Source organism: Stenotrophomonas sp. JAI102 (assembly GCF_013409105.1).
Classification (GTDB): Bacteria; Pseudomonadota; Gammaproteobacteria; order Xanthomonadales; family Xanthomonadaceae; genus Stenotrophomonas; species Stenotrophomonas maltophilia_AA.
Map to the genome: position 1 here is coordinate 680,065 of NZ_JACCCI010000001.1, position 56,815 is coordinate 736,879.

47 protein-coding genes and 2 pseudogenes (2 of these 49 running past the window's edge) are annotated in these 56,815 nt (G+C 67.0%); 27 read left to right on the plus strand and 22 right to left on the minus strand.

Going from position 1 to position 56,815, the window contains the following annotated elements:
* On the plus strand, nucleotides 1-52 hold the end of the coding sequence (locus HDC96_RS18310; RefSeq protein ID WP_257018571.1) for a hypothetical protein. Its footprint begins 1,331 nt before the window's first position; 52 of the gene's 1,383 nt are visible here — the last part of the coding sequence; the start codon falls outside the window, past its left edge; its stop codon occupies nucleotides 50-52.
* Nucleotides 45-332, plus strand: a complete 288-nt coding sequence (locus HDC96_RS03225; RefSeq protein ID WP_179458709.1) for a hypothetical protein — start codon at nucleotides 45-47, stop codon at nucleotides 330-332. Before HDC96_RS18310 ends, HDC96_RS03225 begins: the two co-directional genes overlap by 8 nt.
* 47 nt (nucleotides 333-379) lie before the next feature.
* Here the strand turns inward: HDC96_RS03225 and HDC96_RS03230 are convergent, their stop codons facing one another.
* Entirely contained in the window at nucleotides 380-4,045 is a 3,666-nt protein-coding gene (locus HDC96_RS03230; RefSeq protein WP_179458710.1) for an autotransporter outer membrane beta-barrel domain-containing protein, read from the minus strand.
* A 463-nt stretch (nucleotides 4,046-4,508) separates the two neighbouring features.
* Between HDC96_RS03230 and HDC96_RS03235 the strand changes: the two genes are divergently transcribed.
* The 5 genes from HDC96_RS03235 to HDC96_RS03255 all read left to right on the plus strand — a co-directional run bounded on the left by HDC96_RS03235 (nucleotide 4,509) and on the right by HDC96_RS03255 (nucleotide 11,625).
* The gene (locus tag HDC96_RS03235) at nucleotides 4,509-5,675 is read left to right on the plus strand and encodes an efflux RND transporter periplasmic adaptor subunit (protein WP_179458711.1); all 1,167 of its coding nucleotides are present in this window, start codon (nucleotides 4,509-4,511) and stop codon (nucleotides 5,673-5,675) included.
* Entirely contained in the window at nucleotides 5,672-8,848 is a 3,177-nt protein-coding gene (locus HDC96_RS03240) for an efflux RND transporter permease subunit (RefSeq protein WP_179458712.1), read from the plus strand. Before HDC96_RS03235 ends, HDC96_RS03240 begins: the two co-directional genes overlap by 4 nt.
* Entirely contained in the window at nucleotides 8,845-10,311 is a 1,467-nt protein-coding gene (locus HDC96_RS03245) for a TolC family protein (RefSeq protein ID WP_343202990.1), read from the plus strand. Before HDC96_RS03240 ends, HDC96_RS03245 begins: the two co-directional genes overlap by 4 nt.
* A gap of 161 nt (nucleotides 10,312-10,472) precedes the next feature.
* Nucleotides 10,473-10,745 (plus strand): heavy-metal-associated domain-containing protein, encoded by a 273-nt coding sequence (locus HDC96_RS03250; RefSeq protein WP_343202991.1) that lies wholly within the window; start codon nucleotides 10,473-10,475, stop codon nucleotides 10,743-10,745.
* Between the two features lie 25 nt (nucleotides 10,746-10,770).
* Nucleotides 10,771-11,625, plus strand: a complete 855-nt coding sequence (locus HDC96_RS03255) for a hypothetical protein (protein WP_176988688.1) — start codon at nucleotides 10,771-10,773, stop codon at nucleotides 11,623-11,625.
* 79 nt (nucleotides 11,626-11,704) lie between these two features.
* Here the strand turns inward: HDC96_RS03255 and HDC96_RS03260 are convergent, their stop codons facing one another.
* Genes HDC96_RS03260 through HDC96_RS03270 form a run of 3 tightly spaced genes read right to left on the minus strand, consistent with a single transcriptional unit; the run spans nucleotide 11,705 to nucleotide 15,932 of the window.
* Nucleotides 11,705-13,303: a DHA2 family efflux MFS transporter permease subunit gene (locus HDC96_RS03260; RefSeq protein ID WP_179458713.1), complete on the minus strand. Its 1,599-nt coding sequence runs from the start codon at nucleotides 13,301-13,303 to the stop codon at nucleotides 11,705-11,707.
* On the minus strand, nucleotides 13,300-14,436 hold the full coding sequence (locus HDC96_RS03265) for an HlyD family secretion protein (protein ID WP_179458714.1): 1,137 nt from the start codon (nucleotides 14,434-14,436) through the stop codon (nucleotides 13,300-13,302). Before HDC96_RS03265 ends, HDC96_RS03260 begins: the two co-directional genes overlap by 4 nt.
* A gap of 29 nt (nucleotides 14,437-14,465) precedes the next feature.
* Complete coding sequence (locus tag HDC96_RS03270; RefSeq protein WP_179458715.1) at nucleotides 14,466-15,932, minus strand: TolC family protein; 1,467 nt, start codon at nucleotides 15,930-15,932, stop codon at nucleotides 14,466-14,468.
* A 39-nt stretch (nucleotides 15,933-15,971) separates the two neighbouring features.
* Here HDC96_RS03270 and HDC96_RS03275 point away from each other — a divergent pair, with 39 nt between their 5' ends.
* The 3 genes from HDC96_RS03275 to HDC96_RS03285 all read left to right on the plus strand — a co-directional run bounded on the left by HDC96_RS03275 (nucleotide 15,972) and on the right by HDC96_RS03285 (nucleotide 18,052).
* Nucleotides 15,972-16,805 carry a helix-turn-helix transcriptional regulator gene (locus HDC96_RS03275; protein ID WP_218842015.1) on the plus strand — a complete coding sequence of 278 codons (834 nt, stop codon included), beginning with the start codon at nucleotides 15,972-15,974 and terminating at the stop codon, nucleotides 16,803-16,805.
* Between the two features lie 135 nt (nucleotides 16,806-16,940).
* The gene (locus HDC96_RS03280; protein WP_088433391.1) at nucleotides 16,941-17,210 is read left to right on the plus strand and encodes a hypothetical protein; all 270 of its coding nucleotides are present in this window, start codon (nucleotides 16,941-16,943) and stop codon (nucleotides 17,208-17,210) included.
* A gap of 155 nt (nucleotides 17,211-17,365) precedes the next feature.
* Nucleotides 17,366-18,052, plus strand: a complete 687-nt coding sequence (locus HDC96_RS03285; protein ID WP_218842016.1) for a hypothetical protein — start codon at nucleotides 17,366-17,368, stop codon at nucleotides 18,050-18,052.
* A gap of 42 nt (nucleotides 18,053-18,094) precedes the next feature.
* On the opposite strand, the gene HDC96_RS03290 is transcribed toward HDC96_RS03285, so the two are convergent.
* Entirely contained in the window at nucleotides 18,095-18,835 is a 741-nt protein-coding gene (locus HDC96_RS03290) for a hypothetical protein (RefSeq protein ID WP_179458717.1), read from the minus strand.
* A 139-nt stretch (nucleotides 18,836-18,974) separates the two neighbouring features.
* Entirely contained in the window at nucleotides 18,975-19,634 is a 660-nt protein-coding gene (locus HDC96_RS03295) for an AprI/Inh family metalloprotease inhibitor (protein ID WP_179458718.1), read from the minus strand.
* 221 nt (nucleotides 19,635-19,855) lie between these two features.
* On the opposite strand from HDC96_RS03295, the gene HDC96_RS03300 reads away from it, so the two are divergent.
* A complete protein-coding gene (locus HDC96_RS03300; RefSeq protein ID WP_179458719.1) occupies nucleotides 19,856-20,137 on the plus strand; it encodes a hypothetical protein in 282 nt (93 codons plus the stop codon).
* Between the two features lie 48 nt (nucleotides 20,138-20,185).
* Nucleotides 20,186-20,770: a DUF3011 domain-containing protein gene (locus tag HDC96_RS03305; RefSeq protein WP_179458720.1), complete on the plus strand. Its 585-nt coding sequence runs from the start codon at nucleotides 20,186-20,188 to the stop codon at nucleotides 20,768-20,770.
* A 51-nt stretch (nucleotides 20,771-20,821) separates the two neighbouring features.
* Here HDC96_RS03305 and HDC96_RS03310 read toward each other — a convergent pair whose 3' ends face one another.
* Complete coding sequence (locus HDC96_RS03310; protein WP_179458721.1) at nucleotides 20,822-22,300, minus strand: FAD-dependent oxidoreductase; 1,479 nt, start codon at nucleotides 22,298-22,300, stop codon at nucleotides 20,822-20,824.
* A gap of 66 nt (nucleotides 22,301-22,366) precedes the next feature.
* On the opposite strand from HDC96_RS03310, the gene HDC96_RS03315 reads away from it, so the two are divergent.
* Entirely contained in the window at nucleotides 22,367-22,834 is a 468-nt protein-coding gene (locus tag HDC96_RS03315) for a MarR family transcriptional regulator (RefSeq protein WP_343202992.1), read from the plus strand.
* Between the two features lie 129 nt (nucleotides 22,835-22,963).
* Here the strand turns inward: HDC96_RS03315 and HDC96_RS03320 are convergent, their stop codons facing one another.
* Complete coding sequence (locus HDC96_RS03320; protein ID WP_179458723.1) at nucleotides 22,964-23,869, minus strand: tyrosine-protein phosphatase; 906 nt, start codon at nucleotides 23,867-23,869, stop codon at nucleotides 22,964-22,966.
* A 17-nt stretch (nucleotides 23,870-23,886) separates the two neighbouring features.
* Entirely contained in the window at nucleotides 23,887-26,169 is a 2,283-nt protein-coding gene (locus tag HDC96_RS03325; protein ID WP_179458724.1) for a TonB-dependent receptor, read from the minus strand.
* 126 nt (nucleotides 26,170-26,295) lie between these two features.
* Between HDC96_RS03325 and HDC96_RS03330 the strand changes: the two genes are divergently transcribed.
* The gene (locus HDC96_RS03330) at nucleotides 26,296-26,940 is read left to right on the plus strand and encodes a TetR/AcrR family transcriptional regulator (protein WP_179458725.1); all 645 of its coding nucleotides are present in this window, start codon (nucleotides 26,296-26,298) and stop codon (nucleotides 26,938-26,940) included.
* 120 nt (nucleotides 26,941-27,060) lie between these two features.
* Nucleotides 27,061-28,047 (plus strand): MDR family oxidoreductase, encoded by a 987-nt coding sequence (locus HDC96_RS03335; RefSeq protein WP_179458726.1) that lies wholly within the window; start codon nucleotides 27,061-27,063, stop codon nucleotides 28,045-28,047.
* 90 nt (nucleotides 28,048-28,137) lie between these two features.
* Here HDC96_RS03335 and HDC96_RS03340 read toward each other — a convergent pair.
* Together HDC96_RS03340 and HDC96_RS03345 are read right to left on the minus strand one after the other, a co-directional pair.
* Nucleotides 28,138-29,415, minus strand: a pseudogene (locus HDC96_RS03340) (chloride channel protein); the annotation flags it as partial.
* A 79-nt stretch (nucleotides 29,416-29,494) separates the two neighbouring features.
* Nucleotides 29,495-30,565, minus strand: a complete 1,071-nt coding sequence (locus HDC96_RS03345) for an aldo/keto reductase (RefSeq protein ID WP_179458728.1) — start codon at nucleotides 30,563-30,565, stop codon at nucleotides 29,495-29,497.
* A 161-nt stretch (nucleotides 30,566-30,726) separates the two neighbouring features.
* On the opposite strand from HDC96_RS03345, the gene HDC96_RS03350 reads away from it, so the two are divergent.
* The gene (locus tag HDC96_RS03350; protein WP_179458729.1) at nucleotides 30,727-31,611 is read left to right on the plus strand and encodes an AraC family transcriptional regulator; all 885 of its coding nucleotides are present in this window, start codon (nucleotides 30,727-30,729) and stop codon (nucleotides 31,609-31,611) included.
* Between the two features lie 314 nt (nucleotides 31,612-31,925).
* On the opposite strand, the gene HDC96_RS03355 is transcribed toward HDC96_RS03350, so the two are convergent.
* Complete coding sequence (locus HDC96_RS03355; protein ID WP_179458224.1) at nucleotides 31,926-32,117, minus strand: hypothetical protein; 192 nt, start codon at nucleotides 32,115-32,117, stop codon at nucleotides 31,926-31,928.
* Nucleotides 32,118-32,135: 18 nt separating this feature from the next.
* Here HDC96_RS03355 and HDC96_RS03360 point away from each other — a divergent pair.
* Nucleotides 32,136-32,998: pseudogene (locus tag HDC96_RS03360) on the plus strand (LysR substrate-binding domain-containing protein).
* Nucleotides 32,999-33,054: 56 nt separating this feature from the next.
* Here the strand turns inward: HDC96_RS03360 and HDC96_RS03365 are convergent.
* From HDC96_RS03365 to imuA, 5 genes are all read right to left on the minus strand, one after another.
* Nucleotides 33,055-33,822, minus strand: a complete 768-nt coding sequence (locus HDC96_RS03365; protein WP_179458730.1) for a YggS family pyridoxal phosphate-dependent enzyme — start codon at nucleotides 33,820-33,822, stop codon at nucleotides 33,055-33,057.
* Nucleotides 33,823-33,932: 110 nt separating this feature from the next.
* Nucleotides 33,933-34,439, minus strand: coding sequence for a hypothetical protein (locus HDC96_RS03370; RefSeq protein WP_179458731.1), 507 nt, complete (start codon nucleotides 34,437-34,439; stop codon nucleotides 33,933-33,935).
* A gap of 110 nt (nucleotides 34,440-34,549) precedes the next feature.
* Entirely contained in the window at nucleotides 34,550-37,654 is a 3,105-nt protein-coding gene (locus HDC96_RS03375) for an error-prone DNA polymerase (protein WP_179458732.1), read from the minus strand.
* Nucleotides 37,651-39,066 carry a DNA polymerase Y family protein gene (locus HDC96_RS03380; protein WP_179458733.1) on the minus strand — a complete coding sequence of 472 codons (1,416 nt, stop codon included), beginning with the start codon at nucleotides 39,064-39,066 and terminating at the stop codon, nucleotides 37,651-37,653. Before HDC96_RS03380 ends, HDC96_RS03375 begins: the two co-directional genes overlap by 4 nt.
* Nucleotides 39,067-39,075: 9 nt before the next feature.
* Complete coding sequence (gene imuA, locus HDC96_RS03385; protein ID WP_179458734.1) at nucleotides 39,076-39,693, minus strand: translesion DNA synthesis-associated protein ImuA; 618 nt, start codon at nucleotides 39,691-39,693, stop codon at nucleotides 39,076-39,078.
* Between the two features lie 273 nt (nucleotides 39,694-39,966).
* On the opposite strand from imuA, the gene HDC96_RS03390 reads away from it, so the two are divergent.
* Nucleotides 39,967-40,857, plus strand: a complete 891-nt coding sequence (locus HDC96_RS03390) for a sterol desaturase family protein (RefSeq protein ID WP_179458735.1) — start codon at nucleotides 39,967-39,969, stop codon at nucleotides 40,855-40,857.
* On the opposite strand, the gene HDC96_RS03395 is transcribed toward HDC96_RS03390, so the two are convergent.
* The gene (locus HDC96_RS03395) at nucleotides 40,842-41,570 is read right to left on the minus strand and encodes a helix-turn-helix domain-containing protein (RefSeq protein WP_179458736.1); all 729 of its coding nucleotides are present in this window, start codon (nucleotides 41,568-41,570) and stop codon (nucleotides 40,842-40,844) included. The two genes, HDC96_RS03390 and HDC96_RS03395, sit on opposite strands and share 16 nt — an antisense overlap.
* On the minus strand, nucleotides 41,558-42,745 hold the full coding sequence (locus HDC96_RS03400) for an MFS transporter (RefSeq protein WP_179458737.1): 1,188 nt from the start codon (nucleotides 42,743-42,745) through the stop codon (nucleotides 41,558-41,560). The genes HDC96_RS03395 and HDC96_RS03400 overlap by 13 nt, the downstream gene beginning before the upstream one ends.
* Nucleotides 42,746-42,820: 75 nt before the next feature.
* Here HDC96_RS03400 and HDC96_RS03405 point away from each other — a divergent pair, with 75 nt between their 5' ends.
* Both HDC96_RS03405 and HDC96_RS03410 read left to right on the plus strand, forming a co-directional pair.
* The gene (locus HDC96_RS03405; RefSeq protein WP_179458738.1) at nucleotides 42,821-43,264 is read left to right on the plus strand and encodes a helix-turn-helix domain-containing protein; all 444 of its coding nucleotides are present in this window, start codon (nucleotides 42,821-42,823) and stop codon (nucleotides 43,262-43,264) included.
* A 268-nt stretch (nucleotides 43,265-43,532) separates the two neighbouring features.
* Nucleotides 43,533-46,352, plus strand: a complete 2,820-nt coding sequence (locus HDC96_RS03410) for a glycoside hydrolase family 3 C-terminal domain-containing protein (protein WP_179458739.1) — start codon at nucleotides 43,533-43,535, stop codon at nucleotides 46,350-46,352.
* Nucleotides 46,353-46,471: 119 nt separating this feature from the next.
* Here the strand turns inward: HDC96_RS03410 and HDC96_RS03415 are convergent, their stop codons facing one another.
* Nucleotides 46,472-47,368 carry a LysR family transcriptional regulator gene (locus HDC96_RS03415; protein ID WP_038687945.1) on the minus strand — a complete coding sequence of 299 codons (897 nt, stop codon included), beginning with the start codon at nucleotides 47,366-47,368 and terminating at the stop codon, nucleotides 46,472-46,474.
* A 107-nt stretch (nucleotides 47,369-47,475) separates the two neighbouring features.
* Between HDC96_RS03415 and HDC96_RS03420 the strand changes: the two genes are divergently transcribed.
* The 4 genes from HDC96_RS03420 to HDC96_RS03435 all read left to right on the plus strand — a co-directional run bounded on the left by HDC96_RS03420 (nucleotide 47,476) and on the right by HDC96_RS03435 (nucleotide 53,212).
* Nucleotides 47,476-48,831 (plus strand): MFS transporter, encoded by a 1,356-nt coding sequence (locus HDC96_RS03420; protein ID WP_179458740.1) that lies wholly within the window; start codon nucleotides 47,476-47,478, stop codon nucleotides 48,829-48,831.
* Nucleotides 48,828-49,223, plus strand: coding sequence for a DUF4440 domain-containing protein (locus tag HDC96_RS03425; RefSeq protein WP_179458741.1), 396 nt, complete (start codon nucleotides 48,828-48,830; stop codon nucleotides 49,221-49,223). The genes HDC96_RS03420 and HDC96_RS03425 overlap by 4 nt, the downstream gene beginning before the upstream one ends.
* A gap of 98 nt (nucleotides 49,224-49,321) precedes the next feature.
* Complete coding sequence (locus tag HDC96_RS03430; protein ID WP_179458742.1) at nucleotides 49,322-51,217, plus strand: CocE/NonD family hydrolase; 1,896 nt, start codon at nucleotides 49,322-49,324, stop codon at nucleotides 51,215-51,217.
* 123 nt (nucleotides 51,218-51,340) lie between these two features.
* Nucleotides 51,341-53,212: a hypothetical protein gene (locus HDC96_RS03435; protein WP_179458743.1), complete on the plus strand. Its 1,872-nt coding sequence runs from the start codon at nucleotides 51,341-51,343 to the stop codon at nucleotides 53,210-53,212.
* Between the two features lie 11 nt (nucleotides 53,213-53,223).
* On the opposite strand, the gene HDC96_RS03440 is transcribed toward HDC96_RS03435, so the two are convergent.
* Nucleotides 53,224-54,318 carry an alkene reductase gene (locus tag HDC96_RS03440; RefSeq protein ID WP_179458744.1) on the minus strand — a complete coding sequence of 365 codons (1,095 nt, stop codon included), beginning with the start codon at nucleotides 54,316-54,318 and terminating at the stop codon, nucleotides 53,224-53,226.
* A gap of 208 nt (nucleotides 54,319-54,526) precedes the next feature.
* Here HDC96_RS03440 and HDC96_RS03445 point away from each other — a divergent pair, with 208 nt between their 5' ends.
* Nucleotides 54,527-55,285, plus strand: coding sequence for an SDR family NAD(P)-dependent oxidoreductase (locus HDC96_RS03445; protein ID WP_179458745.1), 759 nt, complete (start codon nucleotides 54,527-54,529; stop codon nucleotides 55,283-55,285).
* Nucleotides 55,286-55,335: 50 nt separating this feature from the next.
* Here HDC96_RS03445 and HDC96_RS03450 read toward each other — a convergent pair whose 3' ends face one another.
* Nucleotides 55,336-55,755 (minus strand): hypothetical protein, encoded by a 420-nt coding sequence (locus tag HDC96_RS03450; protein ID WP_179458746.1) that lies wholly within the window; start codon nucleotides 55,753-55,755, stop codon nucleotides 55,336-55,338.
* A 268-nt stretch (nucleotides 55,756-56,023) separates the two neighbouring features.
* On the opposite strand from HDC96_RS03450, the gene HDC96_RS03455 reads away from it, so the two are divergent.
* Together HDC96_RS03455 and HDC96_RS03460 are read left to right on the plus strand one after the other, a co-directional pair.
* Nucleotides 56,024-56,482, plus strand: a complete 459-nt coding sequence (locus tag HDC96_RS03455) for an MgtC/SapB family protein (RefSeq protein WP_179458747.1) — start codon at nucleotides 56,024-56,026, stop codon at nucleotides 56,480-56,482.
* Nucleotides 56,479-56,815: the 5' portion of a VOC family protein gene (locus tag HDC96_RS03460; protein WP_179458748.1), read on the plus strand. The gene runs 95 nt beyond the window's last position; 337 of the gene's 432 nt are visible here — the first part of the coding sequence; the start codon lies at nucleotides 56,479-56,481; its stop codon lies beyond the right edge, outside the window. Before HDC96_RS03455 ends, HDC96_RS03460 begins: the two co-directional genes overlap by 4 nt.

The window sequence follows — 56,815 nt, forward strand, 5'->3', positions numbered from 1 at the left end:
GACGAAGGCATTGCCGTCGAGCGTTGATCGTCCTGGAAACGATAATGAGTGACGCATCGCATCGCATAAGGACGCACATCCAGTCCGGCGACCATGCGCAGGCCTATGCCGTTGGCAGGGCGGCCTTGCGTGATGTGCCTGACAACCAGGCCGTGCTGTCTGCATTTTTCGAGCTGACCGCAACGCTCCGTTCCGAGTGCATGGACATGGCGAGCCGAAGAATGGACGCGAGCACCACCTACGCAGCCACCGAAGCGCTGCTGCGTGGGGTCAATGAACTCACCGGGCAGGACATGTACGGTAGGGCCACGCAGCACCCTGCGACAGAATAGCGATGAGGACGCCCATGGGCGTCCTCATCGGTTACCACCCCGCCGTCTTACCAGGCGTATTTCACGCCCAGCAGCCCGCCATAGCTGCGGTAGTCCTTGGCGCCACGCCCGGCGCTGATCTCACCCCAGGCAGTCAGTGCCCGGCTGAGCTGCAACTGCACGCCCGCCTTGGCTTCGTACACATCGCGCGGCGCAGCGCCTTGCAGCTTGATGTCATCCATCCACACCGCATTCGCGCCGCCATGGTTGCGCAGCCAGTTCACCGCTGCGAAGGGCTGCACCCGGTTGATGCCCTCCATGGTCGTGTGACCGAACAGGCGCACGCCCACCCGGGTCCGCACGCCGCCCGCGTTGGCCTCGCGAACCTGGGTGCCGTTGGTTTCAACGTGGCGGCCGCCGTCCATGCGGTAGTCGCTCCAGATCACCTGGGCCTGCGGCTCCAGATACATGGCGCTGGCGCTGCCGCGATGGACGTTGAAGGCGTACCCGGTATCGACCGAGGCAGTGGTGCTGCGGCTGTCGTAACGCTCGGCCTGCAGCGCATCGCCCTGGGTCGTGTTGCGGAAGCGCGCGAACTGCGCCCAGCTGTCCACGTACAGGCCGCCGTCATTGGCGGCATCGCGCAGCCAGCTACCGTAGACACCGGCGGCGCGGCCCTTGACCCGACCTTCGGCGGCATAGCCGGTGACCTGGGAGAGCACGCGCTCGGTGGCTTCGCCGGTCCCCGCCATCACGCCAACCACACCGCGGTCCTCGCGGCCCCAGCGGGTGAGGTCGGCACCCACCTGCAGCAGGTTCTGGCGACCCTGATGGGTGAGCTGGTCATCGATGCGGCCACGGGTGTGGTCCGAGGTCACGCGGGCCCACACGCCGCCCATCGTATCGCCGTTCTTCTGGCGCTCGGCCAGGTTCGGCTCGCCCACGCGCTCGTGCATCGTGAGGTCGAACATGCCGACGGCAGCGGCCTGGTTGGCGAGGTAGACGCCGCCTTCCGGGCGCTCGACCGGCGTGGGCACTTCGGGGTCCAGGCAGGCAGGGTTCTGCGGGTTGGCCAGGCACTCGTCGATGGGGGCCACCGGCAGCTGCGAGCGCAGGTACCAGTCGCCATCGGTCGGGTCGGTGCGGCCACCCTGATGCAGGAAGTACTCATAGGCACCGCCCACGGCACGGCCCTGCAACTGGTATCTACCGGCAGAAACGCCGTCCACCTGGACCAGCTGGATGCCGTCATTGGTGAGGGCGCCCGGCCCGCCGATATTGTTCACGGCGATACGCGCGGTACCCGAGGTGTCGCCGCGCACGTGCAGCCGGTCGGTGGGCGAGGTGTCATCGCCCAGCGCGGTGTTCATCGCCAGCAGGCCGTTCTCGGCGTGGAAGTCGCCGTCCACAGTGACGGTCTTGTACTGGCCGTCAGCGTGGTCGAAGGCAAGTGTGGCGTTGGCGATCGTGAGGCTGCCGATCTGCGAATCGCCGGTCACGTCCCAGCGGCTGCCGCTGGCCAGGGAGAGATCGCCGACGGCATCGGTGGCGCCCTTCCAATAGCTGTCGTGGTTCAGCGAGAGGGAGGAGGTGCGGTCGAGGGAACCGTTGCCGTCGCTGTCGATGGCGGCATCGGAGAAGCGGATGTCGCCGAGGGCGACCACGTTGCGTTCGAAGGAGACGGTGTTGGCGCTGTCCGAGGCGAACTCGGCCAGCCGGCCGTTGCCGCCTTCGATACGGGTGCCATCGCTGGCGCGCAGTGTTGCCGCCTCTAGGCCGAGGCCGGCCGACGCGGCGGCGAAGAGGGTGCCACCCTGCAGGTCGATCTGTGCGCCATTGCTGGCGCGCGCCGCATAGGCTCCGCTGCCCTGGGTGGTCACGTTGGTACCACTTGCCTGTACGCGCGCGCCGTCGATGGCGTCCAAGCCATGCGATGCACCGCCGCGGGTGGTGATAGTGACGCCCAGCACGTCTGCAGTGCTGCCGGCGCCAGACGCCACCACGCCGCGCGCGTTCTGGCCTTCGGTGAGAATCCGGACCTGCTCCAGGCTGAGCTGGTTGGTGCCGCCATAGGCGGCGGCGCCCTTGGAGTCGTCGCCGGTGGTGTGCACGCTACCGCCGATCATGCGAAGCAGCGAGCCGTCGCCTTCAACATCGACACCGTCGCCCCAGTAACCGGTAGTGGCGACGTCGGTGTTCTGCAATGTGATTTGGGCGCCGGAGGAAGCGACTGCGCCGGCTGCGCCGAACGGTAGACCGCTGGCGTCGGCGGTGCGGTTGCCGGCGGTTTCGATACGCGCGTTGGTGACATTGACCGTGCTGCCACCAGCGGCCCAGATGCCGCGACTGCGGTCGCCGGCGGTGCTGATGCGGCCGCCGTCGATGGTTGCGCTGGCGGTGTCGCTCAGCAGTACTCCGTGCGAGTCCTGGGTGCTGGTCTGGATGTTGGAGCCGACGACGTTGACCCTGGTACCCGCATTGCGGGCGGTGACGCCGTTCGAATCGTTGGCGGTGAGGTCGGAGCTGATGATGTTCAACTGTGCTCCGCCCAGCGCGGCAGCGCCATGGGCGCGGTTGTTGCCGACAACGGTGCTGTTGCTCAAGGTGACGACGGCATCGGAACCGCGTGCGAATACGCCGATGGAGCCAAGGCCGGAGGTAGTGATGGTGAGGTTGTCGGCGTTGATCACGCCGGCGCTGGAATAGAGGCCGTAGGCTTCCTGGCCCGTTGTGGTGACCTGGCCGCCGGCGATGGTGATGCGGCTGTCGGCGCTGTCGACCACGGCGCCGTGGGAGTTCAGGCCTGTGGTGGCGACATTGGTCGAGGTGGCATCGATGGTGCCCGCAGTAGTGGCGTAGAGGCCGTAGGACCTGGCGCCGATGGTGCTGATGGAGGTGTCGCGGACATCCACGTGAGCACCGTTATCGGCGGACACACCATGGCTGTTGATCCGATCGGCGCGACCCGCGCGAATGGTGGTGCTTTCGACCACCGCTTGGCCGCCCAGCGTGGCGACCACGCCAGACGAAAGTGAGTTGATGGTGCTCTCCCGGATGTTCAGCCGGGCGCCCGCGCCGCCGGCGAAGGCAGCAGGCCCGTTGCTGTTCACGGTGGCACCGACCGCGTTGATCGCGCCACTGGCACCTGCAGTGCTGCTGCCAGCGAGCAGGCCGACCGAGCCGCCATTGCTGGTAATCACGGTGCCCTGGCCGGCGCTGTCGCGGCCCAGGTTGATCACGCCATTGTCGGCGGCGCGCACGCCATCGGCGTAGATCGTCGCCGTGGTGATGCGGCCGCCATTGAAGGTGACTTCACTGCCGGCGCCGGTGGCCTGCACCCCACGTCCGTTGTTGCCGGTGGAGCTGAAGGTCACGCCATCGGCCGCGATCCTGCCACCGTCCGTGGCGTTCAGGCCAGGGGAGACATAGCCGGAGGTGGCGATGGTGCTGTTGCTCAGTTCGATGCGACTGCCGACCCCACTGGCAATAGCACCGGATGCCTGCTCCCCGCTGGTGGACAGGGTCATGTCCGACGCGGTGATGCTGCCGCCATTGACGGCGCTCATCGCGTGACCCAGATAGCCGGGATTGCCTGCAACGGTTTGACCGCTGGCATCGACATGGGTGCCGTCGGCAACGATCGGCAGCGCGCTGGCGGCATCCGCAGCCGCCATTGCGATCACCGAAGCGATCGCCAGGGAAAGGACCCGCTGTACTGAGACATCAGACTTCATGGTGTGCAACCTCGTAGTGTCGGCATTGGAGATGCCCGGGAAGATCGAGGCCGCAACGGTAGGAGGGCTGTCAATGAGAAAATATGCAATTAGTTGTAAATGATGGGTCGATCACAGAACGATTCACTGGGAATTCAGTAAAGACATCGCGTCCTGGATTTTGATGTGTCGCATGTATGGTCGCGCCGACTGCCGCGACTGCACTGGGACGACCGACGCGGCGTCTTCCCGACGCCCTATCGCCCAGCGCCGAAAACGCGCTTCTACGCCCCCCGTGCCCGGCCTGCCTAAGCGCAGCCCAGGCGGCATCGCCATGCCTGCGTTTTGGCCGGGCCATCGGCGCAGCAGGCTGCGTACTCAAAAACCGCTTGACCTTCCCAGCGTGTCATGCCGGACAACGGTCGCCGGAGCCGTTTCGGTTCAGCAACCCAGACAACCAACCGCAGTCGCGAAAGGCACAACGATGACACTCACGCGCACCACCTTGATGACCCTGGCGATCGGCGCCGCACTCGCCCTCGCTGGATGCAGGGAGACCGCGCCTGGCGCGGGCTCCACCCAGCCGCCCGGTGTGCCGGTCGCCGAGGTCATCGTCCGCCCGGTAACGCCCTTCGCAGAATTCACCGGCTCGCTGACGGCGGTCAAGCAGGTGGAACTGCGCCCGCGCGTTGCCGGTTACATCCAGCAGGTCAGCGTGCCGGAGGGAAGCTTCGTGGAGAAGGGCAAGGCGCTCTTCCACATCGACCCGCGACCGTTCCAGGCCGCACGCGATGCGGCCGCCGCGCGTCTGCGCGAAGCGCAAGCGGCCTCGGCGCTCGCCCAGGCCGACCACGCACGCGCCGAGCAGCTGTTCGCCCAGAAGATCGTGGCCCGCAACCGGCTGGACTCGGCCACGGCGGCGTTGAATGCCGGCAAGGCACAGGTGGACGCGGCCAAGGCGGCGCTGGATGCCGCGCAACTGGACCTGGGCTTCACCCACGTCACCTCCCCGATCAGTGGTCGGGTGGGGCAGGTCCTGGTCACCGAAGGCAACTTCGTTGCCGCCGGGGTGACGCCGCTCACCACGATCGTGTCGATCAACCCGCTGCACGTCTACTTCGACGTGGACGAGCGCACCTATCTGCGCTCATTGGCCGCGGGCCGGACGCAGGACGCCGCGGCCGGCCCGGCAGCCGCCAAGGTCGCGGTGGCGCTGGTCACCGACAAGGACTACAGCCGCGAGGGGCGACTCGATTTCCTCTCCAACGCGGCGGACCGCGGGACGGGAACGGTGCGCGTGCGCGCGGTGATCGATAACCCCGACGGCCAGCTCACACCCGGCCTGTTCGCCAAGGTAAGACTGGAGGCCGGCCCGTCGAAAGACCGGGTGCTGGTGTCGGATCAGTCGATCAGCACCGATCAGGGCCACCGGTATGTGTTGGTGGTGGGGAAGGGAGATACGACCGAGTACCGCCCGGTGGAACTCGGTCCGGTGGTGGATGGGCTGCGGGTCATCGAGCAGGGCCTGCAGCGCGGCGATCGCATCGTCGTCAAGGGCCTGGTGCGTCCCGGCATGAAGGTGACGCCGCAGGCGAGTGCCATTGACGGTACGCCGCTGAAAGCGCGGGCGAAGAAAGGAGCGGCGCAGTGAACTTCCCGCGCTTCTTCATTGATCGGCCGATCTTCGCCATCGTGCTGTCGGTGCTGATGGTGATCGCCGGCATCGTTGCCTTCTTCCAGTTGCCGCTGAGCGAGTATCCGGCGGTGACGCCGCCTACCGTCCAGGTCACGGCGTCTTATCCGGGTGCCAATCCCAAGGTGATCGCCGAGACGGTGGCTGCCCCCTTGGAGCAGGCCATCACCGGTGTCGAAGGCATGATGTACATGTCTTCGCAGTCCGCGACCGACGGCCGGATGATCCTCACCGTCACCTTTGCCGACGGGACCAATCCGGACATGGCACAGGTCCAGGTGCAGAACCGGGTCTCGCGTGCGTTGCCGCGCCTGCCTGCGGAAGTGCAGCGCCAGGGCGTGGTGACCCAGAAGACGTCTCCCGACATCCTGATGGTGGTCCATCTCCTGTCGCCGGACAAGCGGTACGACCCGCTCTACATTTCCAACTATGCCTATCTGCAGGTACGCGACGAGCTGTCCCGCATTCCCGGCATCAGCGATGTGCTGGTCTGGGGGGCGGGCGAGTACAGCATGCGGCTGTGGCTGGATCCCAGCCTCATCGCCGCCCGTGGTTTGACCGCCGGCGATGTCATTGCCGCGGTGCGCGAGCAGAATGTGCAGGTCGCCGCCGGTTCGGTCGGGCAGTCGCCGGATTCCACCGCCGCCTTCCAGGTGACGGTGAACACGCTGGGCCGCCTGACCGACGAAGAACAGTTCGGCGACATCATCATCCGCACCGGCGATGACGGCCAGGTCACCCGCCTGCGCGACGTCGCACGGATCGAGATGGGCGCCGATGCCTATGCGCTGCGCAGCCTGCTCGATGGTGAGCCGGCGGTGGCCCTGCAGATCATCCAGAGCCCGGGTGCGAATGCACTCGATGTGTCGGCTGCCGTGCGCGAGACCATGGGCAGGCTGGAGAAGAACTTCCCGGAAGGCCTGTCGTCGCGCATCGCGTATGACCCGACGGTCTTCGTGAGGGCCTCGCTGGAATCGGTGGCGACGACGCTGCTGGAAGCGATCATCCTGGTCGTCATCGTGGTGGTGCTGTTCCTGCGCAACTGGCGCGCATCGCTGATCCCGTTGCTGGCCGTCCCGGTGTCCCTGATCGGCACCTTCGCCGTGATGCACCTGATGGGGTTTTCACTCAATACCCTGTCCCTGTTCGGCCTGGTGCTGTCCATCGGCATCGTCGTCGATGATGCGATCGTGGTGGTGGAGAACGTCGAGCGGCATATCGAGGACGGCGAGGAGCCGCTGGAGGCCGCGCGGCATGCCATGCGCGAGGTGACCGGGCCGATCATCGCGATCACCTCGGTGCTGGCTGCGGTATTCATTCCCACGGCCTTCCTGACCGGCCTGCAGGGCGAGTTCTATCGCCAGTTCGCCCTGACGATCGCGATCTCCACGATTCTGTCCGCGGTCAACTCGCTCACGCTCAGCCCGGCGCTGGCCGGGATGCTGCTGCGACCGCGCACGATCGCACCTCCACGCGATCCGCGCAGCCTGCGTGGCCGTGTCGGGCGGGTGTTCGAGCGACTCAGCCGTCCCTTCGAACGTGCACCGGATGCGTATGGCAATGGCGTGCGCAAACTCGTGCGGGTCAGTGGGGTAGCGCTGTTTGTTTACGGTGGATTGCTCGCGCTGACTTTGTTCGGCTTCAAGGTGGTGCCACCCGGTTTCGTGCCGATGCAGGACAAGTATTACCTGGTGGGCATCGCCCAGTTGCCCAACTCGGCCTCGTTGGACCGCACCGACGACGTCGTCAAGCAGATGTCGAAGCTCGCACTTGCCGAGCCGGGCGTCGAGAGCGTGGTCGCCTTCCCGGGGCTGTCCATCAATGGCTTCGTCAACGTGCCCAACGCAGCGGTCATGTTCGTCATGCTCGATCCGTTCAAGGACCGTACGTCGCCTGATCTTGCGGCGACGGCGATCGCAGGACGCCTGCAGGCGAAGTTTGCCGGCATCCAGGATGGCTTCCTTGGTGTGTTCCCGCCACCGCCCGTCCCCGGGCTGGGCGCCACGGGCGGCTTCAAGATGCAGATCGAGGATCGCGGCGGGGTGGGGCTGGACGCCCTGGTCCAGCAGACCCAGATCCTGATGATGAAGGCCACCGAATCCGGCCAGGTCGCCGGTTTGATGACCAGCCTGGATGTCAACGCGCCGCAGCTTGACGTGGTGATCGACCGGACCAAGGCCAAGAGCCAGGGCGTGCCCTTGGCGGATGTCTTCGAGTCCCTGCAGGTCTACCTGGGCTCGCTGTACATCAACGACTTCAACCGCTTCGGTCGCACCTACAAGGTCACCGCCCAGGGCGACGCGGAACATCGCATGCAGGCCGAGGCGATCGGCCAACTGCAGGTGCGCAATGCCGCCGGCCAGATGCTGCCGCTGTCGTCATTCGTGACGGTCACGCCGAGCTCGGGTCCGGACCGTGTCATCCACTACAACGGCTATCCCTCCGCCGACATCTCCGGCGGCGCGCCGCCCGGGGTCAGCTCGGGGCAGGTCGTGGCGGTGATGGAACGCCTGGCCAAGGAAGTGCTGCCCGAGGGCGTGAGCTTTGAGTGGACCGAACTGACCTATCAGCAGAAGCTGGCCGGTGACGCGGCGCTTTACATCTTCCCGCTGTGTGTGCTGCTCGCCTACCTGATCCTCGCCGCGCAGTACAACAGCTGGTTGCTGCCGTTGTCGGTGCTGCTGATCGTGCCGATGTGTCTGCTCAGCGCGATCGGCGGGGTCTGGCTGATGGGGGGCGACAACAACGTGTTCGTGCAGATCGGCCTGATCGTCCTGGTCGGGCTGGCGGCGAAGAACGCGATTCTGATCGTCGAGTTCGCCCGGACACTCGAGGCAGAGGGATGGGCCACCGTCGATGCGGTGGTGGAAGCATGTCGACTGCGGCTGCGTCCCATTGTGATGACGTCGTTGGCCTTCATCGCCGGTGTGGTGCCGCTGGTACTGGCGACCGGCGCGGGCGCCGAGATGCGCCAGGCGATGGGCGTCGCGGTCTTTGCCGGCATGTTGGGGGTGACCGTGTTCGGCCTGTTCCTGACGCCGGTGTTCTATGTGGTGATCCGCCGCATTTCGTCCCGCTTCGAGAGGCGCAAGCGCGGCGCCAGCCACCCTGCACAGGAGAGTGCGTCGTGAACGATCGTCGCCGCAGGCTGTTCCTGCTTCCCCTTGCCGCAGGCGTGATGCTGTCCGCGTGCGCCTCGGTGGGGCCCAACGTCGCCTCGCCGTCGCTGCCCAATCTGCCGTCGGCGCCGTTCCCCACCGAATTCCGCGTGGGATCGGCCGGGCTTTCACCCGGTGCAGTGGACGCGGCGTGGTGGCAGTCCTTTGACGATCCAGTGCTGACCTCGCTGATCCAGCGCGCATGGGCGGCCAACCATGACATCGGGCTCGCCGCCGCACGCCTGGACGAAGCCAAGGCGATGCTTCGCGAGAGTCGGCAAGGCTACCTGCCACGCGGCAGCGTCGGCGTCGGGCATGAGAACCGTCGGCTCGGCGAAGTGGAACGCGGACCGGGCCAGGCGCGCCGGACCGAGACCTATCGGGCTGCAGTCGATGCCTCCTGGGAGATCGATCTGTTCGGCCGTGTCCGCCGCTCGGCGGAAGCAGCACGGGCCGACGCCGGTTCGCGTGAAGCGCTGCTGCGCGATGTGCAGGCCAGCGTGGCGGCGGCGGTGGCGGCCACCTGGTTCGAGCTGGGCGGGCTGGAGGCGGAGCTCGGCGTGGTTGCCGAGATGACGCGGAGCCAGCGCGACAGTCTGCGGCTGGTCGAGGGACTGGTGGAGGCCGGCTCGGCCAATGAGGTCGACCGCCTGCGGGCGGACGCCGCGCTGCGCGCCGTTGAAGTGGTGGCGCCCGAACTGGCGCACCGCCGCGCCGTGGCCTCGAACGCGCTCGCCCTGCTGCTGGGTGAAACACCGCAGACCTTCGCCGCACCCTCGACCTCAACCGCACGCGACGTGCTGGAGGTCCGCAGGATCGCCGTGGGTGATCCCACTGCGCTGCTGGCACGACGTCCGGACATCGAAGCGGCGGAGTTGAGCCTGGCGGCGGCGACCGCTCGCATCGGCGTAGAGACCGCAGGGCTGTATCCCCAGATCGAGGTGCAGGGGTCGATTGGCGTGGTGGCGGGCAGCCTGGGCTCCACGGGCGGGAGTTCGGCGCTGTCCAGCCTTCTGGCACCGCTGCTGCGCTGGTCCTTCCTCGACAGCGGACGGGTTCGCGCCAGGATCGCGGCGAGCGAAGCACGTGCGCGTGAAGCGCTGATCCGCTACGACCAGACCGTGCTGCGTGCGCTGGAGGAAACCGACAACGCGTTCGGTGCCTTCAGCTCGGCCGGCGAGGCGCTGCAGCTCCGGCTCCAGGAAGCGTCCGCTACGGGTCAGGCAGCAGGCCTTGCACGCGCGCAGTTCACCCACGGCGAGGGCATCTATCTGGATGTCCTGGATGCGGAACGGGCCGACTTCGCCAGCCGGCGTGCCTTGGTGGTAGCCCGGACCAACCAGCGCCTGGCCATTGTCAGCATCTACAAGGCGCTGGGCGGTGGCTGGCTGCCCTGCACGCGGGAACCGATCGACTGTGGTGGCGCACATGGGTGAGCGACAGCCATGACCCGACACGTCGAACTACGCGCCGCAGGACGAACCATGCCCTCAGGGCAGGGCGCCTGCGTCAGGACGATCTCCACGCTGATGTCTTCTTTACGCCGGACACCCCTGCATGAACGGAAACCCAGGGGCAGGCGGAGATCGCAGAACAGGTGATTGACATTGCCATGCTGTCAACGCCGAAGGTGGTCGCTGTACCACTCAATCAGGAAAACACCATGCTCCAGTTCAACATTCCCAACATGACGTGCGGGTCCTGCGCCAGGCCGGTGAGAGAAGCGCTGCTGAGCGTCGACCCGCTGGCGCAGATCGAGACCGACACGCCGGCGCGGCAGGTGCGCGTCGAGACCGCGCTGGACGAAGCCGCCTTCATCGCGGTGCTGGCAGAGGCGGGGTATCCGCACCAGCCGCAGCCGCGCCCGTAATTCCCTTCTCGAGGAGAAACGTCATATGTTCATGAAACAGCTTCTTACCTTCGGCGTCGCCGCCCTCGGTACCGTGGCAGTACCGTCTTCGGCATCCGACGCATCGATCAAAGGCGCCTTTGCGCTTTCCGGTACGACCGAGAAGGTCATTGCCCAACTGTCCATCGAAGAAACCGGCCCGCTGTCCCGCGATCTGCTCATCACCTTCGCCGACAAAACCACCGGGAAGCGCATCGCGCAGTTTGACGAGGAGCTGACACAGGAGCTGCATGTGCTCGCGACCGACAGCGCATTCTCCACCTTCCTGCACGAGCATCCCGGAAAAGCGGGACCGGACGGTCAGTTCCGGGTCGCGATGACCTTCCCCAAGCCCGGCGTTTACCATGTCTTCGCCGACGCAATGCCGACCGGGCTGGGCCAGCAGGTGGTTCGATTCGACGTCAACGTGAGTGCCCCCGCCGGCGCGACGTCCTCCCAGCCGGTTTCGGCCCCGAGGGAAGGGACCGATGGTCCGTATACCGTCCAGCTGGACAAGGCCGGTCTGCAGGCGGGCAAGGAAAGCATGTTGAACCTGACGGTGTTGAAGAACGGCACGCCGGCGCAGGACCTGGGCCTGTACCTGGGCGTGCCGGCCCATGCGGTGTTCGTGGGCACCGATGACCTTGCCTACGTCCACGCGCATGCGATGTCCGCCGATGCCGCCAAAGGTGCACACGGCGGCCACGGCGCAGCGCATCCGCAGGCCGGACCGGTGTCGGCACGGATGATGCTCCACGCACAGCCGCCTCATGCGGGCCGATATGCACTCTGGATCCAGTTCATGGCGAGTGATGAAATCCGCACGGTGCCGTTTGTCGTGGATGTTGCGAAGGGCTCGTAGGCCACCGGTTCCAACCTCTCTGTAGCCGTGGCCGGGGTCAACCCCCGGCCACACCTGTTGGCGCACATCGCTGGTAGATCTAGTGCTTCACGCTGGACGGGCTCGCCTTCCTGCCACGAAGCAGCAGGCTGCCAGCCGCGCAGCCCAGCATGGCGACTCCCGCCACCAGGAAGGCGTCGCTGTAGGCAAGCAGCAGCGCCTCACGATGGATGATCCGGTCCAGCATCGCAAAGGCCTGCTGCCGCTCCAGTGCGAGGCCACTGCCGTAGAGGGCCGTCGCACTATCCACCGGCACCTTCGCCAGCATCCTGACCAGCTCGACCACACGCACCTGGGTCGCCTCCGCGAACGGCGACACTGATTCCCCGATGTGCAATGCATGCAGCCGTTCCCGGGTCACGATGAACTGGCTGGCCACGGCGATGCCGATGGCACCGCCGACATTGCGCACCATCGAGAACACCCCCGCCGCCGAACCCAGTTCCGCGCGCTCCAGTCCTTCCACGGCCATCACGCTGAGCGCCACCACGATCAGCGATTGGCCGATGCCGCGTACGATCAGCGACGGCACGATGACGTTGCTCGCCGCATTGGCGTCCAGGTGGATGTTCATCAGACAGCCCACCGCCATGATGACGAAGCCCAGCACGATGGCCGTTCTTACGCTTGTGCGTCTCATCAGCGGCGGCGTAGCGAAGGACATGATGAACTGCACGATGCCGTAGGGAATCATGGTCAGCCCGATCTGGCGCGCGTTGTAGCCATGCACGTCGGAAAAGTAATTGGGAATGAGGAAGACCACCCCGAACACCACGGCACCGAAGGTGAACTGCATCAGGCTGGCCAAGCCGAAGTTGTAGCTGGAAAGCAGTCGCAGATTGAGGAACGGCTCCTTGCGGCGAAGCTCGATGACGACGAATGCCACCAGGCCAACGGCAGCGACGAGGGAGGCCTCGATGATGAACGACGACGAGAACCAGTCCTTGCGCCCGCCTTCTTCCAACATGATCTGCAGTGCGGACAGACCCAGTGCCATGGCGATGATCCCACCCCAGTCACCCTTCCTGAACTTCTCCAGCGCCATCGGCTCCGGCCGGATCGACCAGCCGATCGCAGCCAGAAGCAGCAGCCCGGGTGGGACCTGGAGATAGAAGATCGCGCGCCAGGAATAGGCATCGGTCAGCCAGCCGCCCAGCGAGGGCCCCGCGGCCTGTGCAACGTTGTTTGCAATGGCGAACAACGCCATGCCGAAGGGATGCTTCGAGGAGGGCAGCTCGGTCACGATGAGCTGGAAGGAAATCGGGATGAGGACGCCGCCAAAGGCACCCTGCAGTGTGCGCGCCAGGATCATTGCGTTGATGTTGGGCGCTATCGAGCAGGCCATCGAGAAGATCACGAAACCAGCAGCCCCTACCATCAGGACGCGACGGACGGTGAACACCGCCGCCAGCCACGCCGCCAGCGGAATCACGATGATCTCCGCCACGAGATAGGCGGTGGTGATCCACGAGCCTTCTTCGAAGGTGGCACCCAACGAGCCGCGCACATCCGGCAGCGACGCATTGGTGACGTGGACGTTCATGCCCGCCATGAAGCAACCGACCACGCCGCCGATCACCGCGACCCAGGAGCGCAGGGAGACCGATTCTTCGCCAGACAGTGTAGTGGCGGCGGTCATGGATTGGATTCCGGTCGGGTATTGATTGCCGCCACGACCGACATTCCCGGCCGGAGGCTGGAGAGCGTCGGCTGGTCGGCATCCACGGCGATGCGCACCGGGATGCGCTGCACGATCTTGGTGAAATTCCCGGTGGCGTTATCCGGCGGCAACAGCGCGAACTGTGCGCCGGATGCAGGCGCGAAGCTCTCGACGCGGCCTTTCAGCACTCCGCCACCCAGCGCATCGACCTCAACCTCCACACGCTGGCCGGGTGCGACGCCCTCCAGCTGTACTTCCTTGTAGTTGGCGATGACGTAGACCTCGTTCGGTACGATCGCCATCAAAGGGCTGCCCGGACCGACGTACGCTCCCACCCGCGCGGCACGTTGGCCGATGGTTCCCCCCATCGGCGCGCGGATCACGGTGTGTTCGAGATCAAGGTTTGCCAGCGCCAAGCTGGCTTCGGCCTGCAACAACGCTCCGCGCGCTTCCTCCAACGCGGCACTTGAGCGTTGTCGCTCTGTCGTCAGCACCCTCGCATAGGCTCTGCTCGCTTCGGCGGTGGCACGCGCGGCCTCCACCGCGGCTGCGGTACGCGTCGCACTGGCGTCGGCGGCTTCCAGGTGCCGTGCATCGGAGGCCTGTTGGTTCTCCAACGCCCGTTCACGCCGATACTCCAGGGTTGCTTGGCGATGATCAGCCTGGCGCGCCTGCACGTCTGCGGTGGTCGCGGCGATCACACTGCGTTGCCGCTCGCCTTGCGCATCGAGATTGGCAATGGCCGCGTATTGCGCGTCCAACGCTGCCTTTGCGGCAGCGACCGCACCCTCGGCCCGGGACACGCGCATGCGGTAGTCCCGATCATCGAGCGTCGCCAACACATCTCCTTTGGCGACGCGCTGGTTGTCGCGCACCCCCACGTTGACGATGTAACCGGTGACGCGCGGACTGACGGTGGCGATGTCAGCCCGGACATAGGCGTTATCGGTACTGACCACGAAGCGGCCGGCCGTCCACCATCGAATGCCTGCGCCACCGGCAGCCAGCAGGCACAGCGCGATCGCGCCTATCACTGCGGGGCGGCGTGTCTTGCGGAGCAGCGAACCGGACGGATCGGCATGTGCGCTGCGGGAAGGAGTTGTATTGGTCATGTTGGCTATCAGAGGAGGGGGAAGGGGGTTCAGCGCGCCGCATCGACAGCGCGAGTGATCACAGGTCGGCGTACCGCGGGCGCCTGTTCCCAGCCGCCACCGAGGGAGCGGAACAAGGCCACCTGGTCCGAGGCAACGTCGGCTTCCGCCGAGGCGAGCATCGCTTCCGCCTCGACATTCCGGCGCTGCGCATCCAGCGCATCCAGTTCACTTATCGCGCCGGCGCGGCGGCCCACCCCGGCCAGGCGGGCCGCCTCGCGGCTCTGCTGGACTGCCATTGCCAGGGCGCTCTGCCGGCGCACTGCCGCCGCGTAGGTGGCGAGCGCCTGCTTCACGTCTTTGAGTGCCGTCAGGATCACGGCGTCGAAGCGTGCAAGTGCGGCCACTTCCTGGGCCTCGGCCTTGGCTATCTGCGCACGCGCGGCGCTGCGGTTGGGAAAGTGCCAGGACAGTGCCGGCCCCACACCCCAGACGATCGAGCCGTGGTCGCGCATGCCGTCCACGGTCGGCGCGGAACTGGCTACGGAACCCAGGATGGACACCGTCGGATACAGACTGGCCATGGCTACGCCGATGCGCGCGGTACTGGACTCAAGCCGCCGCTCCGCCTCGCGGATATCCGGCCGGCGCTGCAGCAGTGCTGTCACGTCTCCGATCGGGATCGGTGCCGTCAGTTGAGGCACACTGACACAGCCCGTCGCAGGGGGTGACAGATGATCCGGGGGACGTCCGGTCAGCACGGCCAGTTCGTACAACGCATTCTGCCGCGCGGCCTCGATGGCCGGAATTGCCGCACGTGCCTGTTCCATCAGCGCCGCCGAGCGCGCGACGTCCAGTGACGTCGTGCCACCCGCATCACGCAGCGCGGTCTTCAGTTCCAGGCTGCGCGTGACTACGGCGAGCGACCTTTGCGCTACTTCTGCGCGCGCCGCGAAGCCACAGCTGTCCAGGTAGGCACGCGTCGTTTCGGCCGCTACGACAACGCGAACACTGTCTTCAGCGGCCAGGGTTGCCGCCTCGTCGGCGTGGGCGGCCTGGATGCTCCGGGCGATCTGGCCAAACAGGTCGAGCCGCCAGCCTGACGAAAGCCCTGCGGTGTAGCGCGGTCCGGTGCGTACCCCGGTTTGATCCAACGCGGCTGCGATCTGGTCACTGACCGTGCTGCCATACCCGATGTCGCTGGACACGGTGGTGACCGGCAGGCGACTGTCCTGGCGTTCCAGGAGCACCGCGTGGGCTTCGGCGAGATTCGCCGAAGCCACCCGCAGGTCGCGGTTGTTCTGCAGCGCCTCGTTGACCAGCGCATCCAGCGTGGGGTCCTGATAGAGCTTCCACCATCGAGGCACGGTGGGCAGGCCCACGCTGGTGCTGTCTGATGGGTTCAACGATGGCGCTGCGTCGAGGGTGGAACGGGGGGGCCGCGTTGGACCCACGGCGCATCCGGAGAGGGCGGTGGTAGCCAGCAAACACAACAGGAAAGGACGGGAAACAATCATGGACGAGTGGCTTGTGGGTGTCGTGGAGCCAAGGCATCCATGACACCAGCCTCACGTCTGTCCTTCTCCCGCCTGGCGGACTACCATCGTCGAGATATGGACACAAAGCGCACTGTCAGCGATTGCCACGCCACCGACCGCCCCGTCGCAGCCCTGGCCACCCGCCATCCCCATGGTGAACATATCCGTCCGCACAGCCACGCGCGGGCGCAGTTGATCCATGCACTTACGGGCGTGTTGACGGTCGTCAGCGCTGCTGGAAGCTGGGTGGTGCCGGCAGGCAGGGCGGTGTGGATGCCTGAAAATGTCGTCCACGGAATCCACATCGCCGGCAATGTCGCCATGCGGACCCTCTACCTTGCACCGCAGGTGCGGCCGGGCCTTCCCACCCACTGCGAGGTCATCGAGGTATCCGCGCTGCTGCGTGAGGCCATCATTGCCGCTACCGCGATCCGCCTGGATTACGGCAATGGGGGGCGCGACCAGCGCGTCATGGACCTGATCCTTGACGAGATCGAAGTGGCTCCCCGGCTTCAACTGCATGTCCCGCTGCCGCGCAATCTCAAGCTGCTGCGCCTTTGCGAACGAATGATCGCCGAGCCCGCTGAACCGGTAACGCTGGAAGGCCTGGCGCGCGAGATGAACACAAGCGGGCGAACGGTGGCGAGGCTGTTCCATCGAGAAGTCGGCATGAGTTTTGGCGACTGGCGGCGGCGAATGTGTCTGCTGCTCAGCCTGCCGCGTCTCGCCTCGGGCGTCTCCATCCTCGAGGTCTCGCTGGAGCATGGGTATCAGAGCCCAAGCGCGTTCTCGGCCATGTTTCGCCGCTATCTTGGGGTGTCACCAACGGAGTATCTGGTCTCCAAAGTGTGAGGTTTTCGGGCTGAGCCGACGAGGCGCATGTCCTTCACGCTCCCTCTACGTCGCCCAGCTTCAACTGAATGCCGGTCATGGCTCTGGCGTAAAGGCCGCTATAGTCCGAACACCCCATAAGAAGGAGGCAGTGCAATGATTCTGACCAAACAACACCTGACGACCGCGCGTACGCTTGCTGTGGCGCTTGTCGCTACCGTGGGCCTGAGTGCCTGTGCGACCTACAAAGACGAGTTTGCAACGATCAACTCCCGCCTCGACCAGCTCGACGTGAAGGTACAGGGCGCGGCGCAGAGCGCAGAGTCCGCCAATCAGTCGGCGCAGCAGGCCAACCAGCGTCTCGATCAGATCGAGGGCCGCGTCCAGCAGCTCGAACAAGCACCGCGTCGCAAGCCGCGCGGCTGATCGTTCCCGCACCATGTATCACGCAAGTAACGTGTGAATCGGAAACCAGTGGCTTTTGCGGGCCACTGGTTTCCTGTGGTTGTGCAGTCTTCAATGCAAGGAATTGTCCCATCCGTACGCACTCATACCCTGTAACCCGGGCCCTGCGTGGCGCATTGGCCGTGGCGCTGGCGTTCACGAGCATCGGCGTGGCCAGCGCCGAGGATGCTCCCGCTCAGCCAGCCGCCGCCGTCGATGAGCTTCCGCAAGGGCAGAACGTGTCCGAGACCGTGATTGAACTCGCGGGCTGGATCGTCGCGAGCAAGGACAGCCAAGGCTATCCGTTCGCGATCATGGACAAGGCCGCTGCGCAGATCCTGGTCTTCGACGGCGAAGGTCGGCTTCGCGGCGCCGCTCCCGGGCTGTTCGGCTCGGCGACCGGCGACCATATCGCGCCGGGGATCGCCGGTCTCGCCCTGCGCGAAATTCCAGGCCGGGATCGCACGACGCCCGCCGGGCGCTTCGTGGGCGGCTTCGGGCCGTCCATCGACGCGGGCCGCGTCCTGTGGGTGGACTACGATTCCGCCGTCTCCATCCACCCGACGGCGACGGGCGTCCCGAAAGAGCGACGCGCCGAGCGACTGGCATCGGCGTCGCCGGACGACAATCGTGTCACCCATGGCTGCATCAATGTCTCGCCGGCGTTCTACGAGCAGATCATTCAATCCACGTTCGAGCGCGGCGGGGTGTTCTACGTGCTGCCCGACAAAGCCTCGATAGCGGAGACCTTCCCCGAGTTCGCTAAGAGTCGCGCGACCGTGCAGGCGAAGGATGGAGCAGACGCGGGTGCCACCGGCAAGTAGACCGGCGTGATCGGCCAAGGCCGTCACGCACCCCCGTTGCTGTCATGGGTCGAGCGATGCCTCAAAGCCGTAGGGGTCGCCCGGATCCGAAAAGCGCAGCAGATAGCGCGCGATGCGCGTGCTGCCGTCGGACAGCAGATAGTCCACCTGCAGGCCGGTCGGATGGTTTTCCTGCTCAGCTCCCAGGTAGGTATTGCTGGGATAGCTGAAGCCACCACGGGGCGCTTCCCGGACGGCCGCGCAGTTGCCAAACAGCGGCGGCAGGATGTACAGGCGGTCAGCGTGTAATAAGAGCACGGTCGTGTAGCGGACGCTCGCGCCACTGCCGGCGTGCCGGACATCCAGACACACCGAGCTTCCGCGCTGCCAGGCTGTTACGTCTGCGACGCGCTCAGGATGAATGTGCGAGCCGTTGGCCGGTCGCTCTGCTCCGAGGCTGACGGCGCTGCCCAGCGGCCAGCGCCGCGCACCCACCATCACGGCCTCGCCATCAAAGGCAACATCGGGCGTTCCCTTCGGCGGCGACATGGCCAAGTCGCCCGGCGTGGTCCACAGCGGCCGGTCGTAGCGCCGCAGTGCCTGGCGCATCGAGGTCACCCAGATGCAGTGTCGCGGCGATTCGGCGCAGGGCAGCGCCAACGGTGTCCCGGCGTCGGGGAACAGGTTGCCGCCTAGTGACCGGTAGGACTCCGCATAATCAGTGAACGGAACGGGCGCGGCATGGGCTGCCGCTGACAGGACCACACTCACCAACCCAACCAACGCGCGATGGAGGGGGATCATTCTGCATTCCATGCGGGCGGTGGCATCCATGATGTCGCGGTTGCTGCATACGGCACTCACTGTAACCGGCACGCGGCCCGGCACGCCAACGCTGATGGGCGGATGGGGTCGCTTGGCGGCCGCAGCGCCGCTGACTCTGCTAGCGCGCGGCGGGATTCAGGAACAGACGTGCGCCATCGGATTCCCGACGCCCCGACCAGCGACCGCCGCCAGACGGACGGAAGCGGCCGATGACCTGGTTGTTGCTGTCGGTGAGCAGCAACTGGTTGCCTGACATCAACCACCGCGACGCCTGGAAAAAGCCATCCGGGCAACCTGCAGGCACGTAGGCGCCGTATCCGCCCAGCCAGGGGTTGTCCTTCAATTGGACGGTACACGTCTCACCGCTCTCCTCGCCGAGCGTCCAGTTTCCGATCATCTCGGTCGCCGGGCCCGACCTGTCGCCCCGATGGTGTTCGTAGCTGCGGCCATGGTCATCGGCCCACTCTCCCTCGTCATTGAGGTCGACGCCCAGATAGGCGCGCGTGCTCCGGCTTCGTGTCGCTGAGCTGCTGCTGGTCTGCTCGGTGACCGTACCGAGGTTGCCGGACGCCGCACTCCCGTTCTGGTCGGCGCCTGCATCGTCAATCTGGCCGACATCGGACTGACGGGTCGAGGTGGTCGAGGAGGCGCTGGTTTGTTGAGTGGAGATGGTCTGCTGCTGGACGCCGAGAGAGGCGTCCTGGCCGAAGGCCACACTGGCAGTGAGACACAGCCCACAGCAGATCAGGGTACGTGCGGGTAAAGGAACAGATGCCATCGCTGAAATCTCCAGTGAGACAGCGGGGTGGGTGGTGCTGTGAGCGTGCGGCCGGCCAAGCGGAGCACGCGGGCCGTGAGTACGTCGCGAAAGAGGCCGGACGTCTTCCCGCACGCGGTGGCGACATGATTATTCATGATCCGTTCACGGACTTTTCACTCTGTCGCGTCGTTAATTGGCCCGTGGCCGATCGGCGCCACTTCGTATGGGTGGTACCCCTCATGCAGACCAAGTCGATTGGAGCTGTCGCCCTGCTTTCTGGTGCTCTGATGCTGGTTGGGTGTGGTACGTCCCAGATCAAGGCGTGGAGCAGACCGGGCGCAAGCGAAGAGCAGAAACAGCGCGACCTCGCGGAGTGCGACTACGACGCTTCCAAGGCCACGATCGGGGATGGGAAAGCCCCCAGGAGTACTGACGATGCGGTGGGCGAGGGCGTCGTCCGCGGAATGGAAAAATCGGATCTCATCAAGAAGTGCATGCGAATACGCGGTTACGGCGGATGAGCGTGGCGCACCCGATCGACCTTACCCCCAACCTGCAAGGAACATGCTATGCGCCGTGTGATTTCCTTTGCTGTCCTGCTCTGCCTGGTTCCCCTGTATCAGGCTGCCGCTGGTGAAACGGTTGAATGCGCGTCGCGTCATTTTGAGTACAACGAATGCAGTGCGGGACCGCTGAGATCCCCGCAGCTTGTACGACAATCTTCTTCCAGCGCCTGCATCGTCAACAGATCGTGGGGCTTCAACAGGCGGAGCGGTTACCTCTGGGTGTCGGACGGCTGCGCCGGTGTGTTTGCGGATGTCGGCGGCTATCACCACGGCAGGGGTGATGGATATGACGCCAACACGCGTCGCTATGATGACCGTGGCCATGACGTAGGCGCGGTAGCAGCCGGCGTGGTGCTCGCTGCGCTGTTGGCCGGAGCGGCCGACGACGATTCCCATAAAAGCCACAAGCATCACAGCAGCACCTACGACGGTTGCCATGGCAATGGTTGCCTCGTCGACAACCCGGACGCGATCGACACGCGGCCTCAGTTCGACAAGGACGGAAATCCGAACTTCGACACCCATGGCAATTATCAGGGCTGCCACGGTGAAGGCTGCAAGGTCGACAACCCGGATGACAATAACTGACGCGCCTAGGCAGAATCGGATCAAGCCGCTCGGGGGCATGGGTGGCAGGCATCAATACCCCCAGAAATGCCTCTCCAGTATGTCGATGCGCGACGTGTCGACCACGGCGGCGACGTACCCGTCCGGCCGGATCAGCAGCCACTCGCCCGGTTGCACGCCATAGGCCTCGACGAAGTGCTCCTCGACATCGTGCAGGTCGCCAGCCGGGCCGATGACGTGGACGCGCAACCCCGCACACGAGGGGGCGACGGTCCGATCGCAGGCATAGCCAAGCAATGTCCAATGCGTTCCGCGCAGCACGTCGAACAGGCGCATGCGCTGTCCACCCGCGCCCTGCAGCGGCGCATCCGGCGCCCGGCTGCCCGGCGCGATGCGCCCGCTACGGGCGTCGGCAGGCAGCGTGAGTGACGATTCTGCATAGCCGAGATCAAGCTGCTGCACGTCGCGCCCGCGGCGGTTGTCGCCGCGCTGGGCCTGGGCGAGCAGCGTCGTGGCAAGCCCGAGCATCGAGGCCGCAATGGGGCGGCGCTCTTCCTCGTAGGTATCCAGCAGGGCCTGCGGCGCACCCTTCAACACCGCAGCCAGTTTCCAGCCGAGGTTGTAGGCATCCTGCGCGCTGGTGTTCAGGCCCTGGCCGCCCGTCGGCGGATGCGTGTGGGCGGCGTCGCCGATGAGGAACACGCGGCCGTCGCGGTACCGGTCGGCCAAGCGCGCGTTCATCCGGTACGCGGACGCCCAATGAACATCGAGCACCGCGAGCTCCTCGCGGCCGGTACGCATGCGCACCATGTCCGCCAGCCCGTCGACGGAAAGATCCACGTCACCGTCGAGCGGCACGGGGGCCTGCAGCTGGAACAGCGCTGTTCCCATGAGCGGGCACAGCGAGATGCGCCGCGCCATGTCGTCCTCGTTGAAACTGTGCCAGGCATCGCGCGGCAGTCCCTTCAGCACGATGTCGGCCACCACCGCGCGCACGCCCAGCGTTTTGCCCGGGAAGCCGATGTCCAGTGCCTGCCGCACGAAGCTGCGGCCGCCATCGGCACCGACCAGATAGCGCGTCTGAAGCGTCTGCTCGCCCGTGGGGGTGGCGAGACGAATGGTCACGCCGCTGGCGTCCTGCTCGAAGCCGATCAGTCCATGCCCGAACTCGACCCGGTGTCCCAGCTCGGCAAGGCGATCGCGCATCACGGCCTCGGTCAGGAACTGCGGAACCATCAGCGGCTGGCGGTAAGGTTCGGCCGGCGTGGCCGGTGCGCCCTCGATGACCGCCGCGTCGATGCTGCTGCCATCGGCGCGATGGATCCGGGACACAGGGTAGGGCCCACCGACCGCGAACAGCTGATCGAGGATGCCCATGTCCTCGAAGACTTCCTGGCTGCGCGGCTGGATGCCCTTGCCGCGTGAGCCATGGAAGGGCTGTTCCCGCTGCTCCACCAGGCGGAATGACACGCCGCGGCGGGCCAGTTCGATGGCCAGGGTGAGGCCGGCAGCGCCGGCACCGCAGATCACTACTTCAGGGGTCGTCCCCATGTCGCCGCTCCAGGTGTGTGTAATATGCACTTACTTGGAGGGGATGCTATGCCTGCGAAAAAGAAGGTGCAAGATACACATAATTCGGCCGCGCTGAAGTCGCTGCACCTGTCCATGGTCAGCCTCGCCAGCGTGATGAATCGGCCGCGCAACGATGAGCGGCTGATCCAGGAGGCCGGGGTGACGCTGGACCAGGCCCTGTTCCGCCTGCTGGTGGTGATCGAGCGGGTCGGCCCCATCGGCGTGGTGGACCTGGCCGACCGGCTGGGCCGCGACTACACCACCATCAGCCGGCAGGTCGCCAAACTGGCGGCGATGGAGCTGGTGACACGTCGTGGAAACCCCGAGGACCGCCGCATCCGGGAGGCGACCATCGCGCCAAAGGGCAAGGAGATGACCGATCGGCTGGACGCCGCGCGCGAGCGGATCGGCAGGGAGATCTTCGCGTCGTGGTCCGCGCAGGATGTATCGGAGCTGGTCCGTTTGATGGCACAGTTCGCCAGCGCGCTGGAAGCCCGCGAGCGGGAGCCGTAACGACGCACCGCGGACCTTTCAGCCGACCGTCGCCTGGACCCGTCATGTCCGTGGCGAGCGCCAGCTCGCGACGCCCGGTGCGTCACGTGTGGACCGTCCGTGGCCCGGCGCCCCCATGACCCGCTCGGCTCAGCCGGCCTGACCCAACCGCAGCTTCAGCTGATCGATCTCCGCCTCGCTGACGCCGATGGACTTCAGGTAGCCCTCGGCACCGCCGTACTGCTGATGCAGGGCCACCAGGAACATCTCCATGTTCTCCGGCGCGGTGCCCGACATGCCGGCCATCTTCCTGCCGATCTCCGGGTTCTGTCTGATCAGTTCCATGATCTGCGCGTTCATCGCGCTGTCCTTGGGCTGGCCTTCCAGGTAATGCGCGGAGATCGCATAGTTGTGCACGATGTCCGCGCGCGGGACGCCGGCCAGGTCGAGCAGCAGCCCGGCGATGATGCCGGTACGGTCCTTGCCGGCGGTGCAATGGAACAGCACGGTGCCGTCGCGCTCGGCGGCGATGCGCTGGAAGACCTGCTTGAACTGTGGCTGGCTGTGATCCAGCCATTGCACGTAGGCCGCGCCCAGCGAGTCCGGGAACGTCGTCATCATTTTCTGCAGGTCCATCTTCTCGGTCCCCATCAGCGAGGTGCGCTGGTAGGCGAAGCGGGGATCGTCGGCCAGCAGGTCCGGCGACTGCGCCTGCTCATCGGCGGTGCGCAGGTCGATATCCAGGGTGACGCCGGCGGCGGCCAGTGCGTCGCGGTCGGCGGCGGTCAGGCGACCGAGGTCCGAGGTGCGCACGAACGCGCTGGCCGGGATCGGCCCATGGGTGCCCTGCAGGCCGGCAAACGTGCGGGTGTTCCATGCGCCCTGCAGCGGAATGACGCGCTGTGCGTCGGCGGCGACTGGCTGCACGTTGGGGGTGCGCGTGGCGGCGGTCGCAGTCTCGGCGACCGGCGCGCGGGCCAGCACGATACCGGCGCCGGTGAGCATCGGCAGGCTAAGGGCCATGGCAAGGGCGAGTGGGGTGCTTCGGTTCTTCATCGAAATCTCCAGGGCGATCAGAAGGTGACGGTGACGTCCAGGCCATAGGTGCGCGGATCATTGACGATCCCGCTCTGGCCGAGGGACGCGTTGTTGAGCTTGTAGAACAGGTGTTCTTCGTCGAGCAGGTTGCGCGCCCACAGCGAGACGGCCAGGGTCGAGCCCGTGCTGTTGAGGGGGACGTCGATCAGGGCCACGCGGGCGTTCACGATGAAGGAGCTGTCGGTGAGCATCTGGTCGTACTCGCTGGTGTAGTAGCCGTCGGACCAGTTGCCGTCGAGGTGGAACTTGAGCGCGGAGAAATTGGCGAACGGCAGCAGGTAGTCCAGCGACACGCTGCCGGCGTTCTTCGGCGCCAGCAGCGGCTGCACGGTGACCTGCACGCCCGCGCCGAACGGGTCGACCGCGCTCTGCGCATCGATCCGCGTGTAGGCGTAGTTCAGGCCGACGGTGAGGTTGTCCACCGGCATCACGTTGAATTCCAGCTCCGCACCGCGCGAGGTGCCGTTGCTGAGCGCGTTGGTGGTTACCATCGTGGTGCGGGTCTCGCCGCTGTTGGGATCGAAGGGCAGCGAGAAATCCATCTGCTTGTGCTCGATCTTCGAATCGAACAGCGCGAGGTTCAGGCGCGCGCGGTTGTCCCAGAACTGCGACTTGAAGCCGAGCTCGAGCGCGGTCACCTCTTCCGGGGCGAAGGCGGTATAGGTCGTGGAGCGCGAGTTGGCGCCGCCGGCCTTGAAGCCGGTGCTGTACTTGGCATACACCATCGCGTTTTCGCCGAGGTCGTAGGCGATGTTCACCATCGGATCGAAGCGTCCCCACGCATCGTCGAAGGCAAGATCGGTGGCCGCGCCGTTGACGATGTACAGGCTGCCCTTCTTGTCATCGCGCGTATAGCGGCCACCGGCGGTCAGGTGCAGACGCTCGAGGGAGGCCGGCGTCCAGGTGGCCTGGCCGAAGATGCCCAGGCTGTCGGTCCACGCCTTGCTCGCACGATCGACGCGCACGTTGCCCAGGTTCAACGGGTTGGTGGCGGGATTGAGCGTGTAGCTGTTGCCGCCCGGCCCCCACAGCAGCATGTTGGGGGTCTGTGCGTTGTCGCCGGCGGTTTCGTGATAGTAGAAGGCACCCGCCAGGAACTGGATCTGCGAGGTGGTGCCGATCAGCTGGAACTCCTGGCTGTACTGGTGCTGGTAGACCTGGGCCAGGCTGTAGCGGCCGAACGGCGTGTTCGGGCCGCCATAGGCGGAGATCGCGTCGACCAGTCCCATGTCGAACTGGCCCTGGGTCAGTTCACGGTAGGAGCTGATCGACTTCAGTTCCAGGCTGTCGCTGAGCGTCCAGCCGAGGTTGAGCAGGTGGCCGCTGGTGCGGCCGATGTTGTCTTCCTGTGGGCCACCGAGAATGGCGGAATCACGTCGATCTTCGCTGGCGCCGGCTTTCTGCAGTGGGCTCACGTAGGGGCCCGGGACCAGCAACTGGGTGTGGTACGGCGTGGTGGCATCGTAGGAGCGGTCGAAGGCATACAGCGCGGAGAAGTCGTCGCTGGGCTGCCACAACGCGGTGATGCGGGCGCCGCGCTTGTCGTAGCTGTTGAAGTCGCGCTCGCCGCGCATCGGGTTGTCGGTGGTCCCGCCGCGCGTGGCCTGCACGGCGTCGATCTTGAAGCTGACATCACCCACTTTCGGCAGGTCCAGGTGCAGGCCGGTGGTGTAGCCGCTGTAGTTGGAGACGCCTGCGCTCACGCGGCCACCGAACTCGCCGGTGGGCTGTCGGGTGACGATGCTGAGTGCGCCGCCTTCGGTGTTGCGGCCGAACAGCGTGCCCTGCGGCCCCTTCAACACCTCGATGCGCTCGACGTCGTACAGCATGCTGCCCAGGCCCTGCGCGCGGCCCATGAACACACCATCGACATACACGCCAACGCCCGCATCGCGTGCGGGCTGGTTGGCATCACCGGAGGCGCCGATGCCGCGGATGCCGATGTTCAGTGCCGAGCTGCGGGTCGCGAACGGGGTGACCCGCAGCGAGGGGATCGAGCCATCGGACAGGCTGCCGATCGAGATCGCGCTGCGGTCCTTCAGTGCTTCGGCATCCACCACGGAGACCGAGATCGGGGTGTCCTGCAGATTGGTGGCGCGCTTCTGGGCGGTGACGACCACCTGATCCAGCGCGACGACGTCGCGGGCGGCGCTATCGGTGGTCGTGGCGGTATCCGCGTCGTTGGCCAGGGCGAGGCCGGGCAGGGCGGTGGCGATGGCGAGGGCTAACAGGTGGCGGTGCAGCTGGGCGTGGCGCATCGGAGTGTTCATGGAAGGAGGGGGCCGGCGCAGTCTGGGCGCGCAAAATGACAGATGAATGACCGTTCATTCAGTCGCCGGCTGTCGTACCATCCGTCCTCAACTGGACGCCTGCCATGACGAGCAATGACGCTTAATTCCCTTTCCGGCGTTGCCGCCGACGACACCGCCGCCGCCCGTGCCGAGGCGCAGCGACAACGCATCCTCGATGCCGCGCAGCGCTGCTTCATCGCCCGTGGTTTCCACGCCGGCTCGATCAGCGACATCGCCGCGGAGGCGGAGATCAGCCAGGGCCTGATGTACCGCTACTTCCAGAACAAGCGCGCACTGATCCTGGCCTTGATCGAACGGCAGCTCGCGCACGACGAGGAGGCGATCGGGCACATGCCGGCCGCCGCCGATCTGGTCGACGGGCTGCTGCGCTGCTACCAGCTGTGGGCGCGCGGCGAGACGCTGGAGACCCGCGGCAACGCCATCGCCAACGTCGCGCTGTATGCGGAGATCACCGCCGAAGCGCATCGCGATCCCGTGGTGGCCGAGGTGCTGCGCCGGCACGACAGGCTGACCAGTGCGGCGATCACCGCGTGGTTGCGGCAGCACGACATCGCGCGCGGCCGCACCCCCGAAGACGCCGATCTGGAACGCCGCACGTTGTTGATGCGGTTGCTGGTCGAGGGCCTGGCGATGCGTGCGGTACGCGATCCGGACCTCGCGGCGGAGACCGTGCGTGCGCTGCTGGCGGTGGCAATTGCGAGCGTGCTGGGCGAGTGAGGGGTAGTCACACGGGGTCGAGTGGACGCGGGAACGGTTGCCATTTAACGGGACGGTACAACGCCGTGCGCAGACTGGTTCCCTCTGCAACGCCCTTCATGCACCGGAACCGGAGATCCCATGTCCTTCAAAGCCCTCCTTGCCACGCGAAGCGGTGACAGCATCACGGCTGGCGTCGTCGATCTGACCGAACAGGATCTGATGCCCGGCGACGTGACCATTGCCGTGGAATATTCCACGGTGAACTACAAGGACGCGCTGGCGCTGAGCGGCCGTTCGCCCGTGATCCGTACCTTCCCGCTGATCCCCGGCATCGATCTGGCCGGCGTGGTCGAGACCTCCAGCCATCCGGGTTACGCCGCCGGTGATCGTGTGCTGGTCAACGGCTGGGGCTTGAGCCAGACCCATCACGGCGGCTATGCACAGAAGGCGCGCGTGCCGGGCGAGTGGCTGGTGAAGATTCCCGAGGCTTTCTCCAGCCGTGACGCGATGGCGATCGGCACTGCCGGCTATACCGCGATGCTGTCGGTGCTGGCGTTGGAGCATGGCGGTGTATCACCGGACCAGGGGGACATCCTGGTCACCGGCGCCAACGGCGGCGCCGGTTCCCTCGCGATCGCGCTGTTGTCCGCGCTCGGCTATCGGGTGGTCGCCTCGACCGGCCGGCGGGAGGAATCCGACTATCTCAAGGCGCTGGGCGCGGCCGAGATCATCGACCGCGCCACGCTGTCCGAACCGGGTGCGCCGATCGCCAAGGAACGCTGGGCGGGTGCGATCGACGCGGTGGGCAGCCATACCTTGGCCAACGTGCTCGCACAGACCCGCTATCGCGGTGTGGTGGCGGCCTTCGGTCTGGCCCAGGGGGCCGATCTGCCGGGCTCCGTGCTGCCTTTCATCCTGCGCAACGTGACGCTGGCCGGCATCGATTCGGTCAACGCGCCCTACGCAGCGCGCGAGCAGGCGTGGACGCGCCTGGCCAGCGATCTCGACCTGGGCAAGCTCGCACGCACCACGCAGGTGATCGGGCTGGCCGAGGTGCCCGCACGTGCCGGGCAGGTACTGCAGGGCCGCGTACAGGGGCGCACCGTGGTGGACGTCAACGCGTGATCCGGCCCGCACACGCGGGCGATGGGCAGCAGGGACCTGCGGTTGATCAACGCGCTACGCCGGCGGCGGGTGGGCGCCCTGCAGCGGCTTGACCAGCTGTTCGGCCATGGCCTTGTAGATCGGCACGCGGCACACCAGGCCGGAGACGCCGCGCGCGATCAGCACCGTTGCCAGAATGGGCAGCAGCATGTCGCTGCTGTCCGTCAGTTCCAACGAGATGACCGCGGAGGTCAGCGGTGCCTGGGTCACCCCGGTGAGGTAAGCACACATCCCCAGCAGGACGAAGATGCGCTCATCGACCGAGGGCATGATGGCGGCGAGGTTGTGGCCCAGGCCGGCACCGACGGCCAGGGCGGGCGAGAACAGCCCGCCGGGAATGCCGGCGACATAGGAGACCAGGTTGGCGAGGAGCTTCATCAGCCCGAACTCGTGGCCGACCGAGGGCGCGCCTTGGACCAGCCCCCTGGCCTGCTCGTAGCCGGTGCCGAAGGCGCCCGCACCAAAGGCCGCCGCCAGCAGGACCAGGGCGAGCCCGCACAGGGCGGCCAACAGGACGGGATGACGCTGCCGCAGCTGACCCAGCCAGCGTGGGCGGCCTGCCATGGTCAGCAGCACGGCGTTGGCGAACACGCCGCCGAGCAGGCCCGCGACGACGCCGCACAGGACGATCGCCAGCCAGGCCTGGCCGAGCGGCAGGGTCGCGGTGACTTTGCCGAAGTAGGTGTAGTTGCCGAGCAGGCCCAGCGATACCACGCCCCCCACGATGACCGCGGTCAGCAGCGTGCCGGAGAAGCGGTGCTCGAAACGGCCGCTGAGCTCTTCAATGGCAAACACGATGCCCGCCAGCGGCGTGTTGAACGCCGCCGCGATACCGGCTGCGCCACCGGCCAGCAGAAAGTGCGACAGCTCCTTGGGATCGCGGAATCCGAACCATCGCCCGAACATGTACATCACGCTGGCGCCGACATGTACGGTAGGGCCCTCGCGGCCCACCGAGGCGCCCCCGAGCAGGGACAGCGTGGTCAGGGCGAGTTTGCCTGCCGATACGCCCAGCGAGAGGTTGTCCCGCCGAAACGTCGGTGTTGGCACATCGAGCGCCGCGATCACCTGCGGAATTCCGCTGCCACGCGTGGGTTTGAGGGCGCCACTGGTCAGCCATGCCAGCAGCGCGAAGACCGCCGGCGTCACCAGCAGTGCCCACCAGATCGAGTGGGCAATGATCGACTGGAACACCCTGAAGGCGGCGTCGCTGGCCTTGGCGAACACGATCGCGACCAGGGCCACGGCCACCGCACCGCCCCACAGGGCCGCACGGCGCTTCCACGCATCCCTGGAAAGAAGAGGGCGTTGAGGGTCGGGAGAGGTCATGAACCGCATTGTCTCACGACGATCTGCCGGTCCTTTTCACTGAATCTGTCGGTTTGCGCTCAGAATGAGGTGGCACGGCTTATTTCCGCCCGCTCAGCGTGGAGGTGCCGAAGATCAACTGCTGCGCCATCGGCCGACCGATGAAGCGTGCGGGGAAGATCGGTGCCGGTGCGCTGGCCTCGTCCAGGCGCGCCAGATGTGCATCGCTCAGCACCACGTCCAGCGCACCAAGATTGTCTTCGGCCTGCGCCACGGTGCGCGCGCCGATGATCGGCGACACCACCGCCGGATTGGCCAGCGTCCAGGCGATCGCCACCTGCGAGCGCGACACGCCCAGTTCCCCGGCCACTTCGCCCACCACTGCGGCGATGTCCAGTGCGCGTTCGTTGAGATGGCCGATCGAGGCGATCACGCCCTTGCGACTGCTCGCCACGTCGGCACCATTTTCGTCGGAGAGATCGGCGCGCGTGTATTTGCCGGTCAGGATGCCGCCGCCGAGAGGCGACCAGGGCAGCACGCCCAGGCCCATGGCCTCGGCCATCGGCAGCAGTTCGTGCTCCACCGTGCGTTCGACCAGGCTGTATTCGATCTGCAGGGCCACCAGCGGCGCCCAGCCGCGGAGGTCCGCCAGGGTCTGCAGTTCGGCCACGCGCCAGGCGGGCGTGTTGCAGATGCCCAGATACAGCACCTTGCCGGTGCGGACGAGATCGTCCAGCGCACGCATCACTTCGTCCGGCCGGGTGGTGAAGTCCCAGGCATGCAGGTACATCAGGTCGATCCGGTCGGTGTCCAGCTGGCGCAGGCTGGTTTCGACCGAGCGCACGAGGTTGTAACGGTGGTTGCCGCCGGAATTGATGTTGGTGGCATCACGGGCCATCGTGAACTTCGTGGCCAGCACCAGGCGGTCGCGCCGGGCCTTGGCGAAACGGCCGAGGATCTGTTCGGCGGCACCATTGGTGTAGTTGACCGCGGTATCGATGAAGTTGCCGCCGCGGTCGACATACGCATCGAAGATCCGTCGGGCTTCGGCGTCGTCGGACCCCCAGCCCCAGTCGGCACCGAAGGTCATCGTGCCCAGCGACAAGGGCGAGACGCGCAGCCCGGCGCGGCCGAGCAGGCGGTAATGATCGAGCGAGGTGTGGGAGGTCATGCGAGTGTTCTCCGTGGCGGGCAGGGCATTGCCTGCGGGGGCGCCCATTGTTCCGGCGCGCCGCCATGGGCCGGTAGCCGTGTCCTCCGGGAAGCTTGCACGATCGTCCGGCGCTGACGGATGATGTCGGGCAGTACCAGCACGTCGATGGAGACGGCCACATGGCCTCGCTTGCAGAGTTCCGTGATGCCATCGCCCGGCATGCCCTGCGTGACGGCACCTTCGACTGCCGGCTGCCCGGCGTGAAGCTGATCCGGTGCAGCACCCCGACGATGCCCATGCCGGTGATCTATGAGCCGACCGTATGCTTCGTGGCGCAGGGCCGCAAGCGTGCCCTGCTGGGGTCGAGCGTCTATTACTACGATCCGAGCTGCTATCTGCTGGCATCGGTCGGGCTGCCGGTCATGGGAGCGGTGATCGAGGCGACCGCAGCGCGGCCGTATCTGAGCCTTCAGCTCGATCTTGATGCGGCCGTGCTGGGTGAGCTCGCGCTGCAGTACCCCCGGCCCGCCGCAGAGCACCGGGCGCCTGCAGGTCTTTCGCTCAACGCGATGACGTCTGGGTTGCTGGACGCCACGACACGCCTGGTTGCCTTGCTGGATTCACCGGCGGATGCGGAGGCGCTCGGTCCCCTGGCGCTGCGCGAGATTCTCTATCGGCTTCTGACCGGTCCCGATGGCAGCGTGCTGCAGGCGATGACGCGCGGCGACAGCCGGCACGGGCAGATTGCCCGCGCGATCCTGTGGATCCGGGCGAATTTCCGGGGTGCCTGCCGTATCGATGAGGTCGCGCGCATTGCCGGCATGAGTCGCTCGAGTTTCCATGCGCACTTCAAGTCGGTCACGGCGATGAGCCCGCTGGAGTTCAGGACGCAGTTGCGGATGCAGGAGGCGCGGCGGCTGATGGTCAGCGGGGGGCTGGATGCGGCGGATGCCGGTCACAGGGTGGGCTATGAGAGCCCCTCTCAGTTCAGCCGGGACTACGCGCGGCTGTTCGGGATGCCGCCGGCGACGGATGCGCAGAGACTGAGGTTGGCCGACGCATGAGCGTTGGCGTGCCGATGGCGGCGGGATGCAGCGCGAGGAGCTGCGGGACACCGTGGTGTGGCCGCACTCCCATGTTGCCCGCGCAGTGACCGGGTAGACCCGCCGGTCAGACCGGGGCGAAACCGCGGGTGGTCTTCTTTTCGTTCTTCTCCGCCTTCTTTTCCTTGGCGGTCTTGGCAGGTTTCTTCTTCTGCTCTTTCTGTTTGTTCAGGCCTTTGGCCATGGCGACGCTCTCCAGGTGGGTTGCAACGGGGCGAGCATGGCACATCCGGTGGCGGACAGGGCGCCAGGGCGCGTCGGCCGCCTTGGCCATATCAACGGCTGCTCGGGCATGTCTTTGCAACGACGTCCGGCGCGACCTCCCCACACTGCGATCCGCCTGCTGCGGCGTCCCCCGGCCCAGCCTCCGTCTCGCCGTCCACGGCATCCACGCCGGCCAGTTGCCGGGCCAGTGCAACATTGGTGATATGCCCCTGCAGAAAAAGCAGTCCGCCAAACAGGTTCATGCGCCTATCTCCACTTGAATGGAGTTGACGATAAGTTCAGGCAACCTGACCCGCGCGGCCGAGACGGTGAACCTCACGGTCAGTGCCCTCAGCCCCAGATGCGGCAACTGGAGCAGCGCCTCGGCTATCCGTTGCTGCTGCGCCAGCCACGCGGTGTGCGGGTCACGCCGGAAGGGCAGCGCTTGCTGGATCAGGTCGCACCACATCTGGATGCGATCGGGCAGGCGTTCCAGCCGTTCGCGGCGCGCCATGACCGGGTCCTGACGGTGAGCGCGCTGCCTTCGATGGCCTCCAACTGGCTGGTGCCGCGACTGGGCAGGTTCGTCGCCGCCTATCCGCAGATCGAGATCAATCTGGAGTCCAGCGAGCGCCTCACTGATTTCGCACGCCAGTTGCAGATCGACGCGGCGCTGCGCGTAGGTACAGGCCAGTGGCCGGGGTTGACCGCCGAGCCGATGTTCGACGAGTGGCTGGTGCCGATGGCCAGTCCCGCACTCGTACAGCAGATGGGCGGTGTGGATGGACAGCCCATCTCGCACTGGCCGCTGCTGGGCGACCCGGATGGCGAGTGGGACCGGTGGTTTGCGCTGGTGGATGACACGCCGCCGGCGCGCTATGTGGCGATGCTCAATGATTCCGAAGCGCACCATCGCGCCGCGCTGGATGGCATCGGCGTGGCCTTGGGGCGGGTGACGCGGGCGCGCCTGCTGCTCGATTCCGGGCAATTGATCGCGCTGTCACCGCACCGGCTGAAGACGCGCTGGTCGCACTGGCTGGTGTACCCGCCGCGATCGGCGACGCATCAGGGCTTCCTGGCCTTTCGCGATTGGCTGCACGCCGAAGCGGCTGAGCATGCGTTGCACATGAATACCGCGGGCTAACCCGTGGAACGGGGCCGCGGGCTGGTCGTGGCAATGGATGACCGGGCGATGTCAGCTCATGCCGGGGTCGGCCAGTAGACACTGTCCGGGGTCGAGCGTGCGCCGAAAATGGCCTGGCCGACCCTTACGACCGTCGCGCCTTCCTCGATGGCGATGTCGAAATCGCCCGACATGCCCATCGACAGTTCTTCCAGGCGGATGCCCGGTGGCAGCGTGGGGCGCAGCCGCTCGCGCAGGTCGCGCAGCCGCGTAAAGCACGGGCGTACCTGTTCCGGGTCCGACGAGAACAGCGCCAGGGTCATCAGCCCGCGCACGCGCAGGTTCGGGAACGCCGGGAGCTGCTGCACGAAGTCGGCGACCTCGATCGGGTCCAGGCCGTACTTGCTGTCCTCACCAGAGGTGTTGACCTGCACGAAGACGTCCAGCGTGCGCTGCTCCAGTGCCAGCCGCTGATCCAGCGCCTGTCCCACCCGCAGGCTGTCCAATGCCTGGAACTCACTGGCGAAGCGCGCCACGTCACGTGCCTTGTTGGTCTGCAGGTGGCCGATCACCGACCAGCGCAGGCCGGGCAGGTCGGCCATGGCCGCGGCTTTGCGCTGGGCCTCCTGCACCTTGTTCTCGCCCAGCTCATGGCAGCCGGCTTCCCACGCCATGCGCAGGCGGGCTTCATCGACGGTCTTGCTGACCGGCAGCAGGCGCACGCCGGCCGGGTCGCGACCAGCCAGTGCGCAGGCACGGGCGATGCGTTCGCGCACCGCCTCCAGGTTGTGGCGGATTTCGTCGACGGTAGTGGCCTGGGGCCAGGTGGGGGCAGCGATGGGCATGCGGGCTCCGGAAGCGGGGACGGCTGCGGCGCGTCGGCGCGCCGGCAGGGCGGTCCCGTGACAACGGACAGGTTGTCATAGCGCTACCCGAAAATCACCGCCCGCCGATATCAGGGCGCCGCGGCGGAGTGCGGGCTGACGTAGTGCGATTGTTCGTCGTTGTTGAGGAAGATCAGCTCCGGTTTGCCCTGCCAGGAGGTCAGCATCGCGCCGGTGCTGTTCTGGTGCTTGACCACGAGGGTAGCGCCGCGGTCAGGGTTGGCGGTGACCTTGAACACTTCGGTGGTGCCGGTGGCATCGTCCAGGGTGAGGATCGCCTCGTCGCCGACATCGGCGGTGCCGTACCCGCCACGCTCGGAGCCATCGGCACCGAGCAGGATCAGGCCCGACAGCGGTGACGCGCGCGGCCCCTGGGCTACACCTTTGGTGAGCGGGTCGGGGACCGGCGCGCCGAGAATCACCCGCGCCTGGCCGTTGGCATCGCGGATGACCAGGCCCCGCGCGGTGATGACGCGCTCATCGGACTGGCTCTGGTGCAGGCGCAGCGCGGTCCACCCGGACACCGCCAGAGCAAGGCTGGACACAACCAGCGTGGTGAGGGTCAGCGCGCGCGACATACCGTCTCCGGATCCTTGGAAGGGTGCGACCATACCGGATAGGCCATTCGCGACACCAGTCGGAAAACTCTGGAATTGAATTCAGAGTGTGAGGTGGGTCACGAGATGGCTCAGCGGAAATCGCGACTGTGGGTACGCACGCCGTCGATCAGGCTGTCGATGTTGTGCATCTGGCGGACGATCAGGTGCTGCACGCCGTCCACGCGTTCGAGGCGGCCATCGATCTGCATCAACTGCGCTTCGACCAGCACGCGATGCTGGCGGTCGGCGATCTTGCGCCAGACCACCGCGTTGACCATGCCGCATTCGTCTTCCAGGGTGAGGAAGGTGACGCCACTGGCGGTCTGGGGGCGCTGGCGCATGCGCACCAGGCCGGCAAACCGCACACTGCGCCCGTGCGGCAGTGCGATCAGTTCGTCGGAGCGGTGGCAACGGCGCTGGCGCAGTTGGCTGCGGATGAACGACACCATGTGCCGGCCCAGCGTGGTGCCGGTGCTGTTGTAGTCGGCCTGCATGTCCTCGAAGGCGCTCGGCAACGGCAGCGGCACGGCGGTTTCAGCGGTGGCGCGCGCGGTCTCGAACAGCGGCAGTGGCTTCTCAACGCCGGAAACCTCCCAGCGCGCGCGATGGCGATGGCCGCTCAAGCCCTTGAGTGCGCCGGCATCGGCCAGCAGGCCCTGGTGGCGACGGTCCAGCTGCGCGCGCTGGCTCAGGTCGGCAACGCTGTCGAACGGCGCGCGGTGGCGCGCCTGTACCAGTCCGGTGGCGACCGCCTCGCTGAAGCCATCGACCAGGCGCAGGCCCAGGCGGATGCCGAATGGGCGACCCGGCGAGGTGGGCGGGACCAGCGTGCAGTCCCACGCGCTGTAACGCACGTCCACCGGCAGCACCGGCACGCCATGGCGGCGCGCGTCCTGCAGGATCTGGTCCGGGGTGTAGAAGCCCAGTGGCTGGCTGTTGATCAGGCTGGCGGCAAACGCGGAGGGGTGGTGGCACTTGAGCCAGCAGCTGACATAGGTGATCAGCGCAAAGCTGGCCGCGTGGCTTTCCGGGAAGCCATAACTGCCGAAGCCCTTGATCTGCTCGAACAGGCGCTCACCGTACTCGCGGCTGTAGCCGTTGGCGGCCATGCCGGCGAGCAGTTTGTCGCGGTGCGGCTCCAGCCCGCCGTGGCGCTTCCAGGCGGCCATCGAACGGCGCAGCGCATCGGCCTCGCCCGGGCTGAAATCGGCGGCGGCGACCGCCAGCTGCATCACCTGTTCCTGGAACAGCGGTACGCCCAGCGTGCGCTTGAACACCTTCTCCAGCGCGGGCGGGTAGTCGATCTCTTCGATGCCTTCTTCTTTCAGCTTCTTCCGTCGATTCAGATAGGGATGGACCATGTCGCCCTGGATCGGACCCGGGCGCACGATCGCCACTTCGATCACCAGGTCGTAGAAACAGCGTGGCTGCATGCGCGGCAGCATCGCCATCTGCGCGCGCGACTCGATCTGGAACACGCCCAGGGTGTCGGCGCGGCAGATCATGTCGTAGGTGGGGCCATCATCCGGCGGAATCTTCGCCATGCTCATCGGCGGTTCGCCATGTGCCTCCAGCATCGCCAGGCATTTGCGCACGGCGGTAAGCATGCCCAGCGCCAGGCAGTCGACCTTCATCAGGCCGGTGGCATCCAGGTCGTCCTTGTCCCACTGGATCACGGTGCGGTCGGCCATGGCCGCGTTCTCCACCGGCACCATGGTGGACAGCGGATGTTCGGAGATCACGAAACCGCCCGGGTGCTGGGACAGGTGGCGCGGGAAGTCGACCAGCTCGGCGGTCAGCGCGACCACCCGCCGCATCAGCGGGGTCTCCGGATCGAAGCCGCGCTCGCGCAGCGCCTCGGGCAGCGGCTCGTGGCTGCTCCAGCGGTCCAGGCAGGCGGCGAGTTCATTGACCTGGTCCGGCGGCAGGCCCAGCACCCGCGCCACATCGCGCACCGCGCTGCGGCCACGGTAGCTGATCGCCACCGCGGTCAACGCAGCGCGTTCGCGGCCGTAGCGGTTGAACACGTACTGCAGGACTTCCTCGCGGCGCTCGTGTTCGAAGTCGATGTCGATGTCCGGCGGCTCGTCGCGCTCGGCGGAGATGAAGCGCTCGAACAGCAGGTCCATGTCGCTGGGGTCGATCTCGGTCACGCCCAGCACATAGCACACCGAGGAATTGGCGGCCGAGCCGCGGCCCTGGCAGAGGATCTGCTGGCTGCGCGCGAAGCGCACGATATCGTGCACGGTCAGGAAGTACGACGCGTACTGCTTGGTGTGGATCAGCGCCAGCTCGTGTTCGATCTGGTGGCGCTGCCGGGGCGTCTCGCCCGTTGGCCAACGCCATCGCATGCCTTCCTCCACCAGCACCCGCAGCCAGCTGGCCGGGTCGTGGCCGGCCGGCACCAGTTCGCGCGGGTAGGTGTACTGCAGCTGCTTGAGATCGAAGTGGCAACGCTCGGCGATGCGCAGCGTCTCGGCCAGCAGCTCGGGCGGGTACAGCGTGGCCAGGGCCTGGCGGGTGCGCAGGTGGCGCTCGCCATTGGCGAACAGGCGCCAGCCGGCGTCGCCGAGCGTGCAGTGGTGGCGGATCGCGGTGAGGGTGTCCTGCAGCGCACGGCGGCGGCGCACATGCATGTGCACATCGCCGCTGGCCACCAATGGAATGCCCTGGTCGCGGCCGAAACGACGCAGGCGCTGCAGGCGCGCGCGGTCGTCGGCCTCGCGGTGCAGTTCAACCGCCAGCCACAGCCGCTGCGGGAAGCAGGCCTGCAGCCACTGTGCATCCTCGATGCCCGGGGTGGCGTCGGCCCACAGGCACAGCAGGCCGGCATGCAACGATCCGATGTCGCTGCGCAGGCAGCGGTACTCGCCCTTGGGCGCGCGCCGGCGGCAGGTGGTGATCAGCTGGCACAGCGCGGCGTAGCTGCCCTGGTCGGTGCACAGCAGCACCAGCTTGGGGCCGTCCTCCAGCTGGAATTCAGCGCCGGTGATCAGTGCCAGCTGGTGCTTCTGCGCAGCCTGCCAAGCGCGCACGATGCCGGCCAGCGAACACTCATCGGTGATCGCCAGCGCGTGATAACCCTGACCCTTGGCGCGCGCGAACAACTCCTCGGCGATGGACGCGCCGCGCTGGAAACTGAAGGCCGACAGGCAGTGCAGCTCGGCATACCCGGGCAACGGCGGCGCGCTCATGCGAACCAGCCGTGCAGCATGAAAGGTCCGCTGCGTGCATCGGCGGCGGTATAGGCCCAGCCGCGCTGGCCGTGGCCGGTTTCGATGACGTAATAGTCGCGGCGGATGTCGCCGGCATCCCACCAGCCCGATTCGATCCGCTCCGGCCCGGACAGGATGCGCAGGTGCGGATCCTGCAACGCCTGCGGCTGCGCCAGCAGCCAGCCCGGACGCAGCGGCAGCACCGGTGGCCGGGCTTTGGGGGCGCCCTGGGCATCGCCGCTCGCGCGTTCGGGCCGGTGCTCGGCACGCAGCCCCAGCCCCTGCACGGCGTCATCGCCGAGCCGCGCCCGCAGGCGTTCGCGCAGCTGCTCCCATGGCATCGCCTGCTGCGGGCGCGGGTCGAACAGATCGCGTGCGGCCGGCACGAACGGCGGCAGTTGCTCGGCCTGCAGCCGCAGGCCGCGGCTGCCCGCCGGCAACTGCAGATGATCGACGCGGTTGCGGGCCAGTTCGAACAGCATCGCCGGTTCGCGCTCGGGCGCGAGCAGGCCGATCGAGAGCCGCGTATCCGGGTGGTTTTCGTGTTCGAACCACAGATCGAACTGCAGCACGCCGCCATCGCGCGAGCACAGGAAGGCGGCCAGGTCGGTGGTCAGCCGCCGCAGCGGGAACAGCATCGCCTGGGTGGACTCGACCTCGTACTCGAACTCGATGCGCGCATCGAAGCGGTCCGGTGGCTGGAAATAGCGCAGCGGCGGCGTGCTGATCCCACGCAGCGCATCCAGATGCGCCAGTACCTGCGGCGCGAAACGCCGCGCCAGGCTCTCCCGTGGCAGGCCGAACGCGGCGCCCAGCGTGCGCAGGCCCGAGCGCGCCAGCACCGTGACCGCCTCGACCGGCAGCCCGCTGCGTTCGATCGGCACCTGGGCCAGGGCCGCGCCCAGCTGGTGCGCATCCACGCCGAGCCGGCCATGCACGCGGGCCAGCACACTGGCGGCATGCGGATTCGGTGCGGCCACCAGCCGATGCCGGAAGCCCAGCTCGGTCAAGCCGCGGGTGAGCCGCTGCTCGACCTTCGGCCAATCACCGAACAGGGCGCGGCTGGCCCGGATTTCCAGTGCCAGCGCATGCGGGAAATCCAGGCTGACCTGCGAGCTGATGCCGTACAGCCAGCTCGCCAGCAGCTGGCGGGTGGCCTGCTCGGCGCGCGGGTCGTATTCCACGCTGAGCATGTCGCGGGTGAGCACCTGCGCGGCCGAGAGCAGCATGCCGCGGCGCAGCCCGAGCTGCCGTGCCGAGGGACTGACCGCATGCAGCACGCGCCGCTGCGCCGGGCCGGTGACCAGCACCAGCGGCGCGGCCGGATCCGGTTGCTGGCGCAGGGCAGCGTCCAGCGCCAGGTGCGGCAGCAGCAGGCAGGCCCAGTCCACGGCGGCGGCTCAATGGGCCACGGCCAGCGGCAGCGGCTGCGCCGGTGCCAGCCCGCCACGGCACTTGAGTACCCGCACCTGGCCATCGTCGAGCTGCAGGCGCAGCGCGGCCGGGGAGGGGTTGCGCGCATGCCGGGCATCGCGGAAGGAAAAGCCCAGGCACTGGCCGGTCTCAGCCGCTACCTGCAGCCGGCGCAGCGCGCGGTCATCGGCCTGCTGCGGCCAGCACAGCACCGCCGCGCAGGCGGCCGAGCGCAGGCATTGTTCGGCCGCCCACAGCGCATCGCGTGGGCTGGCCTGGACCACCTGCACCTGGCCCAGCGCCAGCCCGGCGCGGGCCCAGGCCGGGGCATGCGGCAGGTGCGGCGGGGCGATCAGCACCACGGTCTGCTGCTGCTGGCTCAGCCGTGCCAGGGTCGGCCAGACCAGGGCCAGCTCACCGACCCCGGGCGAAGCCAGCAGCACCTCCGACAACGCCGAGGGCGGCCAGCCACCCCCGGGCAGGCGGGCATCCAGCGCCGGGTGGCCGGTGGGGTGCGGGGCCACCTCCGGGAAGGCCGCACGTGGCTGCCCCCGCCAGACCCGGCGGGTTTCCAGCAGCCGGTCCAGGGCCAGCACGGCGCCCATCAGCGGGCCTCCCGGCAGGGCTGGAGCAGGCGGAAACGGGCGGGAAACAAGGGCATGGCGGCGAGTATCGGCAGCACGCGTGTCAAAGGCTGAGACCGACAATCCTACCCGCAATTAGTAAAAATGCTAACGAATTCGACAGCCGGATTCCGAACCGGTTGAGGTTGCTGAATGCTTCAGGAGAGCATCCACGCAGGGCGGGATGCGCGGTTTGTTCAAGCCTGGCACCGGCGTTGTCGCGAGCATGGCCGCTCCTTTGTATGGAGCAGGTCGATGAAGCGATGGTGGTTGGCGTTGTATGCGCCGGGAATGCTGCTTGGATTCGTGGGGGTGGCTACGTGGTGGGTGGGGTATGCAGCGGGGTCGGCCGTGTGGCTGCTGCCGGGGTTGGTCCTGGCCATCGCCCTGTCGTGGCTGGCCGAGCGCTGCTGGCCGTATGACCCGGCCTTCAACGCAGGCCAGGGCGATGCGGGCCGCGATGCCGTCCACGCGCTGGTGAACGAAGGGTTGAACCTGCTGGCGATCGGTGCGATTCCGCTGGTGGCCGCGTGGATGCCGTGGCAGCTGTGGCCGACGCACTGGAGTGTCGTCGCGCAGGTGGTGCTGGCGATCGTCGCCGCGGACCTGGGCATCACCCTGGTGCACTACGCGAGCCATCGCTGGGCCTGGTTGTGGAGGTTGCATGCGGTCCACCACAGCGTGACCCGCATGTATGGGTTCAACGGATTGATGAAGCACCCGTTGCACCAGACAGCCGAAGCTCTGGGCGGGGTGCTGCCACTGCTGTTGCTGGGCATGCCGTACCCGGTCGCGGCGGTGCTGGCCTTTGCCATTGCCAACCAGTTGCTGCTGCAGCACTCCAACGTCGACATGCGGCCGGGCTGGCTGGGCAAGGTGATGGCATGGGCCCCACTGCATCGGTTCCACCACATGCGCTATGGCGAGGCCGGCGATGTCAACTTCGGGTTGTTCCTGACCGTCTGGGATCATCTGCTTGGGACGGCCTTCGATGCCGACTATCGGATGCGCGTGGACGACCTGGGGATTGGCAGCCAGCCGGCCTATCCACGGCGCTATCTGGGGCAACTGCTGGCGCCGTTCCGCGCGCTGCCACACGTGCCGGAACCGCCAGCGCCCCCCGGGCTGGATCAGTCGCCGCGATAGTGCTGCAGGTGCAGGCTGGCCAGATGCCCGGCCTGCACGCCGAACATGCGCCGCAGGCTGCGCGAGAAGTGCGCAAGGTCGGCGAAGCCGGCGGCATGTGCGCTGCTGGTCAGACTGTGTCCCTCGATGACCTGGACCAGTGCCTGGCGTAACCGGCGCCACAGCACCAGGCCACGCAGCGACACGGCCAGGTCCTGCTGGAAGCGGCGGTGCAACTGGCTTTCGGACAGGTGCGCGGCCGCCGCAATCGCCGGGGCCGCAATGCGCTCCGGCAACCGCGCGTCCAGTGCGTCCAGTGCGGCCTGCAGCCGTCGATCCAGCGGCGCCCGCGCGACCAGGGCCGACAGACAGGGCAACAACGCCTGCGGATCACAGGGAAGCAACGGCAGCTGTGTCTGCAGCTTCTGCAGGTCGACATGGCTGGGTTCAATCCATACCGTGCAGCCGCGCAGCGGTACGGTGCGCACCGCATGCGACTGGAACGAGGGGAGCAACAGGCGTGCGCCGCACTGCAGCCCGTTTTCGTTCTCCACGGTCCATTGGCCGGTCTCGGCCAGCAGCACCTGGTGGGCATAGTGGGCATGCGCACCGGTGGCACCGGCATGCCCCTGCAGCACGGCGAAATGCGGGCCAAGCAGCAGTGCGCCAGACCACTGCCCGTTCACTGCCGTGGACGCCTTCAACGCACGCTCCGCATCATTCAATCTTTGCATCTGCTGCGCAGGGTAGCGGAAACCGTCCGCCACGCGCCCAGCGCAAGCACCGAAACCAGGGCGCCGGCAGTGCAGACGCCGCTCCAGCCATACGCGGCATACAGGCTGCTGCCCAGCAGCGCGCCGATCCCGCTGCCGGCCGCATAGAACAGCATGTAAGTGGCGATCACCTGCGCCTGCGCGTTGGGCGCGGCGGCCAGGATCAGGCTCTGGTTGGTCACGTGCAGTGCCTGTACCGCCAGATCCAGCAACAGCACGCCCAGTACCAGCCAGCCCATGTGCAGAGGCAGCGCAGCCAGCGGGGCCCAGCTCAACAGCAACAGCAGCAGCGCAGCAAAGGAAACACGGTCGGCATGGCCGCGATCGCTCCAGTGCCCGCTGCGCGCGGCGGCCAACGCGCCGAGCAGGCCGACCAGTGCGAACGCACCGATGGCGGTATGGCTGAGCGCATGCGGCGGTGCGCTCAATGGCAGCGCCATGCTGCTCCAGAACAGCCCGAACGCGGTGAACAGCAGCAGTCCGAGCACGCCGCGTTGGCGCAGCACAGGTTGCTGACGCAGCAGAGTGATCAACCCGATCCGGGGCGGGGCATCGGCCACCGGCAGCCGTGGCAGGCGCAGCCACAGCACCGCGCCGCTGACCACCATCAGCACCGCCGACAGCACATACACCGCACGCCAGCCCCCCAGGTCGGCCACGCCACCAGCCACCACCCGGGCCAGCAGCAGGCCGATCACCACGCCGGCCTGGGCGGCACCGACCACGCGGCCACGCTCATGCGGGCCCGCCGCAGCGGCGGCATAGGCAATCAGCCCCTGGGTCATCGCGGTGCCGAGCAGGCCCACCGCCAACATGCCCAGCAGCAGTGCGGTGGCGTTGCCGGCCAGGGCAACGCCCAACAGGGCCACGACCAGCGCCACGCTCTGCGCTGCCATCAGGCGCCTGCGTTCCAACCGGTCGCCCAGCGGCACCAGCCACAGCAGCGCGATCACCGAGCCCAGCTGAGTAGCGGCAATGACCGCGCCGATCCGGGCGGTGCCGATGTGCAGGTCGGCGGCCAGCGCATCCAGTAGCGGTTGGGCGTAGTAGACGTTGGCCACGCTGAGCCCGGCGGCGCAGGCGAACAACAACAGCAGGGGCGTGGCGGTACGGGGCAGCGGTGCGGCGATGGACATCTGATGGTCTCAAAATAGAACCAGTTGATTCTGGATGATCTGGTTCTAAAATAAAACCACCTATGGAGGTGCCCCATGCACGACGATCCCAACGCCACCTGCCCGGTGGCCCGTGCGCTGGACCTGATCGGCGACCGCTGGTCGCTGCTGATCGTGCGCGACGCCTTCGATGGGGTACATCGGTTCAGTGATTTCCAACGCAACCTGGGCATGTCGCGCAGCATGCTCAGCCAGCGCCTGCAGGCGCTGCAGGATTCCGGCGTGCTCGCCCAGCAGCCGGCGGCCGATGGCAGCCGGTACCACGACTACGTCCTGACGCCAAAAGGGCAGGCGCTGTTCACGCTGGTGGTGGCGCTACGGCAGTGGGGCGAAGCGTTCCTGTTCGCCGAACATGAACCACGCTCGCAGCTGCTCACCCTGGCCGATGGCCAGCCGCTGGCGCCGCTGCTGCCGCAGGACAGGGAAGGGCGCGTGCTGGCGTCCGCGGCAACGCACGTGGTCAAGCCCGCCACGCCGTGATCGACGGGGCGGCCTATGCCGCCGAAACTGAACACGCTGTTGACAGGGATGAACAGGGTGGACGACTCTTCACCGGATGGGTGCCGCCTGCGGCGCCCACCGGGCAGGGCGGCTGTATCGACGGGCGGAGGGGCCTGGTCGTAGCTGCATTGCCTGGTAGTACCCGATACCGGCCTGCAAGGCGCCGGCATCCGCCATCTTGGCGCTGCACCCTTCTGCGGCACGACTCCCTGGATTTTTTGCGCAAGCAAAGGTGTTTCGCCCGCTTATGAAAACGATTACAAAGCCACTGGCCCTGACGGCCGCCATCACGCTCTCGCTGGCCGCCTCGGCCTGGGCCGCGCCCACCGCCACCACCGGCGGAGCCGACGCCTTCACCGTGCTCAGCCTGGAACAGGCGCCGAAATGGCTCAATGCGGCCGACGTTGCGGCCCAGCTGCAGGCCATGAACGTGGACGCGCTGACCATCGGCAACGTGCACCGCGAAGCGGACACCAGCGGCACCAGCCACGTGCCGGATCCGCTGGAAGCGCTGGCCGACCAGCTGGGTTACACCTACCGCTTCGTCAGTGCCGACCCGGCCTCGGCCGAGCGCCGTGGCAGCATCGTGATCTCGCGTCTGCCGGTGGAGGCCGAGTCGGGCATCGAAGCCCCGGGCATGAACTACCTGCGCCTGAATGACGGCCGCCACGTGGTGGCGCTGTACACCCATACCGCCGCCGCCGATGGCGCGCGCTTCAAACAGCTCATCGATGCCTCGCGCGTGGGCGCGCCGGCCGTGCTGCTGGGTGCCAACGATGCCGCCGTGACCGGCTTCGACGCCAACGGCGACGTGGCCCGCTCCAACGGGTTCCAGTCGGCCTCCAGCACCGCGGTCAAGCTGCGCATCGATGCCGACAGCCCGGCCATCGCAGGCAAGCTGCTGACCCTGGGCTACGCCGCGCCGGTCGGCGGCGACACGCCGTGGATGGACACCTCGCTCAACGCCGATGCACGCGCCCGGCTGATCGTGGCGAAGATGACCGACGACGAGAAGTTCCAGATGCTGCACAGCTACTTCGGGCTGGGCAAGGATGGCGGCCCGCTGCCGGAAGGCGCGGTCGGTTCGGCCGGTTTCGTGCCCGGCGTGGCGCGGCTGGGCATTCCGTCGCAGCAGTCGGCCGACGCCGGCGTGGGCGTGACCAACCCGGGCGGCATCCGCAAGGGTGACCACGCCACGGCGATGCCGTCCGGTCCGTCCACCGCGTCAAGCTGGAACCCGGAAGTCGCTTTTGCCGGTGGCGCCACCATGGGCCGCGAGGCCTGGCAGCAGCGCTTCAACATCCTGCTGGCCGGCAGCGTCAACCTGCAGCGCGATCCGCGCAACGGCCGCAACTTCGAATACGCCGGTGAAGACCCGTTGCTGGCGGGTCGTCTGGTTGGCGAGTCGATCCGCGGCGTGCAGAGCCAGCACGTGGTGTCGACGATGAAGCACTTCGCGCTCAACGACATGGAAACCTCGCGCAATTTCCACAGCGCCGAGATCGGCGAGCAGGCCATGCGCGAATCGGACCTGCTGGCGTTCGAGATCGCACTGGACATCGGCAAGCCCGGTTCGGTGATGTGCTCCTACAACCGCATCAACGGTATCTACGGCTGCGAGCACGATTACCTGATGAACCAGGTGCTCAAGCAGGAATGGAAGTTCCCCGGTTTCGTGATGTCCGACTGGGGCGGCGTGCACAGCGGCTCCAAGGCGGCGCTGGCCGGTCTGGACCAGCAGTCGGCCGGTGAAGTGTTCGACAAGGCCGTGTACTTCGACGCACCGCTGCGCCTGGCCGTCAATGGCGGCGTGGTGCCGCGTGCGCGCCTGGACGACATGGTGTCGCGGATCCTGCGCGCGATGTTCGCCAACGGCAATTTCGACCTGCCGCCGCAGCACCAGCCGATCGATGACGCCGCCGGTTTCGCCGCCGCGCAGCGCACCGTGGAAGAAGGCAGCGTGCTGCTGCGCAATGCCAACAACGTGCTGCCGCTGGGCCCGGAGGTCAAGCGCATCGTGATCATCGGTGGCCACGCCGACAAGGGCGTGATCGGCGGCGGTGGTTCGTCGATGGTGGGCTGGACCGCCAAGGGCACCAACGCGGTGCCGGGTGTGCTGCCGACCACCTGGCCGGGTCCGGTGATCTTCCATCCGTCCTCGCCGCTGGAGGCCCTGCGCGCCGAGCGCCCGGACGCCAGCATCGAGTACGTGGATGGCCGCAACGTGGCCGCCGCCGCGCGCGCTGCCGCCGCGGCCGACGTGGCGATCGTATTTGCCACGCAGTGGTCGGCCGAATCGGTCGACCTGCCGCACATGAAGCTGCCCGACAACCAGGACGCGCTGATCGCCGGGGTGGCCAAGGCCAACCCGAAGACCGTGGTGGTGCTGGAAACCAACGGCCCGGTCGAGCTGCCGTGGCTGCAGCAGGTGCCGGCGGTGCTGCAGGCGTGGTACCCGGGCATCCGTGGCGGCGAAGGCATTGCCGCGCTGCTGACCGGCAAGGTCAATCCGTCCGGCCGCCTGCCGGTGACCTGGCCGGTGGATGCCAGCCAGCTGCCGCGTCCGGAAGTGAACGGGCTGGGCTTCAACCCGAAGCACAAGCCGGACGACACCATCGATTACGACATCGAAGGCGCCAACGTCGGCTACAAGTGGTTCGCCGCCAAGGGCCTGACCCCGCAGTTCGCGTTCGGCCATGGCCTGTCCTACACCAGCTTCACCTATGAAAACCTGAGCGCCACCTCGATGGGCCAGCGTCTGGTCGCCACCGTGGACATCCGCAACACCGGCAAGGTGGCCGGCGCGGACGTGGCCCAGCTGTACCTGAAGATGCCCGAAGGCAGCGCCACCCCGATCCGCCTGATCGGCTTCCAGAAGGTCACGCTGCAGCCGGGCGAATCGCGCCGGATCCGCATCGAGGCCGAACCGAAGACGCTGGCCAGCTTCGACACCGCCGACAAGCAGTGGAAGATCGCCGAGGGCCGCTACGAACTGCAGCTGTCGCGCTCGGCCAACGAGCCGGTGGAAACCATCGCGTTCGTGCTCGGTGATGAAGTAGTGCGTTGATCGACGCCAGGTACCGACCTGCGGTCGGTACCTGCTGGTGCGGTGGCCGCCAGGGCGGCCACCCGTGTGAAACAGCGTCATCCCGGTAGGGCACGACTGTTGGTCGTGCCTGCCGCGGCTCAACCGGGCAGGTGCTGGCGCAGGTGCGCCAGCAACAGCTGCACCCGACGCGAAGGGTGTGCGGTGTTGGGAAACACCGCATACACGCCCTGGCGCGGAAAGCGGTGCCCGCGCAGGATCGGCAGCAGCCGACCTGCCGCCAGGTCCTCGGCGATCAACCACTGCGGCAGCACCGTGGCGCCGGCCCCGGCCAGCGCGAAGGCACGCAACGTGGACGCATTGTCCACCGTGACCACCGCATCGGCGGGGTTGCTGGCAAACATCTGGTCGCTGCCATCAGGGGCGATCAACGGCAGGTCCGCCAAACGCGGATAGCCCAGCCGTGGCAGCGTACGCACCCAGTCCGGGTCGTCACGCGCGGCATCATCGGGCAAGCCCGACAACACAGACGGCGCGGCCACCGCGCACAACGCGTGCTCATCGAGCAGGGTGGCGCGCAGCTCGGAATCGGCCATGCGCCCCAACCGGATGGCCAGGTCGAACCGCTCGGGAATCAGGTCGGCATGCGCAGGTGTGGTCGACAGGTGCAGCCGCAGCTGCGGGTGCAGGGCACGGAACCCCTCCAGCAGCGGCACCACCTTGGCGGCCGCATATTCGGGCGTGGTGGTCAGGCGCAGCGTGCCACGCAACTGCAGCTGCTCGCTGCGCGCCTCTTCGATGGCCCGTTCGGCGGTGGCCAGCATCGCCACGCAGTGCTGGTGGAAGCGCTCGCCGGCCTCGGTCAGCGCCAGGCTGCGGGTATTGCGCACCAGCAGGGTCACGCCCAGTTCCTGCTCCAGCCGCTTCAGATTGAAGCTCACCACCGCCTTGCTCTGGCCCAGGCGCTGCGCGGCCGCGGTGAGGCTGCCGGCATCGACCACGGCCTTGAAGGTCTCGAAGCGGTCCAGGCTGACCATCGCGCACGCCTCTTGTGTCAAAAATGGCTTGACAGTCTTGCATTGGATGTTCGGTTTATCCAGCGTCGCCCAGCGCGCATGCTGCCGCCTCGCAACTGGAGTGCCGCATGACCTACCGGGCGAGAGTGGAAACGTTGTACCTGCTGGGATTCTCGCTGGACCTGGTGAACATGTTCATCGGCACCGTCGCCTATCCGTCCATCGCGACTGACCTGCAGGCCTCCGTGCCGCAGCTGGCGTGGATCGGCAACGCCTACATGCTCGGCCTGACCCTGGTCATTCCGCTCGGCAGCTGGCTCGCGGCACGCCTGGGTGAGCGGCGGCTGCTGTGCGTGTCGCTGGCGCTGTTCACCCTGGGCGCGGTGCTGGCGGGCACCGCCCCCAGCATCGCGTGGCTGATCGGCTGGCGCCTGCTGCAGGGGCTGGGTGGGGGCCTGTTGATTCCGGTCGGGCAGGCGATGGCCTACCGCGAATGCCCACCGGCCGACCGCGCGCGCCTGACCGCCCGGATCATGGCCGTCGCGCTGCTGGTGCCGGCGCTGTCGCCGACCCTGGGGGGCGTGCTGGTGGAGTGGGGCTCGTGGCGGGGCGTGTTGCTGGTCAGTGTGCCGCTGGCCGTGGTGGGCCTGGTGCTGGCCGCCTGCTGGGTGCGTCCGGGTGCGCCGCTGTCCGCGTCAGCGCTGGACCGGCGCGGCCTGCTGCTGGGCTCGATGGGGCTGAGCGTGCTGCTGGTCGCGCTGAGCCTGATCGCCGAGCCGGGCCAGCGGCGGGTAGGCGCCGGGCTGCTGGTTGCCGCCGCCGTGGTGCTGTTCCTGTACGCCCGCAGTGCGCGTCGGACCGAGCACCCGGTGCTGCAGTGGTCGCTGCTGCGGCATCCCTCACTGCGGGTGGCGATGCTGGTCTATCTGCTGGTGCCGGGCACCTTCATCGGCACCCAGCTGGTGGCGACGCTGCTCCTGCATCGGCAAGGCTACGGGGCCGCCGCCATCGGTGGCTTCATGGTGCCGTGGGCGATCGCCTCGGCCTGCGCGATCGCCACCACCCGGCACTGGCTGCCACGCATCGGGGCGCGCCCACTCCTGAGCTTCGGCATGGGATGCCAAGCGCTCGGCATCGCGCTGCTGATCGGCGTGCAGGCCGGCCACCCGTGGTTGCCGGTGCTGGCATTCGCGCTGATGGGCCTGGGTGGAAGTCTGTGCAGCAGCAGTGCGCAGACGCTCGCCTTCCAGGGCCTGGCGGATGCGGAGCTGCTGCCGGGCAGCGCGCTGTGGAACCTCAACCGCCAGCTCAGCTTCTGCCTGGCCGCCGCACTGCTGGCCTGCGTCCTGGCGCTGCTCTCCGCCGTCCTGCCGGCACAGGCATTCACGCTCACCCTGGTGCTGGCGGCCGGCATGAGCCTGCTGCCGATCCTGTTGTTGTGGCGCCTGCCGGCGTCTTCCCTTTCCCTGAGAACCTCCCCATGAATGACACGCGTGCCTTCACCGAAATCCATGACCTGCATGTGCTGATCGAAGACTGGTTCACCGGCCGCGCGCCGGTGGCTGCGCTGGACACGCTGCTCGCCCGTTTCAACGACGACTTCAGCATGGTCGGTATCCGTGGCGTGCGCCTGGACAAGCCCGCGCTGGCAGGCTTCTTCGGATCGGCCCATGGCAGCCGGCCAGGCCTGCAGATCACCGTCGATGCGTTGCAGTATCTGCCGTTGGGTGCCAATGCCTGCGCGGTGCGCTACCGCGAAGACCAGCGCGAGGCGGGTGGCGCGGGCCATCGCCGCGAAGCGCTGGCCATCCTGGTGGACAGCGCTGACGGCACGCTGGCCTGGCAGGCTTTGCATGAAACGGTGGTTGGCAGCTGAATGCGCGAAATGGCCGCGGAACAGGCCGATCGGCATCTACCCGGGCAGCGCCCGCGGCGCTAGGCTGCGGGCGTTGCCATCGTTGCCGGGAGAGCCCCATGCGTGTGCGTGTATTGCCAGTTGCGCTGTTGAGTCTGATGGTTGCGGCCAGTGTGTCGGCGCAGACCTCGCCGATGACCCCGGACATTCCCGCCAAGGGCTTCGTGACGCCCACGGCCCAGGACAACTACGACAAGCGCGTGGTGATGGTGCCGATGCGTGACGGAACGAAACTCTACACGGTGATCGTGGTGCCCAAGGGCGCCAGGAACGCGCCGATCCTGCTGACCCGCACGCCTTACGATGCCGCCAACCGCGCCAAGCGCATGGATTCGCCGAACATGCGCGACATCCTGCCGCAGGGCGACGAGGTGTTCGTCGATGGCGGTTACATCCGGGTGTTCCAGGACATCCGCGGCAAGTACGGCTCCGAGGGCGATTACGTAATGACCCGGCCGCTGCGCGGGCCGCTCAACAACACCAGGGTCGACCACGCCACCGACGCATGGGACACCATCGACTGGCTGGTCAAGCACGTGCCCGAGAGCAACGGCAAGGTCGGCATGCTGGGCTCGTCGTATGAAGGTTTCACCGTGGTGATGGCGCTGACCAACCCGCACCCGGCGTTGAAGGTCGCCGCGCCGCAGAGCCCGATGATCGATGGCTGGATGGGCGACGACTGGCTCAACTACGGCGCGTTCCGGCAGGTCAATTTCGGCTATTTCACCGGGCAGCTGGCCAAGCGCGGCAAGGGGCCGTCGATCCCCAGCGTGGGCTACGACGATTACACGACCTTCCTGCGCGCCGGCTCGGCGGGCGACTACGCCAAGGCCAACGGGCTGGACCAGCTGCCGTGGTGGCACAAGCTGATCGAGCATCCGGGCTACGACGCGTTCTGGCAGGAGCAGGCGCTGGACGCGCGCATGGCCAAGACCGAACTGAAGGTGCCCACGATGTGGCTGCAGGGCCTGTGGGACCAGGAGGACATGTGGGGCGCGGTGCACAGCTATGCGGCGATGGAACCGCGCGACACCGGCAACACGCTGAACTATCTGGTGATGGGCCCGTGGCGGCACAGCCAGGTCAACTATGACGGCAGCAGTCTGGGGCCGTTGAAGTTCGACGGCGATACCGCACTGCAGTTCCGCCGCGATGTGCTCAAGCCGTTCTTCGATCAGTACCTGGTCGATGGCGCGCCCAAGGCGCAGACGCCGCCGGTGCTGATCTACAACACCGGCGAGAACCACTGGGACAAGCTGCAGCAGTGGCCGCGCAGCGTGGCCCAGTCCAGGCCGCTGTACCTGCGCGCGGGCGGCAAGCTGTCCTTCGAGGCACCGCAGGCGGGGGAGGCCACGTTCGAGGCGTATGTGTCCGATCCGGCCAAGCCGGTGCCGTTTGTGCCGCGCCCGGTGCGGTTCGCCGACCGCGATATGTGGACCAGCTGGCTGGTGAAGGATCAGCGCTTCGTGGACGGTCGGCCGGACGTGCTGACCTTCGTCAGTGAGCCCTTGACCGAACCGCTGCGGATCGGTGGCGCGCCGCAGGTCAATCTGCAGGCGGCGACGAGCGGCAGCGACAGCGATTGGGTAGTGAAACTGATCGATGTGTATCCGGACCAGACGCCGTCGACGCCCGAGATGGGCGGGTACGAGCTGTCGGTCTCGATGGCGATCTTCCGTGGCCGGTACCGCGAGAGCTTCAGCGACCCGAAGGCGATCGCGAGCAATCAGGTGCTGGACTACAAGTTCGGTCTGCCGACCGCGAACCATGTGTTCCAGCCGGGTCATCGGGTCATGGTGCAGGTGCAGTCCAGCCTGTTCCCGTTGTATGACCGCAATCCGCAGACGTTCGTGCCGAACATCTACCTGGCCAAGCCGGGTGACTACCAGAAGGCGACGCAGCAGATCTGGCACGCCCCGCAGCAGGCCAGCTTCATTTCGTTGCCGGTGTACTGAGCGGACACGGCGTTGCTTTGCCACGCGGCTGCGATGGCACGCCGCGTGCGGTCTCGCGCCGGTTGCATTGCATCGTCCCTGGACAGGCGGTAGCGTGCAGCTCCGCTTTCCCTGATGTGACCGATGAAAAGGATGTTCGTGGTAGCCGCGCTGGTGTCGCTGGCAGGCGGCGCGCAGGCGCAGTCGTTCACCGTGCTGGGCAACAGCTTCGGCGCCGAGGCGCTGGTGTCCGTCGATGGCCGCCTGCTGGTACCGCCCAATGGTGCGCGCATGCAGCGCCTGTCCGCCGACCGTTGGATGCGCGCGCAGGACCCGTCAACGCCGCAACAGTGGTATGACGATGCAGGCCGGCTGCTGCGCGAGGACCGCGGCTACACCGAGTACCAGGAACGGTTCGTGCTGCGCCAGGCCGTCCCCGGTGATCCGTTGTGGAAGGCGTTCATCAAACCGGACGGAGACCCCACCGGCGGTTGGGGCGTGGTCGATGCGCTGGGCCAGGTGCGGCTGCCTGCACTCAAAGATGGCGAGTGGGTGCCGTTGGCGGTGCCCGATCGCGTGCTGTGGAATCCCCAACGTGGTCCGCTTCGCTTCCATGACCTGCACGGGCACCCGGTCATGGAACTGGACGAGCGCCAGTTCCAGTGGGTCGCCGGACCGTTCGCCGGCCGCCCTGTGTATGTGGCCTGCAGTGTCCAGGTGCCTGAGCACTGCAACGTGCTGGATGAAGACGGCACGACGCTGTTCTCCGATGACATCGACGCACTGCTGCCGGTCAGCGACGGTGGCTGGTGGCTGCGTCAGGGCGAGCTGTGGCGGCGCGTGGATGCACAGGGCAGGGCGACCGACATCGCGCGCTACCAGCAGGATGGTCTGTATCCCCGTTACCGACAATACGGCGGCACCGCAGGGCGGCGCGACTGGCCCGAGCAGGTCCATCGGCATGCCACCGGCAGCCCCGACGACACGCCCGAGCCCGGCTGGCTGATGGCCGACGGACACTTTGCCGCACAGCGTGGCAACGTCCGTCTGGACTACTGTGGTGGCCGCTGGCAGGTGTTGGACAAGGAGGGCGCCCACCCGCCCGCCGCCGCCCCGGCCGCGCTGGCCGTGGTGCTCGACGAACCCGATGCCGAACAGCGGCAGGCACCGCCATGGCGCGTGCGCCATCCCACCGATGCCGAGACCGCAGCGGTACTGGACTGCGATGGCAAGGTGATCTTCGCGCCCTCAGGCGTGACCCGGTTCGATGCCGTTGGCAGCGGATTGCTGGGAAGGTTTGGCGACGAACCCTCACCCCGGCTGTGGTGGGATGGCCGCACGGCCTACACGGTGCCTGCCGGCATGGCCATCGACAATGGGCACGTTACCCCGCCGTTGCTGCTGCTCTGGGAGCAGGCCGCCGGTGTCAACCGCCTGTACAACCTCGCGCGTGGCCGCATCGTGGGGCGTCCGTTCGACGGCGTGGTGCGCATGGATGCTGACCGCGTGGTGTTCCGCCGGGACGGACGCCTGGGCATGATGCTGGCCGATGGCAGCGAACCGGTGCCGCCGACAAGCACCGACATCCTGCCCTGGGGCACGGACCGCACCTGGACGCGCCGCTCCCTGGAAGGGGGCGATGAGGAGCTGGCCCTGCTGGATGCCAACCATCAGGTATTGCTGCGGCGACGCCTGCTGTTCAGTGGCGTGGAACTGCAGTCTACCTGGCAGGGCGATGTGGAAAGCCAGCCGCTGACGCAGTTGAATCTCGGGACGATGCGCTTTGCCGATGGCGAGTACTTCGTCCAGCAATGGCTGGATCGCAACGGACAGGTCCTGCTCAGTGACATCAGCTGTCCAGCACTCGGCAATGGCCCACCCTCGAAGGGGAAGGGCGTCCTGCTCGGGCGCGGGTGGCGCGTGGACAGTGTGCCCACGCGCCCCTGCAAGCTGCCCCGGGCGCTGCTGCCGGTGCTTGCCGGCGGCGATGTGACCGATGCGATGCGCGTCCGGTAACGGCGCGCGGATCAGCCGGAAACGCTGGGGTAATCGGTGTAGCCGTGCGCACCGCCGCCGTACAGCGTGTCCTGGTCCAGATCGGACAACGCCACGCCCAGACGGAAGCGCTCGACCAGGTCCGGGTTGGCGATATACGGCCGACCGAAGGCGATCATGTCCGCATAGCCGGACGCCACCGCTGCTTCCGCGCGTGCCTGGTCATAGCCGTTGTTGGCGATCCACGCACCGGTGAACTTGGCGCGCAGGGCGGCATAGTCGAAGGCGATGTTGTCGCGCGGGCCGCCGGTCGCCCCTTCGATCACATGGATGAAAGCAAGCGGGCCGATGGCATCCAGGCGTTCGACGGCACGCTCGAACAGCGGCTGCGGATTGGAGTCGGCGGCATCGTTGGCCGGGGTTACCGGCGACAGGCGCACACCGGTACGTTCGGCACCAATTTCCGAGGCGATCGCGCGGACCACTTCATCGAGCAGGCGGGTGCGGTTCTCGATGCTGCCACCGTATTCGTCGGTGCGCTGGTTGCTGCCATCGCGGAGGAACTGGTCGATGAGGTAGCCGTTGGCGGCATGTACTTCCACGCCGTCGAAGCCGGCGGTGATCGCGTTGCGCGCGGCCTGCCGGAAGTCCTGGATCAGGCCGGGAATTTCCTCCAGGCGCAGGGCGCGCGGTTCGGAGACATCTTCAAACCCTTTCGCGGTGAATGTCTTGGTGTTGGCACGCAGTGCACTCGGCGCTACCGGGACCTCACCCTCGGGCAACAGGCTGGTGTGCGAGATGCGGCCGACATGCCACAACTGCAGCACGATCTTGCCGCCGCGTGCATGCACCGCATCGGTGACCTCTTTCCAGGCGTCGATCTGCGCCTGGCTGTAGATGCCCGGCGTGTCGAGGTAGCCCTGGCCCATCGGGCTGATCTGGGTGGCCTCGGCGATGATCAGGCCGGCGCTGGCGCGCTGCTCGTAATACTGGATCGCAAGCGGATTGGGGATGCGGTCGTGGATCGCGCGGTTGCGCGTCAGCGGTGCCATCGCGACGCGGTTGGCGACGTCGATGGCCCCCAGACGGGTGGGGGAGAACAACTGGCCGTCACTGGACTCTGTCATGGGTTTACCTTGGGAGAGGGCTGCCGCCATCGGCGGATGAAAGAAAGGAGGTGGACGTACGACCCCGAGCATAGGCCCGGGTGCGTTGCAGCGATGGGAAGGATTGTTGCGGAGCACGCTGTGCACGTTCTGTAACGTTTTCGCGGCGTATGGTCGAGGCATGGGCAGGCATCGCCCGCAGCCTTTTTCCAACACGAGGAACAACGTGATGATTGATTATCAGCTCAAGGGAAAGGTCGCCATCGTCACCGGCGGCGTCTCGGGCATCGGCTTGGCCGTGGCCGAACTGCTGGCCGATTCCGGCGCGGCGGTGGCGGTCTGGGATCTCAAGGCCGACGCTGTCGAAAAGACAGCCGAGGCGCTGCGCCGGAAAGGCGTGAAGTCGATCGGCATCGCGTTGAACGTCACCGACGCGCAGGCGGTGGAGGCCGCGGTGACGCGGACGGTGCAGGAGCTTGGCGGCCTGGACATCGCGGTGAACAACGCCGGCATCGGCGGGCCGTCGGCCACCAGTGGCGACTATCCCGTGGAGGGCTGGAAGAACGTCATCGACGTCAATCTCACCAGCGTGTTCCTGTGCCAACGCGCGCAGATCCAGGCGATGCGCAGCGCGGGCAAGGGCGGCAGCATCATCAACATGGCCTCCATCCTCGGCCAGGTGGGGTTCAACAATTCAGCGGCCTATGTCGCGGCCAAGCACGGCGTGGTCGGATTGACCCAGACGGCCGCATGGGAGCACGCGGCGGACAGCATCCGCATCAACGCGGTCGGCCCCGGCTTCATTGCCACGCCGCTGCTGGACAAGATGGACCCGAAGGTGAAGCAGGCGCTGGAAAGCAAGCATGCGCTGGGACGCCTGGGCAAGCCGGAAGAAGTCGCCGCGCTGGTGGCCTGGCTGGCCAGCGCCGATGCGGGTTTTGCGACCGGCACGTACTACGCCATCGATGGCGGTTACCTGGCGCAGTAAGCCCACCTGTAGCCCCATGCCTGGGAAGGAATCCCCGGGCATGGCCATATCTAGTCAAGTCTGTTCAGTGCTTGCCGCAAGCGAAGTAGTTCATCGATTACAGGCGCCTCGCGGTCTTCGATCGGCGCATCGCGAAAATGCGCCTCCAATCCTTGACGCACGGCTTCAATCAGACTGGCCAGGGGCGTGTCGTCGAGTCGGGTCTTTTCGTCGAAGACCGACACCCCGTATCGACGGCGCCGAACATCCAATCGGAAAGAGGAATCCGCACCATTCAGGGCGAACGCGTCGATGCCGTCAGCCATGCGCAACAGCCCTTCGATCAAGTCGCAAAGAGAGAGATGGATCATGTGGGCCAATCGGGGCGATGCTGATGAGTCGATTGAACGGCCGTTGACCGTCAGCCGGAAATCACCCAATTCGAAAGGGTGCAGGGGGCCTTCTGCCAGCCGAAGAACCTCGAAGCGCACTGATGGAGGACCCGGGTTGGTGATAAGGCGAGAGGGGCGCGTGGGATGCATCCGGCAAGGTTCAACCAGACCTTGTACGAGCGCAAGGGCTGCTGTCCGCAAGAGAAAGGGCCTTTATCGGTAGTGCCTTGATTTTCCTTGCCTCATGGCGGTTTCCTGTTACCTGCTCAACTGGAGCGCATTGCGTACACGTGCGCGTCACATCGCTCTTCACGACATTGCTACGTCCACAGCGCAAATCTGGTGCGAACAGTTGAGGGTGCGTTGAATGGGACTGGAACAAGATCTATCGATCCTGCTGCGGATCGCCGTGGCCATGCTGCTGGGCGCCACGCTCGGCATCGAGCGCGAGATGGGCAAGCACGCCGCCGGTCTGCGCACGCACATGCTCATCGCGGGGGCGGCGGCCCTCATCGTGGGCCTGGGCGACAGCATCGCCGAGCACTTCCAGGAAGAGCGCTACCGCGACCTCCTGCAGGTCGACCCGGTGCGTCTGATCGAAGCCGTGGTGGCCTGCGTCGGCTTTGTTGCGGCCGGCACGATCCTGCGGGGGTCGCGCGGCGATCAGGTCAGCGGCCTGACCACGGCGAGTTCGCTGATCATGGCCGCCGCGATCGGTATCGCGGTCGGCATCGGCGAGTACGTGATCGCTATAGGTGTCAGTGTGCTGTGCCTGATCGTGCTGGTGGTGTTCAGCCGTATCGCCAAGAAACTGGAGTCGTCATGAGCAGCGAACGTCCCTTCGAGATCCAACGCATCGATCACGTGGTGCTGCGCGTGCAGGATCTGCCGCGTGCCGTGCGTTTCTACTGCGACGTCCTCGGCTGCACGGTTGCGCGTGAGCGGCCCTCGCTGGGCATGGTGCATCTGCACGCCGGTGAGTCGCTGATCGATCTGATCAGTGTCGACGGCCCATTGGGGCTGAAAGGTGGCGCGGCGCCAGGGCGGGAAGGGCGCAATGTCGAGCATGTCTGCCTGCGCGTGGAGCCGTTCGATGCCGAACAGGTGCGGCTGCATCTGCAGGGGCACCAGGTGGAGGTGACCGGCCCGGCCGAGCGCA

What these genes read in the sequence shown, in the direction of transcription:
- HDC96_RS03305 (WP_179458720.1), top strand. Translation starts at nt 20,186, where the DNA reads ATGCGCCGTGTGATTTCCTTTGCTGTCCTGCTCTGCCTGGTTCCCCTG.
- HDC96_RS03420 (WP_179458740.1), top strand. Translation starts at nt 47,476, where the DNA reads ATGACCTACCGGGCGAGAGTGGAAACGTTGTACCTGCTGGGATTCTCG.
- HDC96_RS03395 (WP_179458736.1), bottom strand. Translation starts at nt 41,570, where the DNA reads ATGCAAAGATTGAATGATGCGGAGCGTGCGTTGAAGGCGTCCACGGCA.
- HDC96_RS03290 (WP_179458717.1), bottom strand. Translation starts at nt 18,835, where the DNA reads ATGATCCCCCTCCATCGCGCGTTGGTTGGGTTGGTGAGTGTGGTCCTG.
- HDC96_RS03345 (WP_179458728.1), bottom strand. Translation starts at nt 30,565, where the DNA reads ATGACCTCCCACACCTCGCTCGATCATTACCGCCTGCTCGGCCGCGCC.
- HDC96_RS03330 (WP_179458725.1), top strand. Translation starts at nt 26,296, where the DNA reads ATGACGCTTAATTCCCTTTCCGGCGTTGCCGCCGACGACACCGCCGCC.
- HDC96_RS03355 (WP_179458224.1), bottom strand. Translation starts at nt 32,117, where the DNA reads ATGAACCTGTTTGGCGGACTGCTTTTTCTGCAGGGGCATATCACCAAT.
- HDC96_RS03370 (WP_179458731.1), bottom strand. Translation starts at nt 34,439, where the DNA reads ATGTCGCGCGCGCTGACCCTCACCACGCTGGTTGTGTCCAGCCTTGCT.
- HDC96_RS03455 (WP_179458747.1), top strand. Translation starts at nt 56,024, where the DNA reads ATGGGACTGGAACAAGATCTATCGATCCTGCTGCGGATCGCCGTGGCC.
- HDC96_RS03415 (WP_038687945.1), bottom strand. Translation starts at nt 47,368, where the DNA reads ATGGTCAGCCTGGACCGCTTCGAGACCTTCAAGGCCGTGGTCGATGCC.
- HDC96_RS03375 (WP_179458732.1), bottom strand. Translation starts at nt 37,654, where the DNA reads ATGAGCGCGCCGCCGTTGCCCGGGTATGCCGAGCTGCACTGCCTGTCG.
- HDC96_RS03445 (WP_179458745.1), top strand. Translation starts at nt 54,527, where the DNA reads ATGATTGATTATCAGCTCAAGGGAAAGGTCGCCATCGTCACCGGCGGC.
- HDC96_RS03430 (WP_179458742.1), top strand. Translation starts at nt 49,322, where the DNA reads ATGCGTGTGCGTGTATTGCCAGTTGCGCTGTTGAGTCTGATGGTTGCG.
- HDC96_RS03435 (WP_179458743.1), top strand. Translation starts at nt 51,341, where the DNA reads ATGAAAAGGATGTTCGTGGTAGCCGCGCTGGTGTCGCTGGCAGGCGGC.
- HDC96_RS03325 (WP_179458724.1), bottom strand. Translation starts at nt 26,169, where the DNA reads ATGCGCCACGCCCAGCTGCACCGCCACCTGTTAGCCCTCGCCATCGCC.
- HDC96_RS03275 (WP_218842015.1), top strand. Translation starts at nt 15,972, where the DNA reads ATGACACCAGCCTCACGTCTGTCCTTCTCCCGCCTGGCGGACTACCAT.
- HDC96_RS03335 (WP_179458726.1), top strand. Translation starts at nt 27,061, where the DNA reads ATGTCCTTCAAAGCCCTCCTTGCCACGCGAAGCGGTGACAGCATCACG.
- HDC96_RS03320 (WP_179458723.1), bottom strand. Translation starts at nt 23,869, where the DNA reads ATGAAGAACCGAAGCACCCCACTCGCCCTTGCCATGGCCCTTAGCCTG.
- HDC96_RS03440 (WP_179458744.1), bottom strand. Translation starts at nt 54,318, where the DNA reads ATGACAGAGTCCAGTGACGGCCAGTTGTTCTCCCCCACCCGTCTGGGG.
- HDC96_RS03405 (WP_179458738.1), top strand. Translation starts at nt 42,821, where the DNA reads ATGCACGACGATCCCAACGCCACCTGCCCGGTGGCCCGTGCGCTGGAC.
- HDC96_RS03300 (WP_179458719.1), top strand. Translation starts at nt 19,856, where the DNA reads ATGCAGACCAAGTCGATTGGAGCTGTCGCCCTGCTTTCTGGTGCTCTG.
- HDC96_RS03350 (WP_179458729.1), top strand. Translation starts at nt 30,727, where the DNA reads ATGGCCTCGCTTGCAGAGTTCCGTGATGCCATCGCCCGGCATGCCCTG.
- HDC96_RS03225 (WP_179458709.1), top strand. Translation starts at nt 45, where the DNA reads ATGAGTGACGCATCGCATCGCATAAGGACGCACATCCAGTCCGGCGAC.
- HDC96_RS03255 (WP_176988688.1), top strand. Translation starts at nt 10,771, where the DNA reads ATGTTCATGAAACAGCTTCTTACCTTCGGCGTCGCCGCCCTCGGTACC.
- HDC96_RS03270 (WP_179458715.1), bottom strand. Translation starts at nt 15,932, where the DNA reads ATGATTGTTTCCCGTCCTTTCCTGTTGTGTTTGCTGGCTACCACCGCC.
- HDC96_RS03235 (WP_179458711.1), top strand. Translation starts at nt 4,509, where the DNA reads ATGACACTCACGCGCACCACCTTGATGACCCTGGCGATCGGCGCCGCA.
- HDC96_RS03295 (WP_179458718.1), bottom strand. Translation starts at nt 19,634, where the DNA reads ATGGCATCTGTTCCTTTACCCGCACGTACCCTGATCTGCTGTGGGCTG.
- HDC96_RS03400 (WP_179458737.1), bottom strand. Translation starts at nt 42,745, where the DNA reads ATGTCCATCGCCGCACCGCTGCCCCGTACCGCCACGCCCCTGCTGTTG.
- HDC96_RS03230 (WP_179458710.1), bottom strand. Translation starts at nt 4,045, where the DNA reads ATGAAGTCTGATGTCTCAGTACAGCGGGTCCTTTCCCTGGCGATCGCT.
- HDC96_RS03280 (WP_088433391.1), top strand. Translation starts at nt 16,941, where the DNA reads ATGATTCTGACCAAACAACACCTGACGACCGCGCGTACGCTTGCTGTG.
- HDC96_RS03310 (WP_179458721.1), bottom strand. Translation starts at nt 22,300, where the DNA reads ATGGGGACGACCCCTGAAGTAGTGATCTGCGGTGCCGGCGCTGCCGGC.
- HDC96_RS03365 (WP_179458730.1), bottom strand. Translation starts at nt 33,822, where the DNA reads ATGCCCATCGCTGCCCCCACCTGGCCCCAGGCCACTACCGTCGACGAA.
- HDC96_RS03390 (WP_179458735.1), top strand. Translation starts at nt 39,967, where the DNA reads ATGAAGCGATGGTGGTTGGCGTTGTATGCGCCGGGAATGCTGCTTGGA.
- HDC96_RS03425 (WP_179458741.1), top strand. Translation starts at nt 48,828, where the DNA reads ATGAATGACACGCGTGCCTTCACCGAAATCCATGACCTGCATGTGCTG.
- HDC96_RS03260 (WP_179458713.1), bottom strand. Translation starts at nt 13,303, where the DNA reads ATGACCGCCGCCACTACACTGTCTGGCGAAGAATCGGTCTCCCTGCGC.
- HDC96_RS03265 (WP_179458714.1), bottom strand. Translation starts at nt 14,436, where the DNA reads ATGACCAATACAACTCCTTCCCGCAGCGCACATGCCGATCCGTCCGGT.
- imuA (WP_179458734.1), bottom strand. Translation starts at nt 39,693, where the DNA reads ATGGGCGCCGTGCTGGCCCTGGACCGGCTGCTGGAAACCCGCCGGGTC.
- HDC96_RS03410 (WP_179458739.1), top strand. Translation starts at nt 43,533, where the DNA reads ATGAAAACGATTACAAAGCCACTGGCCCTGACGGCCGCCATCACGCTC.